The 44,389-nt window shown below is 48.5% G+C and carries 30 protein-coding genes, 1 pseudogene and 1 riboswitch; of the genes and pseudogenes, 18 read left to right on the top strand and 13 right to left on the bottom strand.

Annotated elements, in window-relative coordinates:
• The first annotated feature begins 802 nt into the window (after nt 1-802).
• From HNR77_RS27515 to HNR77_RS27545, 7 genes are all read left to right on the top strand, one after another.
• A complete protein-coding gene (locus HNR77_RS27515) occupies nt 803-2,590 on the top strand; it encodes a cache domain-containing sensor histidine kinase (RefSeq protein WP_311768686.1) in 1,788 nt (595 codons plus the stop codon).
• Complete coding sequence (locus HNR77_RS27520) at nt 2,565-4,118, top strand: response regulator transcription factor (protein ID WP_184190971.1); 1,554 nt, start codon at nt 2,565-2,567, stop codon at nt 4,116-4,118. Before HNR77_RS27515 ends, HNR77_RS27520 begins: the two co-directional genes overlap by 26 nt.
• Nucleotides 4,119-4,351: 233 nt before the next feature.
• A complete protein-coding gene (locus HNR77_RS27525; protein ID WP_184190973.1) occupies nt 4,352-5,641 on the top strand; it encodes an ABC transporter substrate-binding protein in 1,290 nt (429 codons plus the stop codon).
• Between the two features lie 165 nt (nt 5,642-5,806).
• On the top strand, nt 5,807-6,709 hold the full coding sequence (locus HNR77_RS27530; protein WP_145406310.1) for a carbohydrate ABC transporter permease: 903 nt from the start codon (nt 5,807-5,809) through the stop codon (nt 6,707-6,709).
• A gap of 2 nt (nt 6,710-6,711) precedes the next feature.
• Nucleotides 6,712-7,551, top strand: coding sequence for a carbohydrate ABC transporter permease (locus HNR77_RS27535; RefSeq protein ID WP_184190975.1), 840 nt, complete (start codon nt 6,712-6,714; stop codon nt 7,549-7,551).
• A 413-nt stretch (nt 7,552-7,964) separates the two neighbouring features.
• Nucleotides 7,965-9,155 (top strand): rhamnogalacturonan acetylesterase, encoded by a 1,191-nt coding sequence (locus HNR77_RS27540; RefSeq protein WP_397367687.1) that lies wholly within the window; start codon nt 7,965-7,967, stop codon nt 9,153-9,155.
• Nucleotides 9,156-10,154: 999 nt separating this feature from the next.
• Entirely contained in the window at nt 10,155-10,553 is a 399-nt protein-coding gene (locus tag HNR77_RS27545; RefSeq protein WP_184190977.1) for a sensory rhodopsin transducer, read from the top strand.
• 127 nt (nt 10,554-10,680) lie between these two features.
• Here the strand turns inward: HNR77_RS27545 and HNR77_RS27550 are convergent, their stop codons facing one another.
• The 4 genes from HNR77_RS27550 to HNR77_RS27565 all read right to left on the bottom strand — a co-directional run bounded on the left by HNR77_RS27550 (nt 10,681) and on the right by HNR77_RS27565 (nt 15,481).
• The gene (locus tag HNR77_RS27550; protein WP_184190979.1) at nt 10,681-11,835 is read right to left on the bottom strand and encodes a Ger(x)C family spore germination protein; all 1,155 of its coding nucleotides are present in this window, start codon (nt 11,833-11,835) and stop codon (nt 10,681-10,683) included.
• Nucleotides 11,835-13,304: a spore germination protein gene (locus tag HNR77_RS27555; RefSeq protein WP_184190981.1), complete on the bottom strand. Its 1,470-nt coding sequence runs from the start codon at nt 13,302-13,304 to the stop codon at nt 11,835-11,837. Before HNR77_RS27555 ends, HNR77_RS27550 begins: the two co-directional genes overlap by 1 nt.
• A complete protein-coding gene (locus tag HNR77_RS27560) occupies nt 13,285-14,394 on the bottom strand; it encodes a GerAB/ArcD/ProY family transporter (RefSeq protein WP_184190983.1) in 1,110 nt (369 codons plus the stop codon). The genes HNR77_RS27555 and HNR77_RS27560 overlap by 20 nt, the downstream gene beginning before the upstream one ends.
• Nucleotides 14,395-14,545: 151 nt before the next feature.
• Entirely contained in the window at nt 14,546-15,481 is a 936-nt protein-coding gene (locus tag HNR77_RS27565) for a DMT family transporter (RefSeq protein WP_184190985.1), read from the bottom strand.
• Between the two features lie 173 nt (nt 15,482-15,654).
• On the opposite strand from HNR77_RS27565, the gene HNR77_RS27570 reads away from it, so the two are divergent.
• On the top strand, nt 15,655-17,070 hold the full coding sequence (locus HNR77_RS27570; protein WP_260410953.1) for an aminotransferase-like domain-containing protein: 1,416 nt from the start codon (nt 15,655-15,657) through the stop codon (nt 17,068-17,070).
• 1,201 nt (nt 17,071-18,271) lie between these two features.
• Here HNR77_RS27570 and HNR77_RS27575 read toward each other — a convergent pair.
• Both HNR77_RS27575 and HNR77_RS27580 read right to left on the bottom strand, forming a co-directional pair.
• Nucleotides 18,272-19,588: a glutamate-1-semialdehyde 2,1-aminomutase gene (locus tag HNR77_RS27575; RefSeq protein WP_184190987.1), complete on the bottom strand. Its 1,317-nt coding sequence runs from the start codon at nt 19,586-19,588 to the stop codon at nt 18,272-18,274.
• A gap of 323 nt (nt 19,589-19,911) precedes the next feature.
• Complete coding sequence (locus HNR77_RS27580) at nt 19,912-20,952, bottom strand: LCP family protein (RefSeq protein WP_184190989.1); 1,041 nt, start codon at nt 20,950-20,952, stop codon at nt 19,912-19,914.
• A gap of 240 nt (nt 20,953-21,192) precedes the next feature.
• Between HNR77_RS27580 and HNR77_RS27585 the strand changes: the two genes are divergently transcribed.
• The 4 genes from HNR77_RS27585 (at nt 21,193) to bcp (ending at nt 24,405) form a co-directional block, all read left to right on the top strand.
• A complete protein-coding gene (locus HNR77_RS27585; protein ID WP_184190990.1) occupies nt 21,193-22,239 on the top strand; it encodes an ABC transporter ATP-binding protein in 1,047 nt (348 codons plus the stop codon).
• Between the two features lies 1 nt (nt 22,240).
• Nucleotides 22,241-23,035, top strand: coding sequence for an ABC transporter permease (locus tag HNR77_RS27590; RefSeq protein WP_184190992.1), 795 nt, complete (start codon nt 22,241-22,243; stop codon nt 23,033-23,035).
• Nucleotides 23,036-23,039: 4 nt separating this feature from the next.
• Complete coding sequence (locus tag HNR77_RS27595; RefSeq protein WP_184190994.1) at nt 23,040-23,825, top strand: ABC transporter permease; 786 nt, start codon at nt 23,040-23,042, stop codon at nt 23,823-23,825.
• Nucleotides 23,826-23,934: 109 nt separating this feature from the next.
• A complete protein-coding gene (gene bcp, locus HNR77_RS27600; protein WP_397367683.1) occupies nt 23,935-24,405 on the top strand; it encodes a thioredoxin-dependent thiol peroxidase in 471 nt (156 codons plus the stop codon).
• 54 nt (nt 24,406-24,459) lie between these two features.
• Here bcp and HNR77_RS27605 read toward each other — a convergent pair whose 3' ends face one another.
• The 6 genes and pseudogenes from HNR77_RS27605 to HNR77_RS27630 form a co-directional block, all read right to left on the bottom strand.
• Nucleotides 24,460-25,584 carry a GerAB/ArcD/ProY family transporter gene (locus tag HNR77_RS27605; protein ID WP_184190998.1) on the bottom strand — a complete coding sequence of 375 codons (1,125 nt, stop codon included), beginning with the start codon at nt 25,582-25,584 and terminating at the stop codon, nt 24,460-24,462.
• 27 nt (nt 25,585-25,611) lie between these two features.
• Nucleotides 25,612-26,721, bottom strand: coding sequence for a GerAB/ArcD/ProY family transporter (locus HNR77_RS27610; RefSeq protein ID WP_184191000.1), 1,110 nt, complete (start codon nt 26,719-26,721; stop codon nt 25,612-25,614).
• Between the two features lie 20 nt (nt 26,722-26,741).
• Nucleotides 26,742-26,978, bottom strand: a complete 237-nt coding sequence (locus HNR77_RS27615) for a hypothetical protein (protein WP_184191002.1) — start codon at nt 26,976-26,978, stop codon at nt 26,742-26,744.
• A gap of 6 nt (nt 26,979-26,984) precedes the next feature.
• Entirely contained in the window at nt 26,985-28,187 is a 1,203-nt protein-coding gene (locus HNR77_RS27620; protein WP_184191004.1) for a Ger(x)C family spore germination protein, read from the bottom strand.
• A gap of 20 nt (nt 28,188-28,207) precedes the next feature.
• Entirely contained in the window at nt 28,208-29,722 is a 1,515-nt protein-coding gene (locus tag HNR77_RS27625) for a spore germination protein (RefSeq protein ID WP_184191006.1), read from the bottom strand.
• Nucleotides 29,723-29,907: 185 nt separating this feature from the next.
• Nucleotides 29,908-30,564: pseudogene (locus tag HNR77_RS27630) on the bottom strand (DedA family protein).
• 254 nt (nt 30,565-30,818) lie between these two features.
• On the opposite strand from HNR77_RS27630, the gene HNR77_RS27635 reads away from it, so the two are divergent.
• The 5 genes from HNR77_RS27635 (at nt 30,819) to guaA (ending at nt 40,007) form a co-directional block, all read left to right on the top strand.
• Nucleotides 30,819-32,117: a polysaccharide deacetylase family protein gene (locus tag HNR77_RS27635; protein WP_184191008.1), complete on the top strand. Its 1,299-nt coding sequence runs from the start codon at nt 30,819-30,821 to the stop codon at nt 32,115-32,117.
• A 103-nt stretch (nt 32,118-32,220) separates the two neighbouring features.
• On the top strand, nt 32,221-33,213 hold the full coding sequence (locus HNR77_RS27640; protein WP_184191010.1) for an AAA family ATPase: 993 nt from the start codon (nt 32,221-32,223) through the stop codon (nt 33,211-33,213).
• Complete coding sequence (locus HNR77_RS27645; protein ID WP_184191012.1) at nt 33,210-34,706, top strand: DUF58 domain-containing protein; 1,497 nt, start codon at nt 33,210-33,212, stop codon at nt 34,704-34,706. The genes HNR77_RS27640 and HNR77_RS27645 overlap by 4 nt, the downstream gene beginning before the upstream one ends.
• Complete coding sequence (locus tag HNR77_RS27650) at nt 34,693-37,152, top strand: DUF4129 domain-containing transglutaminase family protein (protein WP_184191014.1); 2,460 nt, start codon at nt 34,693-34,695, stop codon at nt 37,150-37,152. The genes HNR77_RS27645 and HNR77_RS27650 overlap by 14 nt, the downstream gene beginning before the upstream one ends.
• Before the next feature lie 1,316 nt (nt 37,153-38,468).
• Nucleotides 38,469-40,007: a glutamine-hydrolyzing GMP synthase gene (gene guaA / locus HNR77_RS27655; RefSeq protein WP_145406288.1), complete on the top strand. Its 1,539-nt coding sequence runs from the start codon at nt 38,469-38,471 to the stop codon at nt 40,005-40,007.
• A gap of 195 nt (nt 40,008-40,202) precedes the next feature.
• On the opposite strand, the gene HNR77_RS27660 is transcribed toward guaA, so the two are convergent.
• Nucleotides 40,203-41,456: a hypothetical protein gene (locus HNR77_RS27660; protein WP_184191016.1), complete on the bottom strand. Its 1,254-nt coding sequence runs from the start codon at nt 41,454-41,456 to the stop codon at nt 40,203-40,205.
• Between the two features lie 503 nt (nt 41,457-41,959).
• A riboswitch (purine riboswitch) is annotated at nt 41,960-42,060 on the top strand.
• A 180-nt stretch (nt 42,061-42,240) separates the two neighbouring features.
• Here HNR77_RS27660 and HNR77_RS27665 point away from each other — a divergent pair.
• Nucleotides 42,241-43,617 carry an NCS2 family permease gene (locus HNR77_RS27665; protein ID WP_184191018.1) on the top strand — a complete coding sequence of 459 codons (1,377 nt, stop codon included), beginning with the start codon at nt 42,241-42,243 and terminating at the stop codon, nt 43,615-43,617.
• The last annotated feature ends 772 nt before the right edge of the window (nt 43,618-44,389 follow it).

Below are 44,389 nucleotides of genomic sequence, written 5' to 3' on the forward strand. Positions count from 1 at the left end.
GCATGGCGCGCTAGGTTATCTTTCCCCTGCTCGTTTTGCAATGAAATTTACGGACAAATCCGTAGCGTAGTGTCTACTTTCTTGACATAGGTCCATGGGGATCGTTAGCGTTTCCGGGACACTGGGTTGATGAGTTGACGTTCCTATAGCCTTCCGAGGCCCTCATGTAATTGATGCATAATCAAGAAAGGGAGTACCATCCGGCTTCATTTGGAGACTACTTGCTTACCAGTAACCTCCTGTATCCAAGCAGTCTACCTTCTCCAATGACTCATTATGTTGCATAATTATGACTTGTCATCTGCCCATGGTTGTGTAAATATGAAAATAACTTACAGTGAATATGAAGCTATGGTCAGCATCGTGGACTTCATCATGGTGACAAAACAATAGTATTCAGGATCAACGTTGTAATCGTAGTTACAATGTAGACGGACTCAAGGAACTACTGTAGTTATAGTTATAGTTATAGTTATAGTTATAGTCGCAGTCACAATCACAGTCACAATAACAGTCACAGTCACAATCACAATCAAAGTATAATCGTAGTTCATTAAATTATGGCACAGTCGCATTTAGATTGAGGGCAATTCACAGTTGCATTCTCAAACGAAATTGAAGCACAATTGCCACTGAAGTTGCACTCATACTCCAATCACAGCTACAATCTTATCCTGACTGAAGGCACAAATACAGTTAGAGGCACGGTAGAATCATAATCACACTAATATCTGCAGCCATCGCCCAGCACATCCCACCCATGCTATAAACGCACCCTTCGCCAAGCAAAGGAGCGCTTTGAGTGAATAAAATTAAAAACGCTTTCACAACACTGCCCATTCATCACAAAACGATGCTGCTCATCGGTTTTTTGATGCTGATCAGCCTTGCTTTTTACCTCTCTGTCATGCAGTACGTACTGAATATTTATGACCGCCAGATTTATGAAAAGTCGTCACAGGTGCTGAATATGTCATCCGTCGGCATCGAAAACAAGCTGCGTGAGTTATCCAATCTGTCCTTCAAGGTGATGTCGGATGAGCCGCTGCAGCAGTATTTGCTGCAACTGGAGAAGGCCGAAAGTGGATACGAGCGAAATGGTCTGCGCAAAAAGATAACAAACCGTCTCGTCGCCTACGCCGGTTCCGAGAAATACGTGTACTCCATGATTTTTATCGACAACGATAACAATGTGATGGCGGCTGGCAACCGGGAAGGTATTTCAGCTGCGAAGCAAAAGGAACTGATCTCGCTGGGCGAGCAGTATGCCGGCTCCAACGTTTGGCAGGCCAGTGGTGATCAGCAGGCGAGGCTGCTGTCCGTCAGGCAGGTGAAATCCTTCACTGGCGGAGCGTTTACACTGGAGAAGCTGGGCACGCTGATTATCCGTGTGCGGCTGGACCGCATCGTTCAGGATCAGATGCAGGAGCCAGCCGAGGATTCCCAGCTGCTGATCGTTGACGGCACGGAAGTGATCTATCCCACCGAATCCACAGTCAGCAAGGCCGAGATCGCATCGGAGCTGAAGCGGACGCAGCCTTACGGAATTGCCACGTTAGAGCAGGGGAAGTATTTTGTGGCAAGAGCACATTCATCCTACACGAGCTGGAATTATTTATATACCACGCCGTTTGATCAGATGTTTAAGCAGATTCAGTTTGTGAAACAGCTCGTGATCGTTATTTTTATTATGATCTTTTTGGCGGCCCTGGTGTTCGGAGCCAAATTTTCTCGCAGTATCACCCATCCGATTGCCCAATTAATCAAGAAGATGCGTAATATTGAAAAGGGGGACCTCGATAAACTGGAGGAGGCGGCCCTTGGCAACATTCCCGTCTCTCCGCAAAATGAAGTCGGACTGCTGCATCGCACCTTCAAGATGATGCTGCAGCGGATACGAGAGCTGATTGATGAGAATTATGCGAAGCAGCTCGTCATAAGAGAAACTGAATTGAAAGCGCTTCAGGCGCAAATTAATCCGCACTTTTTATACAATACCCTTGAGTCGATTAACTGGCTTGCCAAAGTGCAGAAGCAGCATCAAATCTCGGAGATGGTTGAGGCTCTTGGGTTCCTGCTTCGCAGCTCGGTCAATATGTCCGAGAAGTGGATTACGCTGGAGAGGGAGCTGGAGATTGTGCGCAGCTATGTGACCATTCAGCGTACCCGGTTTGAGGAGAGGCTTGATTTTGATATGCATATTGCCCCAGAGGTCGGGACGGCCCGAATACCCAAATTAACGCTGCAGCCGCTTGTGGAAAATGCCATTCATTATGCGCTTGAGCCCAGCATCGAGCCCTGCCAGATTCGAATTCGTGCCAGAGCTGAGGGGAATCACGTCTGCATTGAGGTCGAGGATAACGGGCCGGGCATGACCTCCGAATTCATGGAGCGCTTGCAGGAAGGGCAGATTCAGACCAGAGGACAGGGCATAGGACTTGCAAATATTCAGGAGCGTCTCAGGCTGACCTTTGGCGACAAAGGCATCATGAGCATACGCAGCACGCCCGGATCAGGAACTGTAGTATCGATCAGCATACCTTGGATCAGAGAGGACGATGACGATGTACAAAGTAATGCTCGTAGATGATGAACGTGTCATACTGGAGGGGATTTCCCAGGTGGTTGACTGGGCGGCCGCGGGCACGGAACTGGTGGATACAGCAAGAAACGGTGTGGAGGCTCTGGGGAAAATCGAAAGCGCCAAGCCGGATATCATCATTACGGATATTTCGATGCCGGGTCTGGATGGATTGGGACTGATCGAGAAGGCATCCGAGGCCTATCCGGCGGTACGTTTTATCATGCTGTCCGGCTACAAGGAATTTGAGTATGCTCGCAAGGCAATGCAGTATGGCGTCAAGCATTATCTGCTCAAGCCCTGCAACGAAAACCAGATTCATGACGCCTTGATCGAGCTCTTGCAGGAGCGTCAGGATGCACAGGTGAAAGAGCATGCGGCAGGAGAGATCAAGCAGCGTTTACAGCGGGTGCTGCCTCATGTGAAGGAGCAGTTTTTGCTGGAGTTTATGACCAACCGCACCTATGGTCCGATGGATCTGGAGTACTATCAGGAGCTGTTCAATCTGGAGCTACAGCAGAAAAGCGTACGGTTGCTGCTGCTTCGCATTGTGGAAGAGCATGATTACAGTCACCTGTTTGCGATCAAAAATATAGCGGCTGACCTGCTTCCGGGGGTGCTGTTAAGCACAACGATTGAAGGTAAACTCCTGATGGTGCTGGCAGATGCGGCAGATCTGCATGAGCTTCAGGAGCGCATTGAAGCGGTTCGGCAGGCGTTCATCCGTCTGTACAAAATAGAAGTTACCGCTGCGCTGAGTGAAGCGGATCATATGATCCAGTCCCGCCGGTTGTACCGCGAGGCGCTGCAGTATTTGAATCATCGTTTTTTCATCGGTGAGGGCAAGCTGATTACGAAAAATGACGTCGTGCTGGCAGGGGAGTGCAGCGGTGTACATGTGGAGCAGGATGCCGAGCAGCTGTGCCAGCTGATTAAATCCGGCAACACAGAGGAAGCCGCCGCCGAGGTGGAGCGTTTGTTCGAGCAGCTGAAAGAACAGAAGCTGGATACCGAGGTGACACGCGCTTATGTCGTGCAGTTATACTCGGCCATGATTCAGGTGTGCCCGCCCGAGGAGGCTACCGATTTTACGCAGCGAATGGCGGAGCTGACGCATATGGACACATTGCCTGCCTTGAAAACATTTGTAGCGGGCAGCGCTGCAAGGTTAACGGCAGGTTATTACAAAAATTATATCAGCCGCCAGTCATCAGCCGTGGAGAAAATGATGGATATTGTAGACCGTCACTATGGAGAAGCGGACCTGTCTCTGAGTGGTGTAGCCCATCAGATGTTATACATGAACCCGGACTACCTCGGCAAAATTTTCAAGAAGGTAACAGGTGAAAACTTCTCGAATTACGTCAATCGTCTGCGCATTGAACGGGCATGTGAACATATCCGCAGAGGCGGGGATGTGAAGGTGTTTGAGCTGGCAGAGCTGTTCGGGTTTGGCGGGAATTCTCAGTATTTCAGTCAGGTGTTCAAAAAATGGACTGGAATGACACCAACCGAATTTCGAAAATTCGGCATATAACAGAGAACTGGCAAGGATCATGCCTGTTTATGGAGGAGGACAACTGATGCTTGGAGCGTCAGAGATGTCCTCCTCTGTTTTTTGAACCAACAAGACGGTTTTGTGTATTCAACTTGAACCGGACTTTTGCGAAAATGACAATATCAAGTTTGTGAAAGCGTTATCAGAATATCATCAACAGGATGGAGATAACCCGATCACACAACCATATCAACATAAAAGGGGAGATTGGCATGGTGAAAAAGGCAATATTCCTGATGATGGCTGCGCTACTTGTTTTTACAGCAGCGTGCAGCTCAGGTGGAGGCAGTGAGCAAGGGGCAGGCAGCAAGGATGAATCGGTAAATCTGCGTATCGCCTGGTGGGGCTCCGATACACGGCATGAATACACACAGAAGGTCATCGACCTGTATAAAACGAAAAATCCAAACGTCAAAATTGACGTGGAATATGCTTCCTTTGACGATTATTGGAAAAAGCTTGCCCCGCAAGCCGCAGCGAACCAGCTGCCTGACATTATCCAGATGGATATTTCCTACATCAGCCAATATGCACAGAACGGTCAGCTTGAGGATCTCGCCCCTTATCTGGGCAATCAGATCAAGGTGGATGATGTGGCCGAGAATGTCATCAGTACAGGTGTAATCAACGGCAAACAGTACGGTGTTCCTGCCGGGGTTAACGTACTCGGTTTTCAATATGATCCGGCCCTGCTCAAGAAAGCTGGCGTTGATGCCATGCCGGAAAATCTGACATGGGAATCCTACGAAGCTCTTGGGAAACAGGTCGCAGAGAAGGGACTGTATCTGGATGGCGGCGTAGCGCCGGATATTTTCTTCCACTACTTCCTGCGTACCAAAGGCAAATCGCTCTACAACCCGGAAGGCACCGGGCTTGGTTATGATGACGATGCATTGTTTGTCCAATTTTTCGGTCTCATGCAACGTATGATCGAGCAGAAGGCTGCACCTTCACCGGATGTAGCGAACCAAACCAAAGGCATCATTGAAGAGTCGGATCTGGTGAAGGAAAAAGGGATCGGTGTATGGCAATGGTCCAACCAGTTCGTTGCCTTGCAGCAGGTAGCTAACCGTGCACTTGCCATCGCGCCAATGCCTGGTCCGGATATGGAAAAAGGACTTTATATGCAGCCAAGTATGTACTGGGGTGTAACGTCCAACTCCAAAGTGAAGGAAGAAGCAGCGAAGTTCATTGATTTCTGGGTGAACGATGAAGAAGCCAACAAACTGATCAAAGGGGAGCGCGGTGTGCCGATTTCCGGAAAAATCAAAGAGGCCATTGCCCCTGAGCTGAGTGATGCAACGAAACAGGTATTTGAATTTGTAGCTTCCATGGAGCCTAAGGCTTCACCAATGAGCCCTCCGCCGCCTGTAGGCTCACCAGAGGTGATCTCCGCACTGGCCGATGTGGTGGAAGAATTGAATTTTGGCAAAATTACACCTGAACAAGCCGCACAGACCTTCCGCAAAAATGCCGAGGCTGTACTGGCGAACAATAAATAACAGTTGAATGATCGCTTGCTCGTCCCGCTTGCAGGGATGGTCGGGACCGGGGCTGCTCGCTGATGGCGGGGGCCTTTGCCCGTCCCGTTTGTCTTCCCGGTTGTCCGTCCCTTTTGCAATACGAAGGCTCGCAGCAGGCTGATCGATGAAGGAGGTACGTTCCCCATGAGGCAGTATTCATCATTGCGCAGAAACTTGACCGGATATGCGTTTATCAGCCCGTTCATTATCGGATTTCTTGGATTTACACTTATTCCGATGTTTGTTTCCTTATACATGTCGTTTACGAGTTATAACCTGTTCACTTCTCCAAGGTGGATTGGACTAGACAATTATACCAAAATGTTTTTCGATGACCCGAAGTATTGGAATTCGGTCAAGGTTACATTTTTATATGTATTCATCGGGGTGCCGTTAAGGCTGATCTTTGCCCTGTTTGTAGCGATGATTCTGAATACGGGCTCTCGTATGGTCGGAACGTATCGTACCTTGTACTATCTGCCTTCTATTATTGGAGGTAGTGTTGCTGTATCCATCATGTGGCGTAACCTCTTCAGCAATGAAGGTGTGATTAACAGTGCAATGACCGCGATCGGTATTGGTCCAGTCAGCTGGTTTGGCGACCCGGATGCGGCTCTGGTTATGCTGATATCCCTGTCGGTATGGCAGTTCGGATCATCCATGCTGATTTTCCTGGCAGGACTCAAAAATATCTCTCCCGAGATGTATGAAGCTGCAGGGGTAGACGGTGCCAATCCGGTTCGCAAATTTTTCAGCATTACGCTGCCGCTGCTTAGTCCGATTGTGCTGTTCAATCTGATCATGCAGACGATCGGTGCATTTATGACCTTTGTCCCGGCATATATCATCTCCAAAGGTGAAGGCGGTCCGATGGACGGCACGATGCTGTACTCGCTGTATCTGTTCCGCCAGGCGTTTATGTTTAACAACATGGGTTATGCCTCGGCTATGGCCTGGGTGATGTTGATTATGATCGGTGTGCTCACCGCCGCTGTGTTCCTGACATCCAAGTTCTGGGTATTTTACGAATCTGAAGGAGGGAAATGATTATGGTGTGGAGAAATGTCAAATGGCCTATCTATCATCTGTTTGTTGCCGCACTTGCTCTCCTGATGCTCTACCCGGTGCTGTGGATGCTGTTCAGCTCATTCAAGGAAAGCCGGACGATCTTTGCCACGGCAGAAAGCCTGTTCCCAACCGAGTGGATCTGGTCCAACTATGTGGATGGCTGGAAAGGAACAGCTGGAAGGCCTTTCATGGATTACATCACCAATTCACTGGTGATCGTAGTGATCTCGACCATAGGAGCTGTGCTGTCATCGTCACTGATCGCGTTTGGTTTTGCGAGACTCCATTTCAAAGGACGCACCTTCTGGTTTTCACTGATGATGCTAACGCTAATGCTGCCGCATGATGTAGTGCTGGTTCCGCAGTATATTATCTTTACCAAGCTCGGGTGGCTGAACACGATTCTGCCGATTGTTGTACCTACATTTTTTGGGATGCCGTTTTTTATCTTCCTGATGGTGCAGTTCATTCGTACAATTCCTAAGGAGCTGGACGAGGCGGCAACGATTGACGGCTGTAACAAGTTCAGGCTGTATATCCAGATCATTATGCCACTGATCAAATCTTCGCTGGCAACAGCGGCGATCTTCTCCTTTTACTGGAGATGGGAGGACTTGCTCGGACCGGTGCTGTATCTGAACTCGCCTGACAAGTATACCGTTTCGATGGCGCTCAAAATGTTCCTGGACAGTGAATCGGCCTCCAACTGGGGTGCCATGTTTGCCATGTCGATCGTCAGCCTGATTCCGGTAGTTACCGTATTCTTTATTTTCCAGAAGCAAATTGTGCAGGGCATGAGTACGAGCGGTTTGAAGGGGTAGCGGGCAGAGGGGTTAAACAAATAGTATATGGAGGAATTTAACCAGTGGACTCAGCGGACTTGAATAAAGCAGAAAGTGCAGGTAGTGCAGAAAGTGCAGGTAGCGTAGGGAGTGCAGACATTGCAGAGAAGGTAGAGCATTTAGAGAAGTCAGAACAAGCAGAGCTAATAGAGCCATTAGGGCAGGCAGAACCATCAGAGCCATCGGGAGCAGGCCGAGAAGAACAAGTAGAACAAGCGGAGCCGAAGGTAAACTCCTGGAAGTTTAATTTTGGTCCATACGCAAACATGACATCAATCATGGACTCAGGAAGCGGGATGTCAGAGCAGAACGTGAAACGAGAGAGCAATGACGGGATTAAATTTGCAAGACATGCAGGAGAGCATAGAGGAGATTTTGCAGTTGAACATATAGTGGAGAAAGCAGCGGAACATACAGCAGAGAACGCAGTTGAACATGTTGGAGGCTACACGTCCGTTTCGTCCACAACGATATATGATGAGTGCAAAGGATATGGCTTTGAACCCGGCTCATTGGTATATGAGAAACAGCGATATAGAGAGCAGGAAGAGGATTCACTTTCGGATTTGGATTCAATTTCGGCAAAAGGACTTCAACTCCCGCAAGGGCAGACAGCAATGTCTGTCCGCTTGCGTTCCAGCTTCTGCATCCCGCTCAAGGCATCGTTTATTGTTGATGTACCGGATGGGACGTATCAGGTGCTGCTCATTGCTGGCGATCCGCTTGCGGATACGGTTACTCGTGTCAAAGCCGGAGAAGGTCGGATGATGCTGCCTGTCATACGTACGGTGGCGGGACAATATGCAGAGATGCGGTTTGCCGTTGTTGTACGTGGAGGGCGGCTTCGACTGAGCTTCTCTGGTCCAGCACCGCGGATTAATGCACTGGAGATTACTCTTGCGAATCAAACGATGACTGTATTTCTAGCCGGTGACTCCACGGTAACGGATCAGCCCGAGAGCGGTTACCCGTATTGCGGCTGGGGACAGCTGCTGCCTGCACAGTTCAAGCATGACGTAGCCGTGGATAATCATGCGGTGTCGGGCCGCAGTTCACGCAGCTTCATTCATGAAGGCCGATTGGATGCGATTATGCAGCGAATCAAGCCTGATGACTTTCTCTTTATTCAATTTGGACATAACGACGAGAAGCCGGACCCCGAACGGGGAACAGAGCCATTCACCACATACAAGCAATATTTGAAAAAATATATCGATGCCGCACGCGAAGCCAACGCTCGCCCGGTGCTGATCACCCCCGTGCATCGGCGTTACTTTGCGGATGACGGTACATTAACGGATACACACGGCGATTATATCATCGCCATGCGAGAGCTGGCGGAAGCCGAGCATGTACCGCTGATCGATCTGGCTGAGCGCAGCCGCAGATTGTTCGAACAGGCGGGTGAAGAAGGCAGCAAGGATGATTTTATGTGGGTGCTGCCTGGCGAGTATATCAACTTTCCGACGGGTGTGGAGGATAACACACATTTTCAGGAGCGAGGTGCACGCCGCTTGGCACAGCAGGTGGCTGAAGCAATCCGGGAGCTGCGTCTGCAGCCGTTACAGATGTATCTGCGGTAAAAGAGTGGGCACAAGGTGAAAGGATAGAGGTTGTGGCAAAGGCTGGGGTAAGGTTTAGAGCAGAGGCAGATGTAAAGACAGATGTAGATATAGAGGTAGATGGTGTTTTTGGAGAACTAGCTCGAGATGGTCGGAGGAACTTTAACGATCCCGCAATCCAACTGGCAGCAGGAATTCTAAGGAATTCTAAGGATTTCTACAAACCAATCTGGCGGCCGGAACTCTAACGATTCCCACAAACCTTATTTGCCCCAAATTTGCTGATGTAGAATTCTAACGAATCGTAGGAACCTTATTTCATCCAAAGCACCCGAAAATGCACTCAATATCAGCAAAATGAGCTAAATAGCGTCTCTGTGAATCGTTAGAAAAGTAACATGCTCCAAATCGCCCAAATAAGGCTTCTCCGAATCGTTAGCGCATATCGTCACACCAAAACGGCGCTCAGCAGAGGAAGAGCGAGGCAGCGAGGAGGGAGGAATCGGAAAAAGGGAGCGAAGCGTCCGCGTTTGGCCCGGGATTTCCCCCATAGAAGGGGAATAGAAGAAATCACGGACCAACAGCGGCCCGAAAGCCGATCCGCCCGTCGAGCGTCCGCCCGCGTTTCAGCAGGGGTTTAATAAAACGCGAGTCAAGCGAAGCCAACGAGCGAACAAAAATTACCCAGCGAAGCGAGGGGCCTTGTTTTTAAAGCACTAGAGGAAGAGTGAGGCAGCGAGGAGGGAGGAATCGGAAAAAGGGAGCGAAGCGTCCGCGTTTGGCCCGGGATTTCCCCCATAGAAGGGGAATAGAAGAAATCACGGACCAACAGCGGCCCGAAAGCCGATCCGCCCGTCGAGCGTCCGCCCGCATTCCAGCAGGGGTTTAAGCACATGGCGCATCGCGAAGCAGCGAAGCGTCCGCGTTTGGCCCGAAAGCCGATCCGCCCGCCGAGCGTCTGTCCGCGTTTCAGCAGGGGTTTATGCTACATGGAGCATCGTGAAATAAAGGAGGATACTTATGACAAACGATAGCCGTATTCCAAGCAGTCCAGCAGCGAACGGGCATACCTACTGGGTTATCCCGGATGGCTACATCCCGCCAGATAGCTGCGGCATGCTGGAGAGTCACGAAAGCATCTGTGTTTTGAACACCGGCGGCACAGATGCTGCATTGGAGATTACGATTTATTTTGAAGATCGTGAACCCTTGGAGAACATGCAAGCAGTTGTGCCTGCCAGAAGGACAAAACATATACGTACGGCATCACTTCGATCCGGGGAAGAAGTAATCCCGTCCGGGGTGCCTTATGCGATTACCGTAGCAAGTAATGTGCCGGTCATCATACAGTACAGCCGCTTGGATACAACGCAGCCAGAGCTGGCATTGATGAGTGTGATGGCGTACCCTTTGACTTAATACGCAGCAACCTACTACCCGAATGCTAACCTCTTTATTATCAGCAACGGTAGTGACCCAACGCCCAAAAGACCTGTATTCCTCATCAGATCAGATGCAGCTTACAGGTCTTTCACGTTCAAAGGTTTTATTCACCATATTTATACGTGCTGGAGTTCAAAATGTCCACCCGGACTTCAACCTTGCCAAGTTGAAAGTGTTCAAGCGGATCATTATGCCGGGGAGCCACTTCTTTCCACCAGTCCATATTGTGGCGGTATAGATGTTCCACAAGGCCATAGGAATCAATATGGCGTGATTTATTTTTGGTGAACGTATCACGAATTTGGGCTTCAATCTGCTTCTCAGCCTCCTGTTCCATCGTACGAGGAGACCGGGTGGCACCATGGTCCTCAACGATGGCTGCTTTAACCGAGGTATGAAGATCAAACGTAATGCCTTCCTTGGTTTTTCTGGCAGTTATTCGTGTCTTGGGATGATGGAGCGTTAACGAAAGGTCAGGGGTCTGACGGTTCTTGCCATACACATACAGTGGATATTGATACACATGATCGTAGTTCACATAACGTGTGCCATCCGCTTCGGCTCCAGTGATCTTTCCCTGACTTTTGCCATTGCTCACAACGTATAGTCCATCCATTCGAATCAGCGGAGGGGTCTTCTCGCCATTATGCCACGTCTGATTTTTGCTCGATACCGAAGGCAGCAGCACTACGGATTCAGGTTCTCTCAAACTATCCAACATCTGATGCAGTCGAATGGGCTCATAACCGGAGTACTGCCTGTAGAGTCTCATCGGTTCGAACAGCTCAATAGTTTGTGCAGACTGGTTCAAGATGGTGGAGGGAGCAAGCAATGTGGACATATCCTGTTCCGTCCCATAGATCCATGGTGTATATCTCAGTTGACCGGAATGCAGTAGCGTATTAAAAATATCTTCCAGTCGCACCTTCAACGCATTTTCGGACAGCACTATCGCTTTGACATGAGTCCACAGTGTCTGCTGCTGCGACGTCTCATACAGATCGTTAATGGCCATATTCAAGGTTGTGCCAGTCCCCCTGCCAATCCAGATTTGACCCCCTTCTCTTGGTGTGGGCCCTTCCTGTTTGGCAATGCTGGAAAAATCAATTAATTGGGCGTACGTTATATATTGATTATCCGCGTAATCTATGCCAATAGCAGTAATAAAGTTAATGCTCTGAACTTCTTTGGAATCCCAGCATCCCGTCAGAAGTATGACACAACCCGCAAGCATACTACTTACGTAAGCCCATTTCATCAAGGTTTCTCCTTATGACGGGTAGAGTCCTGCGTACGTAATACGGCTGGGCGTTTGGTGCGGGTCATGGAAGGCGGCATCGACACAGCCTTTGTGAAGTCTCCCGGGATGTATGGTGACACTGGGGACAGATAGGATACACCGTAACATTCCAGAGATACGAGATGAACCAGCAACGCAAACAGAGCAACCATAAATCCAAATAATCCCAGAAGAGAGGAGGCAACTAACATGCCGATGCGTACTTGAGATGTGGCTCCCCCAAGAACTGTATTCACCAGAATATAGCTGGAGATTACGGAGATCGCTACGGTGACAATAATGGTGGGAGATGTAATTCCGGCACGAATAGCCGCATCCCCGATAATCAAGCCGCCAACCACACTGACGGTTTGTCCCAACGCACGCGGCAGCCTTCGTCCCGCCTCATTGAACAATTCAAACATAAAAATCATCAGAAACGCTTCCAGCGTAACTGGCATGGGCAATCCCATTCGCGTTCCTGCAATAGTTGCGAGCAGTGGCAGTGGAATCTGTTCCAGATTAAAGCTGGTCAAGCCGATGTAGAAGGCCGGAAAAAAACAGGCAATGAGCAGCCCGGCAATCCGTAATATACGCTCAAAAGTCACGATGAAAAAAGGAGTGCTCTCGTCCTCCGGCGACTTCAATTGATTAAACAATGTGGTCGGTGCAATGACAGCTACAGGTGAGCCCTCTGTGAGTACGGCGAAACGTCCGTTAAGCAAGGAATCCGCCACATAATCGGGCCGTTCGGAGTTATCTGTGAGCGGGAAAATACTCCGTACACCCCCCATGACTGCTCGTTCCATGATGGAGGTACCCATGAGGCCGTCCACGTTAATCTGATCCAGGTTGCTGCGAGCTGTATTCAGAATTTCAGGGTTGATCACATCTTTGATGTATAACAGGCCAATGGTTGTCTGTGTCCGTGCCCCTTTAACCATTTTCTCATAACACATGGATGAAGTTTTCAAACGTTTGCGCACCAAAGCGATGTTCGTGGACAACTCTTCAGTAAAACCGTCACGCGGCCCCTTCACAGATGTCTCGATAGCGGATTCTTCCGGTGAGCGTCCAGGGATATCGGCAATATCCAGGCTGCAGGCTTGTACACCATTATCGAAAATAAGCAGCAGTTGCCCGCTAAACAAAAGCATATTTATGTTTTGCAGATCGGAAAGGTTATCTATGGGCTTCAGGGTTAGGCCGAGTTCACGGGGGAGAGCTTCTTCCATAATTAATGTATGCTGTTCCAGCCGGGGGATGATGAATTGATTGATCTGCTTGCTGTCCACCAGAACGTCACAGTAGAGCAGAATGACGGAACGAACGGTCTCATCCTTGGCAGGAAACGTCTGGATAACCACATCTGCACAAGCTTCAAAGTTTTTTCTCAAGGATGCAAGCAGGGTTTCATAGGAAGTGGTGTCAATCGGTTGTTTCTCCATGGTGATGTTTCCTCCTCTGACGCCGTGAATGAATGAAGGCAACCAGGGTTGCCAGAACGGCAAATCCGCTCAGATACACGAGATTGAATGGAAAGATGTAATGGACCAGAATCTTTGTGAAGGTCATATCATCCAGAGGATACAGCATGGATAGAACAAAGAATACAGATAGTGAGGCACAGGTAATCATCCTTCTGGAGGCATGTTTAATATTCCAAATTTCTACCACAATATACATGGCCAGACTGATTCGGGTAAATGCACCTGCCAGCCACTGATAGATCGAGAAGAAATCGGTCTGTGCAATATATTTGCCCAAGGAAGCGATGCGCCATTCTTCAAAAGCAGGATATCTCATATTGGAGGCTTCATAAGGATTGAATTCTACAATAGCTCCAATCAGGGGGCCTGCCGTTAAACCAATCATGATAAATACAAGCATCAGATACTGCCATAGCTTTATACGTTTGGCGAGATGAGGCTGAATGTACCATAGGAAAAGTAGTTCAAACATGCCAGCAAGGCTGTACACCATCCCATGAAATACAGGTGACCATCCATGCTCCAGCACAGGCAGCATCCGGCTGTAATCCTTGTACTGGGAATTAACAATGGCAACGTAGAAACCCAGCAGCACAACGAGTGGCAGAATCAGTCCAGCCGTGAAGGCAAGTGAACGCATGCCTTTATAGGCGGCATATCCACATAACACCATAAGTGCGATCGTTGTTGCGATGACAGGCGTTTCGGTGAGATAGTTGGTTTTGGCCCAGGTGGTTGTGTCACGTAATGTGAAGTAGATTGCGCATAGAAAAAAGAGACTGTTTCCCACCCGCAGAATCAAGCCTACAGGCTTTCCAAGACGGGAAGACAGCCAATCATGCAACGTTTGATGCTGTAGAAATCTGGAGACGTATGCGAGCATGATTGCAAAGATGATTAACGGCCCGATAGAAAGCAGCACGGAAATCCACGAATCCCTTTTTGCTGCATTCAGAAGGGCGGGGATAATTAATACATGGTTAATGAGACCAACCGATAACATGATTAACATCATGGCTTGCAGAAATGAAGGCTGTGAACGTTTCATGCCGAGGACTCCCTTTCCGAATAAAAGTAAAAGTTTCCTCAGCAGTGTTAACGTGTTTGCGCAGCTTCATACAGGAAAGAGAGTTGCACAGTATCCTTCTAGCTTATACTATGCTGTATTCCTCGGAATCTATAGGTTTTTTTACATTTCATCATGCTTTGGAATGACTGACCAGCCGTTGTTTATGATTGCTTAAATTAGTACCAAGCACTCCGGCAATAATCAGAATTGCCCCGATGTAGTGATAACCCTGCACAGGCTCGTGCAGAATCAGTGCGCCGCCGGCAATGGATATAAGTGTGGACAGATTGCTGAATACACTGACACGCGAAGCCTCCAGATGTGTGAGCGCATAGCTGGACAACAGGGTGGATACCATGGTGGACAGGATCGCCAGATAAGCGAGAGCACCCAGATAGGACATATCTCCAAGCGGCTGGATGTAGTCTGCCATGGACCCGATGTAAGCATGGCGTATCAGCGCAGCCGCATTAAATACAATGCAGCCTACCATCAAGGTAACCCAGGTCAGTTCCAGCGGTTTATATTTTCGAGTGAGCGGTCTGGCCAGAACCCCGTATCCAGCAAAACTGATGGCCGAGAACAGGAGCAGCACAATACCCTGCATATTGCTCATCGACATCCCGCCGCCTTTCATCGCAAAGATAAAGATGACACCAGCGACAGAGAGCAGCAGAGACAACTTCTGTACAATGGATGTGCGTTCTCTAAGGAAGACTGATGCCAGGACGAGTGTGAACACAGGAACCATTGCCTGAATAATGCCTGCTTCTGATGAATTGGAGGTAACCAGTCCAAAAGCTTGAAAGGCAAAGAACAGTACAGGCGAAAGCAGTCCGAGCGGGATGATTCTCCACAGATCAGCCATTCGCAGATTGATCTTGATCCAGCCGAATATCACAGGAATGCTGACCACGATAAGAGACAGAGCAAAGCGATGGGCAAGCACATCAATGGGATGTGCGATGGTGACGGTCATTTTTACAAATAAAAAGGATAACCCGATTATCGCAGCATAAGCGACAGATGCCATGTAAGCGTAGGTTCGGTTGCGTGCAGTATTCATTTTTTTCCTCCAGTGATGCAATATAGTCTTGGAACGTGTGGGCTTCCATTATGCTAATACCTGTCAAGTGGTGGAACATATGAGCCTTTTTTAATATACTTCTGCGAGCCGCATGCTACAATAGAGAAAATGATCGATTGTACCGGTACAATTCTGGGGAAGGAGTCGTTACGTTGAAAAAATATGAGAAGATCGCTCACGCTTTGCAACAATGGATACAAGAGCAGATGATACGACAGGACCGTCGTAACTGGGACGAAAAAGGGATCAGGCTGCCCGCAGTCCGGACCGTCGCGAAGCAGTATCAATGCAGCATCAGCACAGTTATTCGTGCCTACGAATGGCTGGAGCACAGACATCTGGTGTACGCCATTCCCCAATCCGGCTATTACGCAGTGCAGAATGGTATGGGAGCACAGGATATGGACTGGCAGGAACCACTGGATTTTGCTTCGGCGGCTCCCGATCCGAGGTTGTTTCCATATGCAGATTTTCGGCATTGTATGGATCTGGCGATGCGACAGAAGCAGGACGAGCTGTTTTTATACGGCACCCGGCAAGGGTTGCCTTCGTTGATTGCACTTTTACAGAAGCAGTTTGCCGATTATCAGGTGTTTGCGGGAGTGGAGCAGTTTTTCATCACATCGGGTGTGCAGCAGGCCCTTGCGGCTCTGGCTTTGATGACTTTTCCGGGTGGTAAAACCAAAGTGATGGTGGAATTGCCAACGTACCACAATATGCCGACGCTGCTGGAGAGTCTGAAGGTGCCCATTGCAGGTGTGCGAAGAACCTTGAAGGAAGGGCTGGACTGGGATTCACTGGAACGCCAGTTTGCGGAAGGGGATATCAAGTTTTTTTATGTGATGCCACGGTTTCAGAACCCGATTGGGACATCCATGACGGCAGTGGAGAAAAAAAGACTTCTTCGGCTTGCCCAGCGATATGACGTTTATCTGGTGGAGGACGATTATTTGGCAGATTTGGAGGACAGGACGAGACAAGATCCGTTGTGGTCCTTTGATACGAATGAGCGGGTCATTTATCTGAAAAGTTATTCCAAAATTCTGTTTCCCGGACTTCGTATAGGGGTTACCGTGCTGCCGTCTGCCTTGGTATCCGGCTTTGGCTTGTACAAAAGAATGCTCGATATCGACACCTCCGTTCTGTCTCAAGCTGCACTCGAGGTGTATATTCACAGCGGTATGTTTGCCCATCATCGTAAAACAATCCGCAGTCGCTATGCTTCGCGCATGCAGGTTGTACACGAGCAATTGGCGGCTCATCCAGACTTTGCCCCGTTCCGGGATGCACCGCGTACAGGTGGTGAGCATACCGTTCTTCCCCTGCCATCGGGAATGACGGTGAATACGTTGATTTCCCGGCTGGAGAGCAGGGGAATTCTGGCAGATACAACGGAACGATATTACCCTAGGGGCATGGAAGAACGTGGGCGAGTGCCGGGAATTGAAGCGATGCTGCGCCTGAATATCTCTAACGTGCCAAAACAGAGGATAGAAGAGGGGATGCAGAAAATTCGGGAGGAAATTTCGAGACTGCAGCTCAAATCCCTTCGCGAAGGAATGGAGTGAACAGGGGAAGCTAGGGTGTATGGAGGAAAGGCCGAACAAGTTACCGGGATTAAACAGTACAGGACCAACAAGGGGAGAAGTAACGGAAGAACGAGGTAAGAGTGCAGACGGACAGAATGCTGCCGGAGCAGTACGTAAGCGGACTCATAAAAAGAAGAACTCAAGTACAAAAGTAATTTTATTGTGGAACAACGCGAATAAACAGAAGGTCATGTGTAGGTAAGTAGGTGAGGAAGAAGCAGAAGCTCATGGGGGAAGTAACAAGTAAAAAGAAGTAGAGCGCATAAGGTAGTTAAGTCAGTGAGGAAGAGGACTGATGTGCAAGTGCAGGTAAGTCGGTGAGTAAGAAAGTTGATGTGCAAGATTAAGTAAATATAATTAGAAGGTAAATAGAAATGTAAGTGTAAGTGACTAGCAAGAAAGCAGGAGCACAGGGTGGAAGGTAACAAAGTGAGAAAGAGAGCAGAAGCTCAGTGATAAGTCAGCAAGAAAGAGAGTAGAAGGGAAAGTGTAAGTGAGTAGAGGGAAGTATCTCTAGAGGGGGATAGGATAAGGATGGGTACAGCACAAGTGAAAAAAGACCAGCCATTCGGATCCTGGCTGGTCTGCTTACTGAAGTAAGGTAAGTAATTCGCGGGAAGTGATGTAAGCAAGGCAAAGTAAAGCAAATCAAATTAATCAAGGCGATATAAATTGTGGTGCACGAGGTAACTGAGTGAACTCAATGTAATTTGTGAGTTGGAACCCTACCTTAGAGCGTGTAATACGACGAGACAGAGCGGTAACCGCGTTTTCCCCAGCATCCAGAATTCTAACGATTCAAGGAATCCTTATTTCCCGCTTTTTGAGTCATTCTGAAATCTAACGAATCCAGGAGACGTTATTTGGCGAAATGAAGTCAAGTTTGAGTCCCTGAAGCCTGTTATGCACGAAATAGCGTTTCTGGGAATCGTTAAAATTTCAATTCACCGAAAATAGTACAAATAAGGCCTCTCCAGATCGTTAGCGCTGAAGCAGGCCGAAACTACTCAAGTGAGGAGTGTATGTTTCGTCCCTAACTCGCATCCCCGCAACGTCTCCTTTTAACACTTGTTGCCTCGCGCACGCCAAAAGTCATTCTTTATATGCTTCCCAATCAAAATTTTCGCGCAGGGGTATGTTCCCTTTCCTGCCAGCGTGGCCTTCCACTTTATCCCCGATGTTACTCCTGTGCCATTGCCTTGAAGGAAGCTTCTGCGGCTTCCAGTGTAGCAGCAATATCTTCATTCGTATGAGCCGTGGTCAGGAAACAGGCTTCATACTTCGATGGTGCGAGGTTGATGCCGCGGTTCAGCATGTGGCGGAAGAAGGACGCGAAGCGTTCGCCATCCGTGTCTTGAGCGTGATCATAGTTCGTCACGGGATGATTGCAGAAATGCGTGGAGAACGCACCGCGAATGCGGTTGATCGTCAGATCGATGCCATGGCGGTCGGCCGAAGCCTGAAGGCCAGCTGTCAGATCAATGGCGAGACGTTCCATCTCTTCGTATACACCAGCGCCTTGCAGCACTTCAAGGCAGGCAATACCTGCCGAGATGGACGCCGGGTTACCAGCCATCGTTCCGGCTTGATATGCCGGGCCGAGCGGGGCAACCTGCTCCATCACATGTTTACGGCCGCCATACGCGCCGATCGGCAAGCCGCCGCCAATGATTTTGCCAAGTGCCGTAAGGTCGGGTTCAATCTCCGCATGATTCGCCAGCCCTGCATACGTCTGCGTGGAACCGTAATGGAAGCGGAACGCGGTAATGACCTCGTCATAGATGACGAGAGAGCCGTTCGCACGTGTCATTGCACAGAGACCTTCAAGGAAGCCGGGCTCCGGCATAACCATGCCAAAGTTGCCCACAATCGGCTCTACCATAACGGCAGCCACATCGTCACCCCAGCGTTCGAGCGCTTCCTTCAAACCTTCGAGATCGTTATACGGAACGGTAATGACCTCATGGGCGATGCTGGTCGGGATACCGGCGCTGTCGGGAATGCCAAGCGTAGAAGGACCGGAACCGGCAGCTACGAGAACAAGGTCAGAGTGACCGTGATAACATCCGGCAAATTTTACAATTTTATTACGCTTCGTATATGCGCGCGCTACTCGAATCGTTGTCATAACCGCTTCTGTACCCGAGTTAACAAAACGAACCTTGTCCATAGAGGGAATGGCTTCTTTGAGCATTTTAGCAAGTTTGATTTCAAGCTCGGTTGGTGTACCGTACAGCACACCATTCGCAGCAGCCTCGGCAATGGCTTTGGTGATATGAGGGTGAGCATGTCCAGTCACAATCGGGCCATACGCGGCGAGATAATCAATGTATTTGTTGTCGTCAACATCCCAGAAGTGAGCACCTTGTGCTTTTTTCATAAAAACGGGTGCACCGCCGCCCACCGCCTTGAAGGAGCGGGAAGGGCTGTTTACTCCGCCTACAATATGCTGCAGGGCTTCTGTATATAACAACTCAGAGTTCGTACGTGGATTCATAAAAGTTAACTTCCTTTCCTTTTGTAGTTCCAAAGTTTATATGATCATCACATTGGAAGGATATGATTATTTTCGCATACTTTTGCGTTCAGGCATAGCGAAAGGGCAGCATCTAGGCTGCCCTTTGAAGAATGAATCGGTTCATGGCTGTGTTATAAACGATATCGTTACAGATGATAACTACCTGTTCATTATTACGTCTAGTGCTGCCTTCATAAATGTTTGCAGCATGACTTACTGGAATAGTTGAAACAATAATTACAATTACCAAGTTGGCTTGGACATGCACTCTTCCTCAAAAAATGATGTTTCACATGAAGTGTCTACTGTGCCGGCTGCTGTGAATTTTTTTCATCTCCGCTGGCCGTTTTGTCTTCCTTGCTTTGCGGCTCTTCTGTCTTGGCTGGCGGATGAATGATATCCTGCACATGCTGCTTCAGTTTTTCTTCATTGGATACGGTCAAGACTTGAGCACCGCCAGGTGTACGCTCTTCTTTTAACAGATTCATTGGCGGAACCTGTTCACTGCCATTCATGCTGCTTTGGTACCCGAGTCCACCCAGCTTCCACATGTCGGAAAGCGTAAGGTTGGTGTCTACATACGGGCTTACTTGTTCAAGAATGGAAGGCAGCTTGGCGATCGTTGTGGTAGACTGCATCTTCGCCGTTACTGCTTTCAGCAGCTCACGCTGACGTTCGGAACGAGCGAAGTCAGACATCGCATCATGACGGAAACGAACGTACATCAAGGCTGTTTTGCCGTCGAGATGCTGGTACCCTTTTTTCAGATCAATATCATACTCGTTGTTGTCTGCTTTGCTTGTATAATGCATGTCCTTCTCGACATCAAAGTCTACACCGCCAACCGCATCGACCAATTTGATGAATCCTTGGAAATCGGTATACACATAATATTGGACAGGGATGCCGAGCAGGTCACTCGCCGCCTCCATGGCGACATTCGGGCCATGCGTAATCGCGGTGTTAATCCGGTCTTTACCGTATCCGTCGATATTCACGTAAGTGTCACGCAGAATGGAGAAAAGATTGATTTTTTTGGTCAACGGGTCAAGCGAAACCACCATCATGCTGTCGGAACGAGGCACTTCACCCTTTTTCAGACCGCGTGCATCGACACCCATCACCAATATATTAACAGTTTCGGTGCCTTCCCATTTTGGCGGATCAGGTGTGTTCACTTTCTCCACATTTTCAATATTGGCAAATGGCGAGTCCTCGCCTTTTTTCTGCAAACCATCCAACTGATTAAGAATAGAACCGAAATAGTAGGATACGACCCCACCGACAATTAATACGAAGGCGGCGAGAGAGATCCATATGGTCCTCTTCGTCTTTCTGGTCATGCTAGCGCTCCTTTGTATTTGAGATAAAAAATAAACGAATTCAGAACGTGTAAAGTTGCGAATCATCAGAACGTGTGAAGTTGCAGTTCAGTCGAAGCTTTCCGTTCGCTTCCCCTCCAGACACAAGGCAGGGGAGGCCGCTTCGAACTTTTTTTATAGCTTGCTGAATTTTGACTGTTACTATTATAATTTCTTTTTGGGCTACAAGCAATTTCAACAAAATCCAAGTGAGGTATAATCATGCTGGCGATTGATGTCAAGGACTTGCGTAAGTCGTTTAACGTCCAGAAAAGCCGTGGCGGGCTAAAGGGCGCGTTTCAGGATCTGTTCAAACGTCAATACCAGGAAGTATTGGCTGTGAATGATATTTCATTTCAGATACCGCAAGGCGAAATATGCGGATATATTGGAGAGAACGGTGCCGGCAAATCAACAACGATCAAGATGTTGACCGGCATTTTGGTGCCTACATCCGGGCATATATCCGTAGGTGGATATGTTCCGTATCAGGAACGTGAGAAGTTTGTCAAAAATATTGGTGTGGTGTTTGGGCAGCGCAGCCAGCTATGGTGGGATATCGGTGTGATTGAATCCTTCCATCTGCTTCGCAAAGTGTACCGTGTAGGGGAGCAGGACTTCCGTAAACGGTTGGACGAACTTGTCGAGCGTCTGCAATTGCAGGAGCTGCTTAGTCGCCCGGTGCGCAAGCTCAGTCTTGGACAGCGGATGCGCTGTGAACTGGTGGCGGCCTTGCTGCACAACCCAGGCATCGTGTTCTTGGATGAGCCGACCATTGGTCTGGATATCGTGGTGAAATCCGAGATTCGCGAATTTCTGAAAGACATGAACGAGCAGCATGGCACAACCATCTTGTTAACGACACATGACTTGCAGGATATCGAAGCCTTGTGTTCGCGTGTCATTATGCTGGATGCAGGCAGTATTATCTATGACGGTGGCCTCGATCATCTCAAATCCCAGTGGGGCACAGAGCGGGAGGTTCGCTTCAAATTTGGCACAGGCCACAGCATCACGCAGATGCAGGAATGGACGGCTGCAATGCCTGTTCGCTGGACCGTGGAGAATGAGCTGTCCGCATCGGTATGGATTCCGCTGGAACTGAACGTTTCGGATGTACTTGGACGTGTGGTAGGTCAGGCCGATATTACGGACATTCAGATTATTGAGACGAATACAGATGAGATTGTTCGCAGCATCTACCAGTCGGGTTCGGCAGAGCGTCCGGAGATTGTGTCGGCAGATAAAGAAGCGGCAGGTGCTACCTAAGATGAACAGTGCATTTATCGATTTCATGCGCATTCGTTTCCTGACAATGCTTGCGTATCGAGTCAATTATTATTCAGGCATTTTGATATATACGTTGAATATTGGCGTGTATTACTTCACGTGGCAAGCTATTTATGGAAGCAGCGGGGAGATTGGCGGTTTTACCGCGGCACAGATGACAACGTATGTTGCTGTCTCGTGGATGGCGCGTGCGTTTTATTTTAACAACCTGGACCGGGAAATTGCAGCTGACATTCGGGATGGCTCCATTGCGATTCAGTTTATACGGCCGATTAACTATGTGATGGTCAAAATGATGCAGGGGCTTGGGGAAGGCATCTTCCGATTCCTGCTGCTGATGATTCCAGGCATGCTTATTGCGATTTTGCTTTTCCCGGTGCAGCTTCCAACAGCGCCTTCGGCGTGGATTGGTTTTCTGGTCATGCTGTTTTTCAGTTTCCTTATTAATTCCCAGATTAATGTTATTACGGGACTGGCCGCGTTTTTTGTGGAAAATAACGAAGGCATGATGCGCATGAAACGTGTGGTCGTCGATCTGTTCTCGGGGCTCATCATTCCAATCAGCTTGTACCCGGACTGGTTGTCCATGATCATGAAAGTGCTGCCGTTTCAGGCGATCACGTATCTGCCCGGCTCGGTATTCACCGGTAGAGTGGAAGGCACAGGTATCTGGAGTGTTCTCGGGATTCAAGTGCTCTGGTTTGGACTTCTGCTGCTGCCGATGGTGCTGATCTGGCGGCAGGCGCGCAAGCGTCTGTTCGTGCAAGGGGGGTAACGGAATGTACTATATGGGGCTGATCTGGGAATATTTGAAAAATTACATGAAGACACGTCTTACCTACCGCGCCGACTTCTGGGTAGAGATTATTTCGGATCTGCTGTTTCAGGCAACCAATCTGATCTTTATCTTTGTCGTTTTCCGACATACGGATAACCTTGGCGGGTGGAGTGAGGCAGAAGTGTTGTTTGTTTACGGCTACTTTATGGTGCCATATGGCATCTTCAGCTGCTTCATCAATTTGTGGGGGTTCAGTGAGCGGTATATTGTCAAAGGGGAGATGGATCGCATTCTGACTCGTCCGGCACACAATCTGTTTCAGATTTTGCTGGAAAATGTGGACCCGCCCTCCCTCGTGGGCTCGTTCATCGGTCTGATCATTATGATCATCAGCGGGGCGGAGATGGGGCTGGTGCTCGAATGGTGGCATATTCCAGCATTAATCATTCTGGCAATCAGTTCAGTTCTGATCTACGCGGGTATTTACACGACACTGACATCGCTCTCCTTTTATTCGGATGCGCCGACAGGCATTTTGCCGCTGATGTATAACATTCAAGGCTACGGACGTTACCCTGTAACGATCTATAACCGGGCGATCCAGGTGCTGCTCACCTGGATTATCCCGTTTGCCTTTGTTGGCATCTATCCGGCGGCTCTGTTCCTGGATCGAACCGAGATGCATCGCATGGCACTACTGACCCCAGTCATGGGGCTGGCGTTTGCAACGATAGGGCTTACCTTATGGAACTTCGGTGTGAAACGGTATCGGGGAGCAGGCTCGTAACCACCAACAGGTAACGTAACGTGAATATCAGGGGTTTTCAGAGGGTGAACTTGAAGGATTTCTAAACGTTAATTCCGAAGGTTTCATACCGAGAAATGTGAAGGAGGATATGAAAATGACTTTAACTGAAGGAGTACAAGTTCCTGATTTCGAACTGCCATCGAGCTCGGGTGAACGAGTGAGGCTGTCTGATTTTCGCGGCAAACGAGTACTGGTCTACTTTTATCCCAAAGATATGACCACGGCGTGCACACAGCAGGCCTGTGATTTCCGTGACCGGCATGAGGAGTTTCAAGGACTGAACACGGTCATTCTGGGCATCAGCACCGATCCGATGAAGCAGCACGACAAGTTTATTGCCAAGTATGGATTGCCTTTCATCCTGTTGTCGGATGAGGACCATGTGGTTGCCGAGCAGTTTGGAGCGTGGCAGCTGAAGAAGATGTATGGCAAGGAATACATGGGCATTGTGCGTTCAACCTTCCTGCTGGATGAAGAGAGCAAATTGATCAAGCAGTGGACGAAGGTACGTGTGAAGGGACATATTGAAGAGGCGCTGGAGACAGTAAAAGGGCTCTAGACTTCTGACAAACAGGCTGCATCAATGGACAGAGTCCGTTCAGATGCAGCCTGTTTATTTATGAGAAAGAGCTTTGCCACTGCGCTGCTGTCTGGACTTTTTTCTCAACATCGAGATAAGCAGCAGAAATGCAGGAATGATAGTGCTAACCGTAAAATCCCAATCAAACCAAGCATACATAATGCCAAGGGTGTAGAAGAGCACATCGGGAGAAATGACAATAGCCATCGCAAATAACAACAGCATCGTTGGCAGAATAAGAGGCTTGTAGGATTTCATCCGTGTCAGCTGTGCGAGGCCAAGAATGAATCCGAAAATGTAAAGGAACGTTTTGATGAAGGTAGAGGCAAGCCAGGCTGTTGCGATCAGGGCTTCAATACGTTGAATGAAGTCACCAATATTAATTTTTTGCGCGAGAATATAAGATATGTAAATGTTATGTTGTGTCTGCTCAGCTCCCATCACCACCAGTCCGATGAGAAGAAATGAGGTAAGCATAATCCCTCCGAGCAATGTTGCCAGGAACATATCCCGACGTTTGTGTACACCATGTGCAACATAGGGGAGATACATCGATATGATGATAAGTTCTCCGTAAGAGACAGTGGCTCCCCGTACAATCCCGTTAATAAATGAAAAGAGAGGAGTGTTGAGAAAAGGCTTCAGATAAGAAGAGTCTGCTTGAGGCAGCAAACAGCAGATCAGGATAATCAGGCTTAGAACAATGAACGGTGCAAGAATTTCAGCACTTCGACCGAAGGTACCTAGTCCTTTAAGTGCAGCCCACCCTAATGCGACAACAAAAAGAAGGATAATGGCCCGTATCGGGGTTCTAAGATAAACCTGAGTGGTCATAAAATCACCGACTTCACGTATGCATACTGCAGCTCCTATAAGAAAGTAAAATAAATATCCTGCTGCCAAAATGGCACCAATCCATTTACCAAGCACTTCGGAACAGATCTCAATCAGGCTGAGGCCGGGATACATCTGATGCATTTTGTAGATCAGCCATAAAATGCCCATACCCAAAACTTGTGAGAGGAGCGAGCAGATCCATGCATCCTGATGAGCTGAATAGGTAATGAGTGTGGGATAGATCAACATCATATCACCAATGATGCCCAAAAAGGCGATGATTGACAGTTGCCGTATGGTAAGCTTCTCCTGAATAAGCATGATGGTGAGCTCCTTTTTTGAAAGTCTTTATACCGTCTTTTTTTTGAAGCGTACTCTGTTTTTGATCAGGTGAATGATTAATAGCATAACCGGGATAATCAGACACATCGTGATGTCCCAATTCAGCCAGTATGGAATGACGAGTGTAACGATAAAGGTTATCGTAGGTGATACAATATTAGAAAGTGCAAAGGCGATCAGAACCGAAGGTAAAACAAGAAACCTTGAGGTCTTGAAACCGAACAGTTCTGCCGTGCCGATGATGAAGGCATAGAGGTAGATGGTGCTTTTAAAATAGGTGGAGATCAGCCAGGATGAAGCCATCAGTACTTCAATACGCTGAAAAAAATTGGCGATATTAATTTTTTGCGACAATACAAAGGAACCGAAAATGTTGTGCTGGGTAAGGAAAAGCCCCATAACCAGCATGGATGTCGTAACCAGAACAGCCATGAGAAAATTGCCAAAGCCTGTACCTAAGACAAGGTCGCGTGTACGATGAGCCTCTTGGCTAACGTAGGGTATAAGCATCAGAATGGGGATCGCTTCACCAACGGGATAGACGAAACTGACCAGAAGCCCTTCCGTAATTTGCTTCATGTTTGTATCTGTGAATGGCAGGAGCTGTTTGAGATCGGTCTGCGGCAGCAAGCATATGACGAGAATGAACATAAACACGGTCACAATTGGTAAGAGAATCTCACCACTTCGTCCAATCGTCTCCAGACCGTTGTAGATGCCCCATCCAATAACAATAAAAAAAATAAGAAGCACAACGCGAATCGGAGTAAGCAAAAAAATCTCACTGGTCATGAAGTCACCGACAACTCGTGCTTGTGTTGACGAGCCAAATATAAAATACATAAGGTAAAACAGCGATACGAGGGTGCCCGGCCAATATCCGAGTATGTTCCGCAAAATACCAAACAGATTTTCACCTGGATAGGTATCCGCCAGTTTCACATACAGATACATTAATCCCATACCAAGCGGGATACCCATGAATGCATTGAGCCAGGCATTTTGGCCGGAATAGTTCGCGATGACCGAAGGGTAAATCATCATCATGTCGCCAACAATAGTCATAATGGTCAGGATCGTCAGTTGTCTTATTCCGAGCCGCCCATGCTCTGGCATAGTGTGTCAACTCCCTTGAGCTAGCTTCCTGTGATATAGGCGAGTAATTGATTAACGGGTTTGTAGATCCAGATAATAATGTAGAGGGGGCTTGGAAACTCCCATAAATTAACGGCAATGATCCCAAAAAAGATGCCGGTTAGCAGCAGGCCAGAATACACAATCACTTCTTTCCATTCCTTGCGCTTAAACAGCTTGGGTAAATCAATCACCCCCATAAGGCACCCAACAACCACAACTGTAATTGAAAGCAGCACTTATCCTCACTCCTTGGCTTTTTTGTTAAATGAATTATCCAGCGTACCGATCCGCCGAATCTGCACATTAGACTCATACTTGATATCCAGATTCATAAAATATTTGTCCCAGGCTTGTTCTTCTTTTTTGTAGAGCTTGGGATACTTATGATAGATATCCTGTCCAAAACCGAAAATATCGACATGGTATTTACTGCGCACCAGACTGACGGTTTCTTTCATCAGTTCCACGATTCTTTCCTGCGCAATCTGCTCCATTTCCTTAATGGCTGCCATGGAGCCAATCTCCATATCACATTCGACGGAGCCAACGGTAGATACATTTTCAACCTTAACCCTGACCTGAGGCTCGCCATTGACCATTTTGACACTGTGTTTGGTAGAGGTACGCAGTGTTTTTAAGGTGACATATCCCCCTCCCGGGCAGTTTACGGGACCAATGGTTGATTTCACATTGTCGCGAATGTAGTTGTATCCTTTCGAATGGTTCTCATCAAGCCATCCAACGAGCCTATCCTTCTTAAACACACTCAGGCCGCTGAAATGAAGAGTAGCTGGGGACTTGATGGATTCGATATTTTTCGCTTCTCCACCAATCACAGGATCTCCGATAATCTCGACTCCGGTAATAACCGGGGACATGCTGGGGGTGAGAATGTATTGCATCAGCTTATCGGTTGTTACGGTGGTTGTTGGGGCCCAGCTTTTGGATGAAATATCGAGTGCATTGAACAGCTTCTCCGCAGGAAGGTTATCCAGCGGTGTCAACATATCCAGTATTTGCGAAGCGGTTGTTTTGCGTGCAATCATGACATAGTAGTCTGGTCTTGCGCTGGGCTCTCGCATCAGAGCCTCTATAATGTCATAAATGCCCTCATCTCTTGCAAACTCTTCACTGAACACAAGTACCCGTATATGGGACAGAAAAATAGCACGCGGACTGGTTTCAGTAAGCTTCTGAATCGCTTCAAGCAGCGTACGAGCGGTGGCTTGATATTGGGTCACGGGAGTCCCCTTGCCACCCCGAGCTCTGGAGGAAACCTCGTTGGGCACCACTACCTGTGCACTGACTTTGATCCGGTCACCGTCCTTGTCTACACCAAGACCCAGCACAATCCCGAGCTGATTTAACTCCTGACGATCCCAGCAGCCGCTTAACATCGGCATGATGATGACAAGAGACAGCAGCATGAGCAGATATTTCTTCATCACTTTTTCTCCTGACTACACTATCGCTTCGTTTTTTTAGTTACTTGTCGAGTGACGTTGGATGTGCCGGAGGACAATGGACGTGTTTTCATATGGGACCAAGGCACACGGAACAGCGTATCCTTCAGATCATTCTGAATGAATGGTGCAAATGGCGACATGTAAGGGACACCAAAAGACCGCAAACTGCAAAGATGAGTCAGCGTAATGAGCAATACAAGCAAAATGCCGTAGAATCCAAAGGCAGCGGCAAGCATCATTAGTACAAAACGTAAAATGCGCACGGAAATCGATAATCCGTTCTCCGGGATGACATAACTGGAGATTGCCGTAATGGACACGATAATCACCATTGCTGCCGAGACAACGCCTGCATCCACGGCAGCCTGTCCGATGACCAGTGTTCCGACAATGGATACAGCCTGCCCGACCGTTTTCGGAATACGAATGCCTGCTTCTCGCAAAATTTCATATGTCAATTCCATCAGAACCGCTTCAATAAAGGCGGGAAAGGGTACACCTTCACGCTGGGCAGCCAGGCTGATCAGCAGGTTGGTGGGCAGCATCTCCTGATGATAGGTCGTAATGGCAATATAAAAGGAAGGTGCGAGCATGGCGATCAGAAAGGATAAATATCGCAGCATGCGGACGAGCGTACTGATGTCAGCCCTTTGGTAATAGTCTTCGGGAGATTGGAAGAAATGCACGAAGAGAGCAGGGGCCAACAGAACAAACGGTGTTCCGTCTACGATAATGGCAACTCGTCCTTCAAGCAGGGCAGCCGATACAGTATCGGGGCGTTCGCTATTGTACACCGTTGGGAAAATGGTCATCGTTTTGTCCTGAATCAGCTCCTCGATATAGCCGCTCTCCAGAATGCCATCAATATCAATCTGGTCCAGTCTTCTGCGAAGCTCCTCTACAACCTCCACGTTTACGGTGTGCTCCAGATAGGCAACAGCTACACGGGTCTTCGTAACACGTCCAATAATGCGCTCTTCAATCCACAATTGAGGGTCACGAATCCGTTTACGAAGCAGAGCGGTATTCGTGCGCAGGTTTTCAGTGAACCCCTCCATCGGGCCGCGTACAACCGTTTGTGAAACGGGCTCGCCAACCGGACGGTCCTCCCAGCCCGCAGCTCCAATCTTGAGTCCCCGGGAGGAGCCCTCCAGCAGCAGAATCGCATCACCAGCCAGCAACGCCTCCGTAACATCATCCATATTGTCGATATAGAGCACTCCACTGGCAGTGAGAATATCATTCTGAATGTAGGACAGATGCTCGTCATCTGCAGAAAAATCAGGCAAGCTGCGCTCCTGCAGCAGAGGTTGCAGAATGGCAAGGTTCAGAATCTGTACATCCACAAGACCGTCGATGTATAACAAAACAGAGGGCCACTTGTGCAGGCTTTGCAGCGGACGGATCATCAGGTCATTGCTATTCCCCAATATCGTTTTGCAATATTTTATATTTTCTTCCAGGTTCGGGTGAATAAGCTGTGTATCGTGCTGAATCTGTGTATCCGCAGCCATGGGCTTCCCTCCTCAATCATCCTATATTTGCAAGTAGTATGACCGGGAGTGTTCCAGTTTATGAAAAAAAGAATGTTTACTTTTCTGGCGGGAGCCTGGGGTGGCAGTATGTCATGAACCCACAAAAAAAAAGAAGCCGTGGGAGCACGACTTCTTTCAGGAAGAAGCAGACTAAAAGGTGCTTTCTAGTCTGCATTCTGCTTTTGTCTTTGGCGAACGGATACCGCTTTGCGAGTATTGCTTCTAGACAAGCTGCGACGATAACGATAGATCACGGCGATGATCAGCACTACACCAATGGCTGCAAGAATGACAGCAGTATACTAGTGAGCCAGCTGGAATATTGCACTCCAGCCAGGGCCGAACAGTTTGCCGATGCCAAGAAACAGCACCACCCAGAACAGGGCGCCAGAGTAGGCATAGAGAGCAAACTTGCGAAACGGAATTGCAGCAATGCCAGAGAAGTATCCCGTGAAGTGGCGAACCCCGGGGATGAAGTATCCGATAAAAATCAATCCGTTGCCGTATTTGGCAAACCATTTCTGTGTTTTATCCAGCTTGTCCGGCTTGAAGAAAAACCATTTTCCATATCGCATAATAAAGGGAAGCCCCGCTCGGGCTCCGATGAAATACGTAATCGTCATACCTATGGTCGTTCCAAGAAAGGCGAGTATAACCAGTGTGCCGAAGTCCAGCTGTCCTCTGTACGATAAATATCCTGCATATGCCATCGTCGTTTCTCCAGGGAAGGGGAGGGCGATAAACTCCAGCAGCAGACCAAAAAACATTACGCTATATCCGTAAGACCCGAACAACTGCTGGATCTTCTCAAGTAGTTCCACTAGGTTCACACTCCTGGCGTCCTCAAATACATCAGACAGGCGCAATTCATTGCTTCGCGCCCGTATATGCTCGTTATTTTCTAATGCTACCGAAATGTTGAACAAGAATCAATTCCTGTATGCAGCAAGCGGCAACAAATATTGCAAAATTATCGTTCAAATGAGTCTTTTTTGCGATCCGCCTCCATATAATTCTAACAAATCTGCTGAAGTCTATCAGCAAAATCACTAGAGTGCTGGAGGTTGATTCATACATGACGTACGGATCGCAATTGTGGATGGAACGGAACGGACAGCTTGATCAACATGCTTCATATGTCTGTGAAAAAGTGCGTATGTGGCAGCGTCTGTCCATAGGCTGTTTACTCACTGTAATACTGTTGACAGGCATGCTTGGAACGGGTGCATCATCTGCCGCAGCGGCGGCAAAAAGCGATAAGACAGACAAGGTGGTCTACCTGAGCTTTGACGATGGACCCGGCAAACATACGCCGGAGGTGCTGGATATTTTACGTGATACTGGGGTCCAGGCCACCTTTTTTGTGTTGGGACAGCAAGCGGAGCGGAAGCCTGAAATGATAAAACGAATTCACCGGGAAGGACATGTTATCGGCAATCATACATATAACCATGAATATAGTGAGCTGTATCGGGATTTTCCATCCTTCTGGCAGCAGATCAAACGCACGGAGGATATTATTCACAGCATTATTGGCATTCGGCCTGCACTTGTCAGAGCACCTGGAGGAACCTATGGCCACTTTGACGATACTTATTTTGACCTGTTAAAAAGGGGAGGATACGCTGTCATGGACTGGAACGTGGACAGCGGCGACTCCAAGCGGCGAAATGTGCCTGCTGCCGAAATTGTCGCTCATGCTACCGCCGTCCCGGCGGGAACGTCAAATGCACTGGTTCTGATGCATGACGGAGGAGCACATGCCGAAACGGTGAAGGCGTTGCCTGATATTATTCATTATTACAAGCAGCAGGGGTATCGCTTTGAAGTAATGCAGGCTTCGGATGATCCCGTGCAATTTCAAGTTAAACCTGCGGCGAAATTTAAAAACCGACCATCTCCAGGTGCTGCCTGGATTGCCAAACATGTGGACGCAAACGCATCACAGTGGGCTTCAGCCAAACCGCTGAAGATTGAACTGGGATACATGACCGTTAAACTTCAGCCAGATGAATATCGCGTTAAAGACCAGAACGTGCTTGTTCCTCTACGCAGTTATATCAACAAGCTGGGAGGAAGCATTAGTTGGGATCAGGCTGCAGGTACCGCTACCACCTGGTGGAAGGATCGAATTGTGCAGATCAATCCAGCCATGGGCACAATGACGTCCAAGCGATTGCATGAGCAGAGCGGGTACTCGGTACATGCCGTAATGGAGAGCAATGAGGGCACGATCTGGGTAGCTGCGGGAGAATTGATGGAGCAGCTTGGAGCGAAGCAGTATATGGTGCAGTCCGGAGACAGCGAGTGGGTGATCACCGTGGACCCGCCCTGGACGTCTATGGATTACAGGCATTCCTTTTCATTTCTTTGAAAGAAACGACCAATCTTCTGACTATTCTCTCTACTTCCGGGCAACAATGAATCATAGATTACGATAATCAGGATTCAGTAGCAGGGAAGGAGAGTTCAGTCCAATGAGCAAGATTCGAATAGAGCATGAATATGCTGTTGAACTGTTGAACAGGCTTGGCAATCGAATTGCTGATGTCATCATCGGCAAGAAACAGGAAATTCAATATATAATCGCCGCTATGCTTAGCGAAGGTCATGTGCTGCTTGAGGATGTGCCGGGCACTGGCAAAACGATGCTGATCCGCACGGTGGCTTCTTCGATAAACTGTGCGATGGGCCGCATCCAGTGCACGCCAGATGTGATGCCAGCCGATGTAACGGGAGTATCCATATATCATGCACAGGCAGGAGAGTTCAGATTCAGACCCGGGCCGTTGATGAACAATATTGTGCTCGCAGATGAAATCAATCGTGCTTCGCCGCGGACACAGTCTTCTCTATTGGAAGCGATGGAAGAGCGCAGTGTGACTGTGGATGGTACGACCCATGCATTGCCCAGACCGTTTTTGCTTCTGGCAACGCAGAACCCGCTTCAATTCGAAGGTACGTACCGTCTGCCTGAAGCGCAGCTGGACCGATTCATGATGCGGATAACGCTGGGCTATCCTGAGCCTGAGCAGGAAGTAGAACTGCTGTCTCGAGTGCGGAGCCAGGAGATGCTGGAGAATATGCATCCGATTATGCTGGCCGAGGAAGTTGTGGCGATGCAGCGTGAAGTCAGGCAGGTGCACGTAGATACAGTGATCAAGCAATATCTTGTAGGTGTAGCTGTAGCTACGAGAGGACATGATGTGGTACGGCTGGGTATCAGTCCAAGGGGAACGCTGGCATGGATGACAGCGGCCCAGGCATATGCTTATGCGCAGGGGCGCAGTTACGTTGTACCGGATGATGTGCAATCCCTCGCTGTGCCAGTGCTATCTCACCGGATTCAGCTGAAATCGGTGAACAGAGCCGACAGCAGTGAGGTACAGGAGCAGGTCATTCGTGAAGTATTATCTTCCGTGCCCGTGCCTGTGCAGATGAGCGGACACGGAAGGGGACGCAGGGCATGAGTGGCATTCGCGGAAGCGCAGCTCAAGTGCTGATAGCGGTTCTTCTGATCGGCGTGTATCTGTGGCACGGAGGAAAATCCGCTTTATTTCTGGCTGTTATATCGGTTCTGGTTGTAACATACGGAATTGTTCTGCAGCTTTTCGGCCCTCGTCATGTTCATGTACAACGGCATAGACGTCGGGGGCATATTGTGGCAGGCGAGAGCCTGCGGGTTCAGGTGCATCTGGAATTTCGCTGTGTCCTTCCGCTGCTTTGGCTTGTCGTTTGTGACAATACACCCGCAGGAGTGCATCGCAAGCTGCTTTTTCCCGGTATGAAGAGACAATGGTCTTATCAATACGAGATCACGGGACTTGCTAGAGGTGTGTATGTGTGGGAGGAAGGACGATTGTATTGGGGAGATGTTTTTGGATGGAGCAAGGCCTGGGCCCAACTTGAAGGTGAAGAGCCACTTGTAGTAGTACCAGATGGCGGATATAGCGAGGTATCGATCCGGCCTGAGAGTTGGGGAAAACATGGGGAAGGTATGGCGGTGCAGCCACAACTGCTGGGGCCGCCAGGTATAGAAATTCGGGAATATCAGCAGGGAGATGCATTTAACCGGATTCATTGGAAGAGCACCGCCCGGACTGGAAGGCTGCACACGCTGATTCCCGAGATGCCGCAGCGCACCTCGCTGGCAATTATCGTATACGAGGAACGCTCAGGGTACGAGAAGAACGACTCGGAGGGTCAGGCGCATAAAGCGTTTGAACAGGCAGTGTGTGGTGCTGCCAGCTGGATCAGAGAGGCGGCCAATGCGCAGATGCCCTGCCAGCTCTGGTTAAGTGGAGATGAGCTGAGCAGTAGAGCAGACAGAACTGTGGAACCTGAAGAGGACTCAAGGAAACAGGTCAGGACGAATCATAGCTCTGCTGCGGGTGAGGTGCGACGGGGATATGATGGTGCTGATGTAGGTGCGGCTGACGCATTACGGCGGCTGGCATATGCCCGATTGTGCAAAGAGCAGCCTGAGGCAGTATCTACGCTGGATGTTAGCAGGCTGGAGCAGCTTTCGTACGGCTCAAGCATCGTTATTTTCACTGGACAGCTGGATGAACGACTGGTTGGCTGGCTTGAACATGCTGCCGCGCTTGGTTTCCAGGTCAATGTACATCTAACTGGCAGTCAGGCAGTGCAGCATCCTATCATTAATTACGGGTCTTCAGAACGTGACGTGGGGAGATTGGATCATCCCTTGCGAGCAGATCGGCTTGAAGGGAAGCGGCCGACAGAACAAGGGGAAACAAGAGAGCGACTCCGTACAGAAGCGGGTACAAAGGCAGGATATGCATCGTCGGTTTCTTCTGGTTCGTCCGCAAAAGCGCAGCAGCTGCAAGTATGGACTGATCGTCTTGTATCCAAGGGTGTGCGTGTGATCTGTCAGGAAGCCATTGCAACAAACAGCACTTTGCTCGGCGGAAAGGCGGGGATCGTTGATGTGGGAGCGTAGCACGAGAATTAAAGCTGAGCCAGCATCTTTTGCCGAGCAGACGATCAAGGGCCACCGTATGGAGGTTATGTCGCCATTATCTTCATCCGTCCATGGAACTGCTCCTGCACTGTATCTGTGGCTGATTACAGCGGGGCTGCTCCTTTTATGCATGGAATGGATCTATCCCGTCACTTCTTCCGGTCAGACCGGCAGTGGGCGATTCGCTGCGGTAATGGGAGGTTATTCGGCAGTTCTGCTGTCGGTTGGCCTGTTCAGAACCGGTTGGGCTGTCAGTATGGTGATTCGCCTTCCAATCATCTATGCTGCGTTGTGTCTGATGTATGGAGCCAGTCATCCGATCGAGTGGGGCACAGCCTATCCTGGCATGCTTAATGCCGATCTTGGCGAATGGATCGACAAAGGCCGCTTTCGTGTCATGAGCCGTGAAACGAGAGGTTTGTTTATGCTGTGCGGCTGGAGTATGCTGCTTGCTTCGGTGCAGTACCTTGTTTTGCTCCGCCGCAGCATTTCATTGTTTGGTACAGGCACATTAGTCTATCTTATTCTGCTGGAAAGTCTGGTCGGATATGATGCGTATGGCTCGGTGGTGCGTTCTGTATGCTGGCTCTTGTTTATTCAAGGTCTGCTGTATCTGCTGCGGCTTTTTGAAGGGACAGGTCATGAAGCGGCGGTCCGAAATGCAGCAGTAAGGGAAGCACAGGATATACATGGGGCTGTTCATCGAAGGACACATCGGAAGATGGCGAGAAGTGAAAAGAACAATTCCCGTCCAATGCGAAGAAGGGTACGTATGGCTTGGATTGCTGTGTCATTAGGAGCCACTGCCTGTCTGGTTCTGATATCCATGGTTCCGGCCCGTATGAATGTTGTGTCGCCTGCGGGGCATATCTCTGTCATGGACACGGTCGAACGTTTGGCTAAATGGGCAGGATATACACCTTCGGGAAGTATACCTGCCTCCTTGAGTATGACGGGATACAGCACGGTCGATGCACCGATGGGTGCTCCGCTGGTACAGGGGAATGAGCCGGTGTTTACCGCAAGCACCCCTGTATCTACGTATTGGCGAGGAGAAACTCGCTCGTATTACAACGGAAGTGCATGGAGTGATGTGGAGCAGCGATTCCACTATGCAGATTCCTCGGGTATGCTGCGTTCGGATGGATGGGAGGAGCACCCGCACTGGAAGCGGGTTCGTCAGATCATCACGATGGAAAGGGAATGGCGAGCACCTAATCCGCTGTTTGCGGGAGGTTTGCCGGTAAGCTTGTCTTTTCAGGATGGCAACGCGCTTAACGGCAAAAACGAGAAACGATTGCTGTCGAGTGAAGATACAGGTATCTTGTGGCTTGCGGGGGGCGGGGATCATCAGGCGCGTGTTCAGCATTACACCGTCGATGTGATGGTGCCGGATGTAACTCCAGACGTGCTTCGGCAGAGCGCGGGTATGCACGGAATGAAGGGGAATTCAGTCGATGATCCGGTCTCCATCCGCAGAAAGGATTTGCAGCTGCCGGATACGCTTCCGCAGCGTGTTAAGGACCTGGCTGCCGAGATTATGGGTACGAGTGCAACGCGGTACGACGCTGTACAAGCTGTACGCAGCTATTTGCAAGCGAATGCCCGTTACTCGCTGGATACCCGGATGCCGCCGCGAGGCAGGGATTTTGTTGATGATTTTCTGTTTGTTACCCGGGCGGGGTATTGTAACCATTTCTCCACCGCCATGGTTGTGCTGCTGCGTGCCGAAGGCATTCCGGCACGCTGGGTAAAAGGTTACGCCCCCGGACAAGCGTACCCGCAGGTCCCCGGGCGTGTCATTGTCACCCAGGCCGATGCCCATTCCTGGGTGGAGGTGTATTTTCCCGGCGTGGGCTGGATGCCTTTTGAGGCTACGCCGGGGTTTGGTGCAGCGCAGGCGGTGGATGCCAGCGCTGCGGTTGCCGCCGGGCTGCAGCCCGGCGATGGGTCCCCGCTGCCGGGCGCAGGCAGCGGACTGGACCACGCGGGCGCGTGGCTGGCTGCGCGCGCACGGGGACTGGCCGCGGCGCCATGGCCTGCCGCGGCAATAGCCGCAGCGGCGATGCTGTGCGCCGCTGCATGGGCCAGCGCGCTGCGGCTTCGCCCCGCGCTGCGGCTCAAGCTGCTGCTGGCATGGCCGCGCAGCAGCTTCCCGGACCGCGAGCGGCTGCTGCAGGCTGCCGCTCCGGTCTGGCACGCGCTTGCGCGCCGGTACGGCCCGCGGCCGCCGGGCATGACGCTGCGGGAATACGCAGCGTCACCCGCCGTGGCCGCGGGCACGGACGGCGCGGACATCGCGCGCTTTGCAGCCGACTGGGAGCGGCTGCTGTACGGGCCTGACCGTCCGCTGCGCGCGGACAGTCTCGACTTCCTGCGCCGGGCGCTTCGCCTGACCCGGCGCAACCCCGGCCGCCAGCGCTAATCCTTGCGCCAGCGTCCCGCAACAACCTGTTGCCAGCGTACAAAACCGCGCTGGCAGAGCAATTGGTCCCGCTTGCCCGAAGGGTGAGCGGGATCTTTTTCAACATATAAATCATGAAGTGCTATAGAGTCTCAGCCCCCGCCATAATACGATCAACGACATACAAGGAATGCGCTCATTGAGTTGAATCTTTCCAATGTCTCCAGCATCCCCGGCATTTGCAACATCTCAACGAGACAGGCTGACCAGAACCAAAACCAGAACCAAAACCAGAACCAAAACCAGAACCAGAACCAGAACCAGAACCAGAAACCAAGCCCAAGCCCAAACCACACCGTTCTAACGTGTCTGAAAGAGAAGGGTCCTCATACGTTTACAGCTTGCAGGGGGAACGATGGCACACAAAGTTGGAACAACTGTTGAATGTTAACGAGTGGACAGAGCTTGTGCCGGGCCGGGTTCAAGAGTTTGGGTCACATTACGGCTAACGATTCCTAGTGAAGCTATTTAGCCCTTTTTGGTCATGCTGCAGACGTAACGATTCCCAGAAACCTTATTTACTTGAAATGCCGTGTTTTTCGCCAAAAATGGAGAGTTTTCGTTTAAATAGCGTTTCTACGATTCGTTAGATTTTCAAACCCCGTCAAAAGGCCGAAATAAGGTTGTTTGGGATCGTTAGCGTGTTATACGTAAGCTCAGTATAGATATAGCGCGGGGGTGAAACACGGAATATCCCTCCATTTCATATGCTTTGGAACTGAAGCTTGTTACACCGCGTGCGAGAAGAAGCACTGAGTACATGTTCGTCAAACTGGTGCATCTCCCGGCACATGATACGTTACTTCATGACAAGAGAAGTGAGCCGCGATTTGCACAACTGCCTTGGAAGCAAAAGCAGCTTGCCTGGTTACTTGCGAAAGTCTTTCGCATGATTTGTTTGTCACATCCACCCTGGAGGTTGTACGTATCACTTTGATTTTGCGCATCCGACGGATGAGATCGGTTCTTTTATCGGATTATAAGGGGGATGCAGGGACGGATATTAACAGGGATATCGAGACAGATGTGCAAAGGGAATATCGAAATGAAAGTCAGGGACGCGGTGATTGGGATCATAGGACATAAGAGTTGGAGCAAATGTGCATAGTCCATTGAACATATTTGCAGCTCATACACGGAGCTCGGGGATTATCAAGGGTTGTCGTCCCATGTCACATCTGCTCGTTCCTTGCCCGAAAAATGGAGTTTCGTCTTTCCTTGACGGTAGGTTTTGTCGTTGCGTATAATTAGTTTCATTAATTAAGGGAGGCACGGTAATGAATAAGCAGAATGAAATTGTGGTTGTCCTTGACTTTGGAGGCCAATACAACCAGTTAATCGCCAGAAGAATTCGGGATCTTGGCGTATACAGCGAGCTTTTGCCGTATAACACACCAGCGGAGAAAATTGCGGAACTTGCACCAAAAGGAATTGTATTCTCCGGTGGCCCATCCAGCGTGTATGCTGAAAATGCACCACACGTTGATCCGGGTGTTTATGACCTGGGATTGCCAATCTTCGGCATTTGTTATGGAATGCAGCTGATGGCTCAGCAGCTTGACGGTAAAGTGGAGCGCTCCGAGAAGCGTGAATATGGTAAAGCCGATCTGGCGTTTGCTGAAGGTGCAGTACTGGCTAAAGGCATTGAAGGCGAACATACGGTATGGATGAGTCATGGTGACCACGTCGTTACATTGCCTCCGGGCTTCAAACTGGATGCAGGCACGGAAAGTGCGCCAATCGCAGCGATGAGCAATGACGAGCGCAAATTGTATGCAGTTCAGTTCCACCCGGAAGTACGTCACTCTGTTCGTGGTAACGACATGATTCGTAACTTCCTGTTTGAAATCTGTGGTTGCGAAGGCAACTGGACGATGGAAACATTTATTGAAGATACGATTAATGATATCCGTGAAAAAGTGGGCGACGGCAAAGTGCTGTGTGCACTCAGCGGCGGTGTGGATTCCTCTGTTGTTGCGGCATTGCTGCACAAAGCAATCGGGGATCAATTGACATGTATGTTCATCGACCACGGTCTTCTGCGTAAAGGCGAAGCAGAAAGTGTTATGGAGACGTTTGTTGGCAAATTCGATATGAAGGTTGTTAAAATTGATGCGAAAGAACGCTTCATGTCCAAACTCGCTGGTGTGGATGATCCGGAGCAAAAACGTAAAATTATCGGTAACGAGTTTATTTACGTATTTGATGAAGAGTCCAAGCAGTTCGATGATTTCGAATTCCTGGCACAAGGTACGCTGTACACAGACATCGTAGAGAGTGGTACAGCTACAGCACAGACGATCAAATCCCACCACAACGTGGGCGGTCTGCCAGAAGACATGAACTTCAAACTGATCGAACCTTTGAACACATTGTTCAAGGACGAAGTGCGTAAAGTAGGTACGGAATGCGGCCTGCCGGATGAAATCGTACACCGTCAGCCTTTCCCTGGTCCGGGTCTTGCGATCCGTGTGCTTGGCGAAGTAACGGAAGAGAAGCTGAAAATCGTTCGTGATTCCGACTACATCCTGCGTGAAGAAATCGCCAAAGCCGGTCTTGACCGTGAAATCTGGCAATACTTCACTGCCCTGCCTAACATGAAGAGTGTTGGTGTTATGGGTGACGCACGTACGTATTCCTACACTGTAGGTATTCGTGCCGTGACTTCCATCGACGGTATGACGGCCGACTGGGCACGTATCCCTTGGGATGTACTGGAGAAAATCTCCGTACGTATCGTTAACGAAGTGGACAACGTAAACCGTATCGTTTATGACGTGACTTCCAAACCACCAGCAACGATCGAGTGGGAGTAGGTTTATTACAGGACATTAAAACTTAATATTAATAAATGCCGGAGGTCTTGGTAATCCAAGATTTTCGGCATTTTTATGTTTACAGCACGTAGATAATTCACAGAATGCAGGACAAAAACTCCCTCTTGTCTGCAACACAGAATGCAAATCAAAGGGAGTCTACATAGATTTCTTTAAAATCTGTTATTCTACAGTTTACTTCTTTGGGTTGTACTCGAGATATAATGTTTTATTCTTGTTATCCCACTTGACTACTTTTGCACCCAATAATGAAGGAAGGTCTTTGGCCTCAATATAAGCTGTGCCTGCAAAATTTCTGGATTGTGTGATCGGGCTCCCAAAGAGAACAGGCAATTTTTTAACAGGGTCGTAGCCTATAAAAACATGGAATGCCTCACTTACAGAACGAATTGGAATATATACTGTTCCATTGTAGAGAAGGCCCGTATGCTTTGATTTATCATTAATGATAATTTTGATTTTTTCCGGTTTGACATCGGATCTAATGATTGAAGCATAGGGCACAAATTCCTCGTTTAATTTGGCTGCAGTGGCGGCCGTCACCACTTTAACTTCATGTTCACCAGTGACAGAACCATAAGTGACTTTTAAGCTCGCTGTACCGAGACCGACAGCTTGTACATTGCCAGTACCATGGGGTTTCAATACAGCAGGATTGCTTGATTCCCATGTAGCGAGATCTGTTACGTAGGATACATCTCCATTCTCGAAATAAGCCAGAGCATTCAATTCTTGTCCCGTATTAACGGAGAAGATGAACGGAAGGAAGCTTGGTCGCGAGATTCCCTCTACGATAAAGATTTCTTTTGGTATAGCGACCAATACATCTGCGGCCGCAGTTTTATAATCTGTAACTGCATTCCCCGCAAGATCAGTCAATACCGTTCTATCAGTCAGGACTTGAATGGAAGAGCGGGTATTCAAACTGCTTTCCTTGGTCATAAGCGTGAAGGATACAAAGGGATCGCCTGTTGCCGAATCCAGAAAATGACCGTCATTGGCTGTAATTGAAAGTACAACCTCCCTTCTTCCATCATTTGGGACAAAATCCTCGGGATAGGGATTTTGAATGGTATAGTCTTTGCTGTCATACTGACGTGTTGGAATGTAAAAAGTATCGTCTCTCCATATGTATTTTTTCAACTTTTCATCAAAACGGAGTAATCCGTCTTCTTCATCCTCTTCCTTTAGTGTAAACATGTTTTCATCATAGCTCAAAACGATAGTTGCCGATTTAATTTTAGGAGTATTCAAGCTGCTAGAGATTGCAACATCTACCCACTCGACATCACCAGGAACTATGGTAGAATTGCCTGTCAGGGTTACGGATAATTCTCCTGACTCAGCAGCGGATGTAACGTTTGGTATGCCTCCCATTGCAAGGATGAACCCAAGAACCCCCAATATTATCTTTTTTGAAAAAATCATTTCATAACCTCCAGTATAAGTGATTTATCCCTTAATATATCGGAATGAGATGAGATAAAATGAAGTTTAGCGTAGGCAGAACAGTGACTTAGAACTGCTTTATAATTTGGATGAAGATATAAGCCAGATTAGGTCCTAACACATTCAAACAGGCCGTGAAACATGTCGTATGGGATTTAAAGTACCTAAGAGTGTTTCGTTACGGAAACCAATGATAAGTATATTTTTATAATAAATTAAAATAAATCAATGGCTGCCTCCATCGTGTTTTACACATGATGAACAGGTGGCTTTTTTGATGCCCGTCAAGCAATGCTTACTTTGAAAATATGAACATATCCGACTTTGAAATCGTTATCAATCGCATGTTTATCTGGGTGGTAAATCGCTGAAATGGTTTGATTTGTTAAATAATACGAACGTTGTTTGGAGGTTTTGAATATAACATTCGTTTTTATCGTTGACAAAATAGAAGCCCACTCCTAAAATGGTGATGGGAAACAAACAAATAGCGCATACTAATTCGTATAATCCTGGGGATATGGCCCGGGAGTCTCTACGAGATCACCCTAATGATCTGGCTACGAAGAGGAGCAGGCTAAGCACATGAATTCTACATGACTGCGGTGGAACATCACCCGCGCACATTAGAATTTTTTTTGTTCTTGGTTCACAGGCAATGTGCCTGCTTCTGGTCAAGCTGAACTCTGGGGAAAATACTTCTCAGGGTCATTTGTCGTTTTTCAATATAGCTTCAACATCTCTAAGGAGGAGTTAGTGAATTATGGATCGTTTCTTTAAACTCAAAGAAAACGGAACAAATGTTAGAACGGAGATCGTTGCGGGTCTGACTACTTTTATGACAATGGCTTACATTCTTTTTGTGAACACATTGTTCCTGGGTTCAGCCGGAGCGGGTATGTCTGACAATGCAGTATTCTTTGCAACAGCCGTTGGTGCTGGATTAATGACAATTATTATGGGGTTGTTCGTAAACGTTCCGATCGCACTCGCTCCGGGTATGGGATTGAATGCATACTTTATGACCGTGGTTCTGAGTTCCAATGGTGCGATTAGCTGGCAGGCAGCACTCGGTGCTGTATTCCTTTCAGGTATCGTATTCATTATTCTGACAGTAACTCGAGTTCGGCAAATGCTGCTCGTTGCAGTTCCGCAATCCATTAAAATGGCGATAACCGTAGGTATCGGTCTGTTTATTACCATCATCGGCTTCAAACTCGCCAATTTGGTGGCGGTAACGGTGAATGTTGCACCTGATGCAGATTTGAGCCAGCCGATTCCAGGCAGCAGCTTTAATCTGTCCCTGGGCAACTTTGTAACACATCATGATGCTCTACTTGCTTTGATTGGTTTGCTTTTGATCGCGATCCTTATGGTTATGCGTGTAAAAGGAGCTTTGTTGATCGGGATCGTAGCCACAACACTGATCGGTATTCCTATGGGAGTAACGAATCTGAGCGGCCTGTCCAGCGCAAGCTGGCTGCCTAACTTCAGTGACCTGGCTGTTGGACAGCTTGATCTGAAAGGCGCCATCAGCCTTGGATTATTCGAAATTATTTTCATTTTCACATTCGTTGAGTTGTTTGATACGTTCGGTACAATGGTTGGTACGGCGACACGTATGGGCATCATGAAGGATAAAGCAAAAGGCGAGAAAACAATTGGTAAAGCCATGCTCGTCGATGCAGTCGGCGTCAGCGCAGGTGCGGCACTGGGTACAAGTACGATTACAGCCTATGTTGAAAGTGCTTCTGGTGTAGAAGCTGGCGGACGTACAGGTTTGACTTCGGTAACAACAGGTCTGCTGTTCATTCTGGCTTTGTTTATTGCACCGCTCGCATTGGTTGTTCCTTCTGCTGCAACGGCACCGGCATTGATCATTGTGGGTGTGCTTATGATGAGTCAGGTTCGCAGCATTGAGTGGGATGATTTTCTTCAAGCTTTCCCTGCATTTCTTACGATTGTACTGATGCCATTTACAGGCGGGATTGCAAACGGGATTTCCGCAGGTATCGTTTCCTACGTCATTCTGGCCGTTTTCAGCAACCTTGTTACAGAGCGCAAAGTAAAAATACACTGGCTGATGTGGGTACTGGCCATTATCGTCGTTTGCCGTTACGTATTTATTGGCGGAGAGTAAGTGACGACATAACTTAGATTGACTGATCGCATTAACAATGCAAGCGGAGCTTCGATACGATATCGAGGTTCCGCTTTTTTATTTCTTCTATATAAATTGTTCCTGTGTGCAAAAAAATGAAAAGCTACAATCCAGATACATCGTTTCATCTATATATAAGAATATACGTTGAGGGAAGAGAAGGAGCTAAACTTGCAGGGCAAGCAGCACAACAGATATTGAAGAGATAACGTAGCAGTTAACCAATTAAAATACACAGTTTGCAAATAACGTTTTGTGCGATATAAGTTTCAAGATGGACCCGTCACGTTGTGGTGCCGTTAATAGTCTAACGTATTACATTGATTCTTTTGATGTAGATCGCTTTTAATATTTCGAAAAAAGTCTTGCATTATAAATTTGTACATGGTATATTCTAATTCCGGCCAAGAAAACACGGTTTACACGGTGCGGCAAGCAACTTACAAAAAAAGCTTCGAAAGAAGCTTGAAAAAAAGAGCTTGCAAAGTTGGTTCGGAAATGATAAGATATAAAAGTTGCTGAAACGAACTAGTTTCGGTAACGAAGAAAAGTTTGATCTTTGAAAACTGAACAACGAGTGAGTAATCATTCTGCTTGCAGAATGAACGTGAAGGTTTTTGGTGCATGCCATCTGGCTGTATGAAAACTGGAACAAAAATGAGATTTTTAATCTCGTCAGATTCAAAATGAGCTTATCGCTCTTTTCAATACTTTATTGGAGAGTTTGATCCTGGCTCAGGACGAACGCTGG

The sequence above is a fragment of the Paenibacillus sp. JGP012 genome (assembly GCF_014203995.1).
Classification (GTDB): Bacteria; Bacillota; Bacilli; order Paenibacillales; family Paenibacillaceae; genus Paenibacillus; species Paenibacillus silvae.

Excerpts from the sequence above, each read along its gene's own strand:
- HNR77_RS27575 (WP_184190987.1), bottom strand. The coding sequence starts at position 19,588 with ATGAATCCACGTACGAACTCTGAGTTGTTATATACAGAAGCCCTGCAG.
- HNR77_RS27595 (WP_184190994.1), top strand. The coding sequence starts at position 23,040 with ATGTACTATATGGGGCTGATCTGGGAATATTTGAAAAATTACATGAAG.
- HNR77_RS27525 (WP_184190973.1), top strand. The coding sequence starts at position 4,352 with ATGGTGAAAAAGGCAATATTCCTGATGATGGCTGCGCTACTTGTTTTT.
- HNR77_RS27560 (WP_184190983.1), bottom strand. The coding sequence starts at position 14,394 with ATGAAACGTTCACAGCCTTCATTTCTGCAAGCCATGATGTTAATCATG.
- guaA (WP_145406288.1), top strand. The coding sequence starts at position 38,469 with ATGAATAAGCAGAATGAAATTGTGGTTGTCCTTGACTTTGGAGGCCAA.
- HNR77_RS27580 (WP_184190989.1), bottom strand. The coding sequence starts at position 20,952 with ATGACCAGAAAGACGAAGAGGACCATATGGATCTCTCTCGCCGCCTTC.
- HNR77_RS27545 (WP_184190977.1), top strand. The coding sequence starts at position 10,155 with ATGACAAACGATAGCCGTATTCCAAGCAGTCCAGCAGCGAACGGGCAT.
- HNR77_RS27585 (WP_184190990.1), top strand. The coding sequence starts at position 21,193 with ATGCTGGCGATTGATGTCAAGGACTTGCGTAAGTCGTTTAACGTCCAG.
- bcp (WP_397367683.1), top strand. The coding sequence starts at position 23,935 with ATGAAAATGACTTTAACTGAAGGAGTACAAGTTCCTGATTTCGAACTG.
- HNR77_RS27530 (WP_145406310.1), top strand. The coding sequence starts at position 5,807 with ATGAGGCAGTATTCATCATTGCGCAGAAACTTGACCGGATATGCGTTT.
- HNR77_RS27635 (WP_184191008.1), top strand. The coding sequence starts at position 30,819 with ATGACGTACGGATCGCAATTGTGGATGGAACGGAACGGACAGCTTGAT.
- HNR77_RS27565 (WP_184190985.1), bottom strand. The coding sequence starts at position 15,481 with ATGAATACTGCACGCAACCGAACCTACGCTTACATGGCATCTGTCGCT.
- HNR77_RS27650 (WP_184191014.1), top strand. The coding sequence starts at position 34,693 with ATGTGGGAGCGTAGCACGAGAATTAAAGCTGAGCCAGCATCTTTTGCC.
- HNR77_RS27640 (WP_184191010.1), top strand. The coding sequence starts at position 32,221 with ATGAGCAAGATTCGAATAGAGCATGAATATGCTGTTGAACTGTTGAAC.
- HNR77_RS27550 (WP_184190979.1), bottom strand. The coding sequence starts at position 11,835 with ATGAAATGGGCTTACGTAAGTAGTATGCTTGCGGGTTGTGTCATACTT.
- HNR77_RS27605 (WP_184190998.1), bottom strand. The coding sequence starts at position 25,584 with ATGCTTATTCAGGAGAAGCTTACCATACGGCAACTGTCAATCATCGCC.
- HNR77_RS27610 (WP_184191000.1), bottom strand. The coding sequence starts at position 26,721 with ATGCCAGAGCATGGGCGGCTCGGAATAAGACAACTGACGATCCTGACC.
- HNR77_RS27555 (WP_184190981.1), bottom strand. The coding sequence starts at position 13,304 with ATGGAGAAACAACCGATTGACACCACTTCCTATGAAACCCTGCTTGCA.
- HNR77_RS27590 (WP_184190992.1), top strand. The coding sequence starts at position 22,241 with ATGAACAGTGCATTTATCGATTTCATGCGCATTCGTTTCCTGACAATG.
- HNR77_RS27645 (WP_184191012.1), top strand. The coding sequence starts at position 33,210 with ATGAGTGGCATTCGCGGAAGCGCAGCTCAAGTGCTGATAGCGGTTCTT.
- HNR77_RS27620 (WP_184191004.1), bottom strand. The coding sequence starts at position 28,187 with ATGAAGAAATATCTGCTCATGCTGCTGTCTCTTGTCATCATCATGCCG.
- HNR77_RS27625 (WP_184191006.1), bottom strand. The coding sequence starts at position 29,722 with ATGGCTGCGGATACACAGATTCAGCACGATACACAGCTTATTCACCCG.
- HNR77_RS27535 (WP_184190975.1), top strand. The coding sequence starts at position 6,712 with ATGGTGTGGAGAAATGTCAAATGGCCTATCTATCATCTGTTTGTTGCC.
- HNR77_RS27660 (WP_184191016.1), bottom strand. The coding sequence starts at position 41,456 with ATGATTTTTTCAAAAAAGATAATATTGGGGGTTCTTGGGTTCATCCTT.
- HNR77_RS27665 (WP_184191018.1), top strand. The coding sequence starts at position 42,241 with ATGGATCGTTTCTTTAAACTCAAAGAAAACGGAACAAATGTTAGAACG.
- HNR77_RS27520 (WP_184190971.1), top strand. The coding sequence starts at position 2,565 with ATGTACAAAGTAATGCTCGTAGATGATGAACGTGTCATACTGGAGGGG.